The sequence below is a fragment of the Terrimonas ferruginea DSM 30193 genome (assembly GCF_000425585.1).
Taxonomy (GTDB): Bacteria; Bacteroidota; Bacteroidia; order Chitinophagales; family Chitinophagaceae; genus Terrimonas; species Terrimonas ferruginea.
In genome coordinates, this window is sequence record NZ_KE384398.1 from 152,416 (window position 1) to 210,086 (window position 57,671).

The 57,671-nt window shown below is 47.7% G+C and carries 48 protein-coding genes; 34 read left to right on the forward strand and 14 right to left on the reverse strand.

Going from position 1 to position 57,671, the window contains the following annotated elements:
• Nucleotides 1-106: 106 nt before the first annotated feature.
• The 10 genes from H608_RS23705 (at nucleotide 107) to H608_RS0112830 (ending at nucleotide 7,560) form a co-directional block, all read left to right on the forward strand.
• The gene (locus H608_RS23705; protein WP_051268276.1) at nucleotides 107-859 is read left to right on the forward strand and encodes an energy transducer TonB; all 753 of its coding nucleotides are present in this window, start codon (nucleotides 107-109) and stop codon (nucleotides 857-859) included.
• Between the two features lie 86 nt (nucleotides 860-945).
• Entirely contained in the window at nucleotides 946-1,452 is a 507-nt protein-coding gene (locus H608_RS0112785) for a GbsR/MarR family transcriptional regulator (protein ID WP_028788015.1), read from the forward strand.
• A 67-nt stretch (nucleotides 1,453-1,519) separates the two neighbouring features.
• Nucleotides 1,520-1,888 carry a hypothetical protein gene (locus tag H608_RS0112790; protein WP_028788016.1) on the forward strand — a complete coding sequence of 123 codons (369 nt, stop codon included), beginning with the start codon at nucleotides 1,520-1,522 and terminating at the stop codon, nucleotides 1,886-1,888.
• Between the two features lie 540 nt (nucleotides 1,889-2,428).
• On the forward strand, nucleotides 2,429-2,866 hold the full coding sequence (locus H608_RS0112800) for a hypothetical protein (protein ID WP_028788018.1): 438 nt from the start codon (nucleotides 2,429-2,431) through the stop codon (nucleotides 2,864-2,866).
• On the forward strand, nucleotides 2,863-3,255 hold the full coding sequence (locus tag H608_RS24385) for a hypothetical protein (RefSeq protein ID WP_155990157.1): 393 nt from the start codon (nucleotides 2,863-2,865) through the stop codon (nucleotides 3,253-3,255). Before H608_RS0112800 ends, H608_RS24385 begins: the two co-directional genes overlap by 4 nt.
• The gene (locus H608_RS0112810; RefSeq protein WP_028788020.1) at nucleotides 3,245-4,228 is read left to right on the forward strand and encodes a TIGR01777 family oxidoreductase; all 984 of its coding nucleotides are present in this window, start codon (nucleotides 3,245-3,247) and stop codon (nucleotides 4,226-4,228) included. Before H608_RS24385 ends, H608_RS0112810 begins: the two co-directional genes overlap by 11 nt.
• A gap of 19 nt (nucleotides 4,229-4,247) precedes the next feature.
• Nucleotides 4,248-4,616 (forward strand): CoA-binding protein, encoded by a 369-nt coding sequence (locus tag H608_RS0112815; protein ID WP_028788021.1) that lies wholly within the window; start codon nucleotides 4,248-4,250, stop codon nucleotides 4,614-4,616.
• Nucleotides 4,617-4,832: 216 nt separating this feature from the next.
• A complete protein-coding gene (locus H608_RS0112820; RefSeq protein WP_028788022.1) occupies nucleotides 4,833-5,315 on the forward strand; it encodes a hypothetical protein in 483 nt (160 codons plus the stop codon).
• 74 nt (nucleotides 5,316-5,389) lie between these two features.
• Nucleotides 5,390-6,997 carry a zinc-dependent metalloprotease gene (locus H608_RS0112825; protein ID WP_028788023.1) on the forward strand — a complete coding sequence of 536 codons (1,608 nt, stop codon included), beginning with the start codon at nucleotides 5,390-5,392 and terminating at the stop codon, nucleotides 6,995-6,997.
• Nucleotides 6,998-7,086: 89 nt separating this feature from the next.
• On the forward strand, nucleotides 7,087-7,560 hold the full coding sequence (locus H608_RS0112830; protein WP_028788024.1) for a ribonuclease H-like YkuK family protein: 474 nt from the start codon (nucleotides 7,087-7,089) through the stop codon (nucleotides 7,558-7,560).
• A gap of 203 nt (nucleotides 7,561-7,763) precedes the next feature.
• Here the strand turns inward: H608_RS0112830 and H608_RS0112835 are convergent, their stop codons facing one another.
• From H608_RS0112835 to H608_RS0112845, 3 genes are read right to left on the reverse strand one after another with little or no spacing between them, the layout of a single operon-like run.
• Complete coding sequence (locus H608_RS0112835; protein WP_028788025.1) at nucleotides 7,764-7,964, reverse strand: hypothetical protein; 201 nt, start codon at nucleotides 7,962-7,964, stop codon at nucleotides 7,764-7,766.
• Nucleotides 7,965-8,022: 58 nt separating this feature from the next.
• Nucleotides 8,023-8,664 (reverse strand): ribosome biogenesis GTP-binding protein YihA/YsxC, encoded by a 642-nt coding sequence (gene yihA / locus H608_RS0112840; RefSeq protein WP_028788026.1) that lies wholly within the window; start codon nucleotides 8,662-8,664, stop codon nucleotides 8,023-8,025.
• Nucleotides 8,665-8,696: 32 nt separating this feature from the next.
• Nucleotides 8,697-9,728: a GntR family transcriptional regulator gene (locus H608_RS0112845; RefSeq protein WP_028788027.1), complete on the reverse strand. Its 1,032-nt coding sequence runs from the start codon at nucleotides 9,726-9,728 to the stop codon at nucleotides 8,697-8,699.
• Nucleotides 9,729-9,897: 169 nt separating this feature from the next.
• Between H608_RS0112845 and rhaT the strand changes: the two genes are divergently transcribed.
• The 6 genes from rhaT (at nucleotide 9,898) to porT (ending at nucleotide 17,687) form a co-directional block, all read left to right on the forward strand.
• The gene (gene rhaT / locus H608_RS0112850) at nucleotides 9,898-10,986 is read left to right on the forward strand and encodes an L-rhamnose/proton symporter RhaT (RefSeq protein WP_028788028.1); all 1,089 of its coding nucleotides are present in this window, start codon (nucleotides 9,898-9,900) and stop codon (nucleotides 10,984-10,986) included.
• Between the two features lie 31 nt (nucleotides 10,987-11,017).
• On the forward strand, nucleotides 11,018-13,141 hold the full coding sequence (locus tag H608_RS0112855; RefSeq protein ID WP_028788029.1) for a bifunctional rhamnulose-1-phosphate aldolase/short-chain dehydrogenase: 2,124 nt from the start codon (nucleotides 11,018-11,020) through the stop codon (nucleotides 13,139-13,141).
• Nucleotides 13,142-13,405: 264 nt separating this feature from the next.
• A complete protein-coding gene (locus tag H608_RS0112860) occupies nucleotides 13,406-14,680 on the forward strand; it encodes a sugar isomerase (RefSeq protein WP_028788030.1) in 1,275 nt (424 codons plus the stop codon).
• Between the two features lie 159 nt (nucleotides 14,681-14,839).
• On the forward strand, nucleotides 14,840-16,204 hold the full coding sequence (locus H608_RS0112865) for an FGGY-family carbohydrate kinase (RefSeq protein ID WP_028788031.1): 1,365 nt from the start codon (nucleotides 14,840-14,842) through the stop codon (nucleotides 16,202-16,204).
• Between the two features lie 35 nt (nucleotides 16,205-16,239).
• On the forward strand, nucleotides 16,240-16,989 hold the full coding sequence (ubiE, locus tag H608_RS0112870) for a bifunctional demethylmenaquinone methyltransferase/2-methoxy-6-polyprenyl-1,4-benzoquinol methylase UbiE (protein WP_028788032.1): 750 nt from the start codon (nucleotides 16,240-16,242) through the stop codon (nucleotides 16,987-16,989).
• Nucleotides 16,956-17,687, forward strand: a complete 732-nt coding sequence (gene porT, locus H608_RS0112875) for a type IX secretion/gliding motility protein PorT/SprT (RefSeq protein WP_081658884.1) — start codon at nucleotides 16,956-16,958, stop codon at nucleotides 17,685-17,687. The genes ubiE and porT overlap by 34 nt, the downstream gene beginning before the upstream one ends.
• A 232-nt stretch (nucleotides 17,688-17,919) precedes the next feature.
• On the opposite strand, the gene H608_RS0112885 is transcribed toward porT, so the two are convergent.
• Nucleotides 17,920-19,608 carry a hypothetical protein gene (locus H608_RS0112885; RefSeq protein ID WP_028788034.1) on the reverse strand — a complete coding sequence of 563 codons (1,689 nt, stop codon included), beginning with the start codon at nucleotides 19,606-19,608 and terminating at the stop codon, nucleotides 17,920-17,922.
• A gap of 27 nt (nucleotides 19,609-19,635) precedes the next feature.
• Between H608_RS0112885 and H608_RS0112890 the strand changes: the two genes are divergently transcribed.
• The 11 genes from H608_RS0112890 to lpxB all read left to right on the forward strand — a co-directional run bounded on the left by H608_RS0112890 (nucleotide 19,636) and on the right by lpxB (nucleotide 34,000).
• Entirely contained in the window at nucleotides 19,636-20,988 is a 1,353-nt protein-coding gene (locus H608_RS0112890) for a dihydroorotase (protein ID WP_245565759.1), read from the forward strand.
• A gap of 209 nt (nucleotides 20,989-21,197) precedes the next feature.
• Nucleotides 21,198-22,514 carry a MutS-related protein gene (locus tag H608_RS0112895; protein WP_028788036.1) on the forward strand — a complete coding sequence of 439 codons (1,317 nt, stop codon included), beginning with the start codon at nucleotides 21,198-21,200 and terminating at the stop codon, nucleotides 22,512-22,514.
• 37 nt (nucleotides 22,515-22,551) lie between these two features.
• Entirely contained in the window at nucleotides 22,552-24,129 is a 1,578-nt protein-coding gene (locus H608_RS0112900) for a M1 family metallopeptidase (RefSeq protein ID WP_028788037.1), read from the forward strand.
• A gap of 1,075 nt (nucleotides 24,130-25,204) precedes the next feature.
• Nucleotides 25,205-25,480, forward strand: a complete 276-nt coding sequence (locus H608_RS24390; protein WP_155990159.1) for a hypothetical protein — start codon at nucleotides 25,205-25,207, stop codon at nucleotides 25,478-25,480.
• Between the two features lie 286 nt (nucleotides 25,481-25,766).
• On the forward strand, nucleotides 25,767-26,039 hold the full coding sequence (locus H608_RS0112905; protein WP_028788038.1) for a hypothetical protein: 273 nt from the start codon (nucleotides 25,767-25,769) through the stop codon (nucleotides 26,037-26,039).
• A 477-nt stretch (nucleotides 26,040-26,516) separates the two neighbouring features.
• Complete coding sequence (locus tag H608_RS0112910; RefSeq protein WP_028788039.1) at nucleotides 26,517-28,715, forward strand: hypothetical protein; 2,199 nt, start codon at nucleotides 26,517-26,519, stop codon at nucleotides 28,713-28,715.
• A 108-nt stretch (nucleotides 28,716-28,823) separates the two neighbouring features.
• Entirely contained in the window at nucleotides 28,824-29,801 is a 978-nt protein-coding gene (locus tag H608_RS23710; protein WP_028788040.1) for a HEPN domain-containing protein, read from the forward strand.
• Nucleotides 29,802-29,995: 194 nt separating this feature from the next.
• Nucleotides 29,996-30,574: a DinB family protein gene (locus tag H608_RS0112920; RefSeq protein WP_028788041.1), complete on the forward strand. Its 579-nt coding sequence runs from the start codon at nucleotides 29,996-29,998 to the stop codon at nucleotides 30,572-30,574.
• A gap of 68 nt (nucleotides 30,575-30,642) precedes the next feature.
• Nucleotides 30,643-32,445 carry an ABC transporter ATP-binding protein gene (locus tag H608_RS0112925; protein ID WP_038008401.1) on the forward strand — a complete coding sequence of 601 codons (1,803 nt, stop codon included), beginning with the start codon at nucleotides 30,643-30,645 and terminating at the stop codon, nucleotides 32,443-32,445.
• 9 nt (nucleotides 32,446-32,454) lie between these two features.
• Entirely contained in the window at nucleotides 32,455-32,769 is a 315-nt protein-coding gene (locus H608_RS22305; RefSeq protein WP_051268278.1) for a rhodanese-like domain-containing protein, read from the forward strand.
• 106 nt (nucleotides 32,770-32,875) lie between these two features.
• Nucleotides 32,876-34,000, forward strand: a complete 1,125-nt coding sequence (gene lpxB, locus H608_RS0112935; protein WP_028788043.1) for a lipid-A-disaccharide synthase — start codon at nucleotides 32,876-32,878, stop codon at nucleotides 33,998-34,000.
• Here the strand turns inward: lpxB and H608_RS24575 are convergent.
• The 6 genes from H608_RS24575 to recG form a co-directional block, all read right to left on the reverse strand.
• Nucleotides 33,984-34,145: a DUF6728 family protein gene (locus H608_RS24575; protein WP_169395532.1), complete on the reverse strand. Its 162-nt coding sequence runs from the start codon at nucleotides 34,143-34,145 to the stop codon at nucleotides 33,984-33,986. The two genes, lpxB and H608_RS24575, sit on opposite strands and share 17 nt — an antisense overlap.
• A 39-nt stretch (nucleotides 34,146-34,184) precedes the next feature.
• On the reverse strand, nucleotides 34,185-34,850 hold the full coding sequence (locus H608_RS0112945; RefSeq protein ID WP_051268280.1) for a hypothetical protein: 666 nt from the start codon (nucleotides 34,848-34,850) through the stop codon (nucleotides 34,185-34,187).
• Nucleotides 34,851-34,949: 99 nt separating this feature from the next.
• Nucleotides 34,950-36,380 carry an FAD-binding oxidoreductase gene (locus H608_RS0112950; protein ID WP_028788045.1) on the reverse strand — a complete coding sequence of 477 codons (1,431 nt, stop codon included), beginning with the start codon at nucleotides 36,378-36,380 and terminating at the stop codon, nucleotides 34,950-34,952.
• 178 nt (nucleotides 36,381-36,558) lie between these two features.
• Nucleotides 36,559-37,617 (reverse strand): PorP/SprF family type IX secretion system membrane protein, encoded by a 1,059-nt coding sequence (locus tag H608_RS0112955; protein ID WP_051268283.1) that lies wholly within the window; start codon nucleotides 37,615-37,617, stop codon nucleotides 36,559-36,561.
• A gap of 27 nt (nucleotides 37,618-37,644) precedes the next feature.
• Nucleotides 37,645-41,346 carry a T9SS C-terminal target domain-containing protein gene (locus H608_RS0112960; protein WP_028788047.1) on the reverse strand — a complete coding sequence of 1,234 codons (3,702 nt, stop codon included), beginning with the start codon at nucleotides 41,344-41,346 and terminating at the stop codon, nucleotides 37,645-37,647.
• 43 nt (nucleotides 41,347-41,389) lie between these two features.
• Nucleotides 41,390-43,549: an ATP-dependent DNA helicase RecG gene (gene recG, locus H608_RS0112965; protein WP_245565760.1), complete on the reverse strand. Its 2,160-nt coding sequence runs from the start codon at nucleotides 43,547-43,549 to the stop codon at nucleotides 41,390-41,392.
• A 15-nt stretch (nucleotides 43,550-43,564) separates the two neighbouring features.
• Between recG and H608_RS0112970 the strand changes: the two genes are divergently transcribed.
• The 4 genes from H608_RS0112970 to H608_RS0112985 all read left to right on the forward strand — a co-directional run bounded on the left by H608_RS0112970 (nucleotide 43,565) and on the right by H608_RS0112985 (nucleotide 49,860).
• A complete protein-coding gene (locus tag H608_RS0112970) occupies nucleotides 43,565-44,773 on the forward strand; it encodes a glycosyltransferase family 4 protein (RefSeq protein ID WP_081658885.1) in 1,209 nt (402 codons plus the stop codon).
• Between the two features lie 177 nt (nucleotides 44,774-44,950).
• The gene (locus H608_RS0112975) at nucleotides 44,951-46,600 is read left to right on the forward strand and encodes a hypothetical protein (protein ID WP_028788050.1); all 1,650 of its coding nucleotides are present in this window, start codon (nucleotides 44,951-44,953) and stop codon (nucleotides 46,598-46,600) included.
• A gap of 25 nt (nucleotides 46,601-46,625) precedes the next feature.
• Nucleotides 46,626-48,263, forward strand: coding sequence for an autotransporter outer membrane beta-barrel domain-containing protein (locus H608_RS0112980; protein ID WP_028788051.1), 1,638 nt, complete (start codon nucleotides 46,626-46,628; stop codon nucleotides 48,261-48,263).
• Nucleotides 48,264-48,321: 58 nt separating this feature from the next.
• A complete protein-coding gene (locus H608_RS0112985) occupies nucleotides 48,322-49,860 on the forward strand; it encodes a T9SS type A sorting domain-containing protein (RefSeq protein WP_155990160.1) in 1,539 nt (512 codons plus the stop codon).
• 155 nt (nucleotides 49,861-50,015) lie between these two features.
• On the opposite strand, the gene H608_RS0112990 is transcribed toward H608_RS0112985, so the two are convergent.
• The 3 genes from H608_RS0112990 to H608_RS0113005 form a co-directional block, all read right to left on the reverse strand.
• Complete coding sequence (locus tag H608_RS0112990; RefSeq protein ID WP_028788053.1) at nucleotides 50,016-53,267, reverse strand: choice-of-anchor tandem repeat GloVer-containing protein; 3,252 nt, start codon at nucleotides 53,265-53,267, stop codon at nucleotides 50,016-50,018.
• Nucleotides 53,268-53,641: 374 nt separating this feature from the next.
• Entirely contained in the window at nucleotides 53,642-53,908 is a 267-nt protein-coding gene (locus H608_RS0112995) for a hypothetical protein (protein WP_028788054.1), read from the reverse strand.
• A 366-nt stretch (nucleotides 53,909-54,274) separates the two neighbouring features.
• Nucleotides 54,275-54,931 carry a Crp/Fnr family transcriptional regulator gene (locus tag H608_RS0113005; RefSeq protein WP_038008405.1) on the reverse strand — a complete coding sequence of 219 codons (657 nt, stop codon included), beginning with the start codon at nucleotides 54,929-54,931 and terminating at the stop codon, nucleotides 54,275-54,277.
• A 109-nt stretch (nucleotides 54,932-55,040) separates the two neighbouring features.
• On the opposite strand from H608_RS0113005, the gene H608_RS0113010 reads away from it, so the two are divergent.
• Genes H608_RS0113010 through H608_RS0113020 form a run of 3 tightly spaced genes read left to right on the forward strand, consistent with a single transcriptional unit; the run spans nucleotide 55,041 to nucleotide 57,259 of the window.
• Nucleotides 55,041-55,562, forward strand: a complete 522-nt coding sequence (locus tag H608_RS0113010; protein ID WP_038008513.1) for a GNAT family N-acetyltransferase — start codon at nucleotides 55,041-55,043, stop codon at nucleotides 55,560-55,562.
• Nucleotides 55,540-56,493 carry a hypothetical protein gene (locus H608_RS0113015; RefSeq protein WP_028788058.1) on the forward strand — a complete coding sequence of 318 codons (954 nt, stop codon included), beginning with the start codon at nucleotides 55,540-55,542 and terminating at the stop codon, nucleotides 56,491-56,493. Before H608_RS0113010 ends, H608_RS0113015 begins: the two co-directional genes overlap by 23 nt.
• Nucleotides 56,468-57,259 (forward strand): AraC family transcriptional regulator, encoded by a 792-nt coding sequence (locus H608_RS0113020; protein ID WP_028788059.1) that lies wholly within the window; start codon nucleotides 56,468-56,470, stop codon nucleotides 57,257-57,259. Before H608_RS0113015 ends, H608_RS0113020 begins: the two co-directional genes overlap by 26 nt.
• Here H608_RS0113020 and H608_RS0113025 read toward each other — a convergent pair whose 3' ends face one another.
• Nucleotides 57,260-57,649, reverse strand: coding sequence for a VOC family protein (locus H608_RS0113025; protein ID WP_028788060.1), 390 nt, complete (start codon nucleotides 57,647-57,649; stop codon nucleotides 57,260-57,262).
• Nucleotides 57,650-57,671: the final 22 nt, after the last annotated feature.

Genomic DNA, 57,671 nt, shown 5'->3' on the forward strand with positions numbered 1-57,671 from the left:
ATGGTCAATAAACAGCCACTTATCCGTGGTTCGTGTGTTCACGAACCACCAGCGGGTTGATCAGGTGGGAAGAGACTATTTTACCTGAAACCTATAATCATACTGCATGCATCTTCACCTTTCCTTATTGCTATTACTCTTTCTCGCTGCCACAACAGCCAGTGCCCAGAAAGAAAAAGCTCCCCGAATCTTTCATTACGCTTACGATGAAACGGGCGCGCCGTGTAATGCAAAAAAGGCTTCTTACCGGGGATTACTTAAAGAGTTTGACGACACCACCTGGCAATATAGTTATTACAAGAATACCGGTCCGCTGGTTTATGTAGAAACCTATCGCGATAAACAGATGCGGCAACCACATGGCTACGTTGCACTCTTTGATCACAAAGGACGTGTAGATACCACCGGCTGGGTGTATAATCAGCGAATAGAGGGCTGGTGGAATTATTATGATGATTCGCTGGTGGTGATCCGTTCCGAATTGTATGAAAAAGGAAAACTGGTCCGTGAGAAAACAAAAGAAGAATTGACGGCAGAACGAAAAAGAAAAAACGGCCCTGACGAATACGACGCGGTATTCAAAGGCGGAAAAGAGGACTGGGCAAAATACCTGGTTAAAAATTTAAGCGTACCTGCCGGCCTATCAAAAATGAGCCGCTCTGCCGCCGTAAAAATCCTTTTTACCATTGGTACGGATGGTTACACGCATGACTTTCGCGTCCTTAAATCCATCGGACTTGCCGGTGATGAGGAAGCAATCAAGATTATACGACTATCACCACAATGGCATCCGGCGCGAAAAGATGGTAAGCTGGTCAGATCGTTGATGATGCAGCCCGTAACGTTTGCTACGTATTGAAAGGCACACAACCTTTATCTTCTGCGTCGGAAAATTAAACTTTCAAATATTTTTGAAAGTTCGGAACAGGGATTTATCTTTGGGTCATGAAACTCACCGAAGCAAGACAACAATTCATCAGCAACTGGGGCGCATTCGGCACGCATTGGGGCATCAACCGCACCATGGCACAAATCCATGCCCTGCTCATGATTAGTCCCGATGCATTGTCGCAGGATGATATCATGGCCGAATTGAACATCAGCCGTGGTAATGCCAACATGAATATCCGCGAACTGATCAACTGGGGTTTGGTAGAGCGGGTAATCGTAGCCGGAGAGCGAAAAGAATTTTTCTCAGCTGAAAAAGATATCTGGAAAGTGGTGCGCCAGATCGTAAAAGAACGCAAGAAACGCGAACTCGAGCCTATGCTGCAACTGCTCGACAAACTTGAGAATACGGAGGGTGACAAAAAAGACAAACACATGAAGGCATTCCTCGATACCGTGGGCAGTATCAAGAAGCTGAGCAAGCAGGCGGATAAAACATTGGATACAATGATCAAAGCCGAAGAGAGCTGGTTTGTGGGCAATCTTCTGAAATTATTCAAGTAAAAGCCTCCGGGCTTTTTTTAAAAAGATATTCTTTCAATTTTTTCTGAAAATTTAAAATACATCAGTTATGAAAAAGCTCAAGGAAATCGATGTGGGCATCCAGTTGTCACTTATCGTCGCCGCTTTTTTATATGGTTTCATAGTGGCCGACTACCGTTTTATCTTTGGCTATTTCGCAGTCGGAGGATGGCAATTAGTGAGTTGTTTTTTTCATGCTACTACGCGTTATACCTATCTTCCTTCGCCTGCACGCCGTGTTTATCTGCGCACACTGGCCTGGACTTTAGCCATCGGCTTATTATCAATCGCCGGAGGAGTGGCAATTTTCCTGTTTGCACTTTTGTTTGTCAGCCCCTTTTATGCCGTTTGGTATACTATTATTTGTACAGGCGAAACGGAGCAACTGAGAAAGCGTGCATTTATACAACTCCGTTAACGATTTAGATTTTCGCTAACATATATAGTTCTATTTTCTCGGAAGAAACGGGCCACTATCCTTTTACAAGCCACCATCTTGTAACCCGTGAACAGAATTTGCTGCGGTGCGCCCGTTTCTTTTGAAAACCATACCAGCCACCATGCTTAGCTTCAAACGCATTGACAATACTATTCAGTCATTACTGATTATTTCCTGCTTCATTTTCACATTTATCGGCGGTGAACTTTATTTTCTGGCGGGTTATTTTGTTGTCGGAGGATGGCAGCTCTTAAGCTTTTTTATACATTACTGTCGCCGGAGAGAATTTATCGCCTCGGAGAACAGAAGCTTTTACAGACAAACAATAAGTTTTATTATACCGATCGGTCTGGGACTTTCATTATTAGCCTGGCTAATTCCCGCAGTTGCATTTGTGTTATTTCTCTACTGCATAATGTTGTCAGTTACTACACCCTTCGTCGCCGGATGGTACCTTGCCATTTGTATTAAGGAAACGAAAGAATTACTTGCCCTCTCTAAGAACCAACAAGCCACACCATGAGTCACCTTCAAGCACCCAGCCAAAAGAAGAAAGTATTACTATTTAAACAGGTAGACATTACTCTTCAACTGATCCTTATTCCCGCGGCAATTATATACGGCTTTCTTGAGCAACGACCTTTTTATTTCTTACTGGGTTACTTTGTTGTCGGTGGCTGGCAATTAACCAGTTATTTTATACACTTTTTCCTTCGGAAAAAATTTGTTCCCTCCGGTGAAAGACGCTGGTACGGACAGTTTGTTGCCATTCTTCTTACCATAGCTCTTTTGTGTTTATTAGTAACAGTATTGGGTGAAAGGCTGCATGATTTCACGCTGTTGTATTTGGTGATACTGCTGGCCGTTACGCCTTTTTTTGCCGTTAAATACCTCACAATTTCGATCGTGGAAGCAAGGCTGTTAAAACAGTTATCAGAAAAAAATATTCTACTATGAAGCGGTTCAAGATTATAGACTGTATTCTATCGTTGTCGCTTATATTATATATCGTTCTTAAGTTCGTTATCAATCCTTCGGCAGTGACGGTTTGGATAGGCTTATTTTTGGTTGGTGTATGGCATATCATTAGTATGCTGGTTCATTATTTCAATACATCATCGGATGCGTCTTCCGGTCAACCGCCTGTCATGTCGCGCATCCGCAGCTTTTATCATTATACAGCACTTGTTGCGATTATTCCTTTGATATATTTATTAAGCATTTCTTCACCTGTTGAAAGCTTTTTACCCGCCTTTCTGAAAGCTTTATTGCCAATATCGATGTCATTTTTTTACACAGCACTTTGTCTCGTTGAAACCTTCAACTTATTTCGCCGTGAAAACTAACAAGATCATCATCGCCGGAGGCAGCGGCTTTATCGGAGAAGAACTCGGCCGTTATTTCTCTCCACAGCACGACATCGTCATTCTATCCCGGCAATTGCCCGATGCCGATAACAACCGCAACCATCACCACCTTTCCTTACCCGCAAATGCCCCGCCTGTCCGCATCATACATTGGGATGCCCGCACGACCGGACCCTGGGTCAGCGAATTGGAAAACGCTGATCTGCTCATCAATCTCGCAGGCCGCACCGTTAATTGCCGTTATACGGAAACCAATAAAAAAGCGATCCTCGAAAGCCGCCTGCAGGCTGTTGAGGTATTGGGCGAGGCCATTGCTTTGTGTAAAAGCCCACCGGCTTTATGGGTCAATGCTTCTTCTGCTACGATCTATCGACATGCCGAAGACCGGCCACAGGATGAGTTTACCGGCGAGTTTCATCCCGGCTTTTCTGTGGATGTGTGCCAGCAATGGGAAAAGATATTTTATGCACAGCATACACCCCATACCCGCAAGGTGGCACTGCGCATGGCCATAACACTGGGGGCAGGTGGCGTGCTCATTCCTTATTTTAATTTGTTACGCTTTGGTTTGGGCGGTACGCAGGGCAGCGGAAGGCAGCGTTTCAGTTGGGTGCACAGCGAAGACCTCGCCCGCATGATCGAATGGATCGCCGTTCATCCAGCACTTGAAGGCACATTTAATTGCTGTTCGCCTAATCCCGTCACCAACCAGGTATTTATGAAAACACTCAGGGAGGCCACCGGCCACCGTTGGGGTTTACCGGCCCCTGCCTGGCTGCTGCGCGCAGGCGGAGCATTGATCGGCACGGAAGCAGAACTGGTCTTAAAAAGCCGCTGGGTGGTTCCTGCGCGCATCCTGGAGACAGGCTTCACATTTCGCTATGCGGAATTACCTGCTGCGCTCAGCAACATCATCAGCCAGGTGCCGCGGCGGCAATACAGGTTGTTTTAATTCTTCGTAACTTTATAGCATGAGGGAAAAGAAAAAAACACTGGTGTTGGGCGCATCTGATAATCCTAACCGCTACAGCTACCTCGCGCTGCAACGTCTGCAGGCAGCGGGACATCCTGTGGTCGGTATTGGCAGAAAACCCGGCCAGGTGGGTGATGTGGCGATAAGCAAAGACAAAGTAGCCGCATCAGATATCGACACCGTTACCCTCTATCTCAATCCTCAACACCAGCAGGAATACTACGATTATATCCTCTCCCTCCATCCCGAAAGGATCATTTTCAACCCAGGTACGGAAAATGATGAACTCGCGTCAAAAGCCCGTGAACAGGGCATCGAGACACTACATGCTTGCACGCTGGTCATGCTAAGTACTAACCAGTACTAGACCGTAAATCAACACCATAGGCATAGGATTTGTACGAATATGAATAAGGTATTAGCCCTTAATTTTTGATTTTAATAGGGTCTGAACCTTGTGTGTGTTTAGAATATTCGTGAATCTTGTACTCGTATCTCGTACTCGTATCTCCGCCCCCCCTGAAAACTACAGCCCTAATCCAGCTGTTGGTACCGTATTCTTTTAAACCAAAAGTTTAAGTCTATGTCCATCCGAAAAACCGCAGGGGTGACCCTTCTCGTATGCCTATGCGCCCTGGTGTCAAGTGCCCAGGAGCAAAAAACCCAGATCCCGCTCAGAGAGCCGGATTATAACAAGCCGAAACTGTTTGACCAGCTTCCTTCCAAGGTTGCCGTTCAGGTTGAGGATTTGCAGAAATTGCTGCAAGTGCCGACCGACACTAAAACAGCCCGCTTACAGATCCAGGGAGGCAAAACCAACACCCTCAGCGGCGAAATCACATCTTCTGCCAACAAGTACAACGGAAACCTCCGGAGTATTGTATTCCGCTCAAATGAATTCCGCGGTGCCACAGTGACTGTGTCTGCCATTAAGGATGATCGTGGAACGGTAAGTTATACCGGCCGCATCATCAGCATGGAGCATGGTGATCTGCTGGAACTGAAGCAGGAGAAAGGTCAGTACTACTTCGTGAAGCGAGGTTTCTACGACCTGGTGAATGAATAGCGCCCGTTTTTAAATCCATATCCCTACGATCCAAGTATTCCAAGTATCCTTTCGAATCCCGAAATCCAAACTGTATGAAAAAGTTTTTACGCTTTTGTGTATTAGCTTGTTGCTGTACCTACACTTTTATTGCCGCCGCACAGGTGCCTGTTCTTAACAGCTATCCTTCCGCGCGCGCCGTTATCCTGCTCGACTTCGACGGTCACAACGTTGAAGGCACAAGCTGGAATTATAATGGTCCCATCAACTGTGCCGCCGCCACACTGGATGCCGCACAGATCACGGAGATCGTTAACCGCGTGGCCGAAGACTACCGGCCTTTCAACATTAACATCACCACTGATCCCGCGCGCTACACCGCCGCTCCCCAGTTGCAACGTATGCGTGTGATCATCACTCCCACACACCAGTGGTACGGCACATCGGCCGGGGGAGTAGGTTTTGTTGGTTCCTTTAGCTGGGGTGATGACAGCCCGGCCTTCGTGTTCTCTGCGTTGCTCAACAACAGCGTAAAGAATATAGCCGAAGCCATTTCCCACGAAGCAGGCCACACATTGGGACTGTATCACCAGTCGCAGTACGATGGCAATTGCAACAAGGTTACCGACTACAACGCCGGTGTGGGTGATGGAGAGATCGGCTGGGCACCTATCATGGGTGTAGGCTACTACCGCAACTTCACCCTCTGGCATAACGGTGCCAACTCACACGGCTGCACCAACTATCAGAGTGACCTGGCCATCATCACTTCTTCTGCGAATGGCTTTGGCTATCGCGTAGATGATCATGGCGGAACATTTGCCGCGGCAACCGTGACTAATTTTAACGCAGGTCAATTCAAGATCAATGGCGTAATAGAACGTACCGGCGATCAGGACTATATCCGCTTTACCCTGCCTGTTGGCGGTAATTTCAAACTGGATGCAGTTCCTTATAATGTGGGCAGCGGCAACGCAGGCTCCGACCTGGATCTGCAGGTTACCCTGTATGGCGGCAGCCAGCAGGTACTGGATGTTTACAACCCCGGCGCTTTGCTCAATTCACTGGTGGATACCACGCTCAACGCCGGCACTTATTATCTTAAAGTTGAAGGCAGAGGTAATCAATATGCACCGGCCTATGCGAGCCTTGGTTCTTATGCCCTCGAGGCACGCATTGCAACAGCGGGCAATCCGTTACCACTCCGCACACTCGAACTGAGCGGTACGCTACGCGGCGACCGTCATCAGCTCAACTGGATCATCGATGCCGACGAAGCCGTTACCAACCTCGTACTCGAAGCTTCTTCAGACGGACGCAGCTTCCAGACATTGGCCAATCTCGCCACCGGCGACCGCAGCTATGGATACCGTCCTCCGGTAGCCGGCACCGTGCTCTACCGCCTGAATGTGACGTTTGACAACGGACGCCAGTATTATTCTAATGTAATCAGCATCCGCCAGGACGGATCCGAAGCAGCACCCAAACTGGTGAGCAATACCTGGACCGGCGACGCTCTGAAAGTAAACAGCCCCGGCCGCTACGACTATCAACTGCTCGACTACAGCGGACGCCTGGTAGCCCGCGGACAGTTGACCAATGGCCTCAACACCCTGAACATTCACACCGCCACAAGCGGTCTGTATATAATCCGATTCACTGACGGAACTAACCAGTGGACCGACAAACTGCTTAAACCCTGAGCCCTTCTTCGTTCTGTTAACAGAACGATAATCCGTTCCCTTTTGTTAATGAAGAGGTTTTCCTGTAACTTAGGAAAACCTCTTTTTATATGCGCTGGAGAAAATTCAATGGCGATCTGATCGAGCTTCCCATTATCCACGCGGTAGAAAACGCCATCAAACGCGAAACAGCAGCCGGCTACCGGCTCAAGGTTTGTATCGGCACCGATTCACAGGTAAAGGGAAAGGAAACAGAATTTGCCACCGTTATCGTCTTTCTGCGGGAGGGCCACGGCGGGTTTATGTTCATTCACAACGACAAGACCCGTCAGCAGTTCACCATCAAGGAGCGTATGCTCACCGAAGTAGCCAAGAGTATCGAAATTGCTTATGAACTTTGCGCGTTGTTTACCACGTATGATGTGGACATGGAAGTGCATGCCGACATCAACACCAATCCGCAGTTCAAGAGTAATGATGCTTTGCGTGAAGCCACCGGTTATATACTGGGTATGGGCTTTGCCTTCAAGGCCAAACCGGAAGCCTTTGCCAGCAGTTGCTGTGCAGACAGGATTGTGAACTGATCATTCCCCGGAGATTTGTTTTTTTGACGGGGGCCACCCCGCCAGCGGCTTTGTCACCCCTGAATAATGTGTAAATGTGTCGCCATGGCGAATGTGTAAATGTGAAAATGAAACAGCCCATGTTCTCTACTATCACATTTACACACGACCGCGGAACGCGGGCCACATTTCCACATTCGAATAAATAGCCTTACTAATAATTGTTAATTAACCGCCTGCTCAGCGCTCGCAGGCTTCGCAGTTTGGTCAGCGAGAGAGGCGGGCGCCTTCTTTTCAATTGCTGTGCTCAAACCCGCATTCATGATACCCATCTTCTTCGTCTCAGATTGGGCAATGGAGAATACAACCAGTACCATTACAAATAATATCGCCGCGATGTTTCTTTCGGATAAAATTTTTCTCATAACTGGCTTAATAGGGTGCAAGATAGGGGATTAATTTTAAATATATTATACGGTTTTTTCACCCTCCCGTTTTCAAAAAACCCTTATTCAATCCCTCGATAAATTCCATCATTTCTTTCCGGCCCGTTTTGTCCACCGCAGATGTTACAAAATACGGAGGAAGCTCCTCCCAGGTTTCACGAAGACTGTTCAGAAAAGCTTCCACATTGCGGCGGGTAGCCCCCGGTTTGTTTTTGTCGGCTTTGGTAAAAACTACCGAAAACGGTACTTCCCATTCTCCCAGGCTATTAACAAATTCTATATCAATCTTTTGCGGATCATGACGGCTATCAATCAGCACAAACAGGTTCACCAGGTTTTCCCGCTTACGGATATAGGATTCGATCATGTTCTCCCAGTTATTGCGGGTAGATTTGGACTGAACCGCATACCCGTATCCGGGCAAATCCACCAGGTACCAGTGGTCCCGCGCCGCGGAACGGCCCGTACGCGTGGATTCAATTTTAAAATGATTGATCAGTTGCGTTTTGCCGGGAGAAGCCGAAGTTTTAGCCAGGCCCTTTTTGTTGCAGAGCATGTTGATCAGCGACGACTTGCCCACGTTACTGCGACCGATAAAAGCATACTCCGCCTTGTCCGCAGGAGGACATTGCTTATACGTTGCACTGCTGATCACATAATTAGCTGCTACAATTTCCATGGCTGCAAGATAACAAACGTTGCGCAAGCGGATCAGAGTGATGCGCGCATCGTCAGGTAAAAAGGAATTTCGATATGCTGTGTTGAGTTCTGAAGGATCAGTTCGGCGGTCTTTTCTCCCATCATCTGGAAGTCGGTGGAAATCGTTGTGATGCCGTTCAGGATGATCTTTTTCAAAGGCGTTTCGTTGTAAGAGATCACGCCCACATTCTTTCCGACTTTCAGACGGGTGGCCATGATCTTTTCGATCAGGAATACCAGGTCATCTTCCATCAGGTTGATATACGCTTCTCCGTCCTTGATCGGTTCCTGCGTGATCTTGTGTACCACCCGGCTGTTGAACGCATATTGCGTGCAGAATCGTGAGAACCCTTTCACGATCTCATCCGGATGATAGGTATAGGCCGGCACAATGATTTTCAGGGTATGATATTTTTCCAGTTGCGGCAGTGCCTGCTCCAATGCACCATAAATATCTTTTTCAAAATTCTCATACACCGCGCCGTACTCCCCCGCCACGCCGGGCACCAGTTTGTCCAGCAGGATCAGTTTTTCTTTGGGTAATGCATTGATCACCTCGTGCGCATTCTCTCCGCCTTCCATGAAATGCGGAATGATCACGTAGTGCGTATAGTCGCTGCCGGCATTCTGGATCAGGCGTTTGAAAAAATCAAAATCATTGTTATAGATATAAAAATCAACCGATGCCCTGTCGCCCAATGCCGCTACCAATGCATCGTAGATGATTTTTTTATGCGGACTGAGTTTGTTGAAGAGCAGGAAGATCTTCAGCTCCTGGCGCACATCCACACTTTTCACATAGTATCCTTTACCGGGAACGGATCCGAGCACGCCGAGATTTTTGAGGTACTTGTACCCTTTTTCCGCCGTGTCCCGTGATATTTCAAATTCAAAACTCAGTTCGTTGATGGAAGGCAACGTTTCCTCCAACTGTATCTGTCCCTGCCCGATCGCTTTGATAATACAATGCGCAAGCTGGAGATATTTGGGAGTAGCCGAATAGTAATCGAAATGGAGATAGCGGAAAACGTTGTTTTTTTTCATCAGCAAGCCTTAAGGGAAAATTTCATAAGTCGACAAAGGTACAAATAAGCCGGGAGTTTTGTTTTTCAACGCTTTCCTGCCCGACAGTGCATGACGGACCGGATGGAGGGTGGTTTTACTTTTATGACCATTCTTTTTATTGCTTCAGCCATTTTGAAATTGCTTAATCATGGGTACCATCTTCGGCGTTATTTTCCACTTTCTGGGCGGCTTTGCTTCCGGAAGCTTTTATATCCCTTATAAAAAGGTAAAAGGCTGGGCCTGGGAGAGTTACTGGATTGTCGGCGGCCTGTTTTCCTGGCTGATCGTACCGCCGCTTGCCGCCTGGCTCACCATCCCCCATTTCTCCGAAATCATTGCCGCCACACCCGCCAGCACACTTGGTTATACTTATCTCTTCGGACTGCTGTGGGGCATAGGCGGATTGACCTACGGCCTCGGTGTACGTTACCTTGGCGTTTCACTAGGCAGCAGTATCATCCTGGGTTTGTGCATGGTGTTCGGTTCCCTGATTCCCGCCCTTTATTATGATTTTTTTCCGCAGGAAGGCAAAGACAGCCTGGGTATCATGACCAGCAACAGCTGGGGGCTGACCGTGCTTGCCGGTCTCGCCATCTGCGTACTCGGTATCGTCATCTGCGGACGTGCGGGCATGCTCAAAGAAAAGCAACTCAATGCCACCGCTACGGATCCGCATGGGGTAACGGTTAAAACAGAATTCAAATTCGCCCTGGGGCTGACAGTGGCCATCGTTTCGGGTATTCTCAGTGCCTGCTTCAACTTCGGCCTCGAAAGCGGCAAGTCAATGGCCAATGTTGCCAACGACTTGTGGAAAACGGCTAATCCGGGTGAAGGAGAATTTCTCTTTCAAAATAACGTGACGTATGTAGTAGTGCTCTGGGGTGGATTGACCACTAACCTGGTGTGGTGTATGATCCTCAACGCACGTAATAAAACATTCGGCGATTATACCAATAAAAAAACACCACTGCTCGCCAACTATGCGTTTGCCGCACTCGCCGGTATTACCTGGTTCCTTCAATTCTTTTTCTATGGAATGGGGGAAAGCAAAATGGGCAACGGTGCGAGTTCCTGGATCCTGCACATGGCCTTCATCATTCTCGTTGCCAATGTATGGGGACTGATATTGAAAGAGTGGAAAGGAGTAAACAAAAAAACATCTGTTACGCTCATCATTGGCATCATCGTCATTATCCTTTCGGTACTGCTGGTAGGATATGGCAATTCATTACGATAAAATAAAAAAGAAGCTAAAAATATCTTGATCTATGAGCACAACTAAGACCTTATCGTTCAAACATGTCAGCTATTTATGGGACGATGCGAAAGCGGCAGAACTGGCCGGTGATGAAGTAGCCTTGCTGGTATACCGTTCCAATTTGCTGGGCGCCGACCTTCGGCTCACCAACTATGGCGGAGGCAATACGTCCTGCAAAGCCATGGCAAAAGATCCGCTGACGGGCGAAGAAACGGAGGTTATGTGGGTAAAAGGAAGCGGTGGTGATCTGGCTTCCATGAAACGCAGCGGCCTCGCCGCCTTGTATGTTGACCGACTGCGTGCATTGAAAAATATTTATCGCGGTATCGAGCACGAAGATGAAATGGTGGCCTTATTCAACCACTGCATTTATGATCTCGATTCAAAAGCTCCTTCTATCGATACGCCGCTGCATGGATTTTTACCGTTCAAACATATCGATCACCTGCATCCGGATGCGGCCATTGCTATCGCCGCCGCGAAAGATGGCAAACGCATCACACAGGATTTATTCAACGGCACTATCGGTTGGGTAGAATGGCAACGTCCGGGTTTTGATCTCGGTCTGCAACTCAAACAATGCCTCGATGAAAATCCCGACATCCGTGGCATCATGCTGGGTTCACATGGTTTGTTTACCTGGGGAGACACGGCTTACGAAAGCTATATCAACACCCTCGAGGTGATCGAACGTTGTGCAGCTTACCTCGAAGAACATACGGGTAATAAAGGGCCGGTATTCGGAGGAGAAAAGCTCGCCGCATTGCCCGAAGCGGCACGCCGTGAACAAGCCGCGGCACTGGCACCTGTCCTTCGCGGATTCTGCAGCAGCAAACAACAGATGATCGGTCATTTCACCGATGACGAGCGTGTACTGCAATTCATCAACTCCAACGATCTCGACAGGCTGGCACCGCTGGGCACCAGTTGCCCCGACCACTTTCTGCGCACCAAGATCAGCCCGCTGGTATTGAAGCTCGCACCAAACGAGGACCTGAGCAATGTAGCAGCATTGAAAGAAAAACTGGCACCGGAGTTTGAAGCCTACCGGCAGATGTACACCGAGTATTATGAAAGCTGCAAACGTTCCAACAGTCCTGCCATCCGCGATACCAATCCTGTGGTGATTCTTTATCCCGGAGTCGGCATGTTCACTTTTGCCAAAGACAAACAAACCGCGCGCGTCGCGGCGGAATTCTATACCAATGCCATCAATGTAATGCGTGGCGCGGAAGCGGTGTCTGAATACACTTCACTGCCCCGCCAGGAAGCGTTCGATATTGAATACTGGTTATTGGAAGAAGCGAAACTGCAGCGCATGCCGAAGCCGCGCCCGCTCAGCGGCCGCATTGCACTCGTAACCGGCAGCGCCGGCGGCATCGGCAAGGCTATCGCGAAAAAATTTGCCGACGAAGGCGCTTGTGTAATCGTTAACGACAACGACGCGGGCCGTTTGGAAAAAGCAAAAGAAGAATTTCAAAAACAATACGGTAAAGATGTATTTGCCACTGCGCAACTCGACGTTACCCAATCCGACGATATCACCAACGCTTACAAAGTAGCTGCGCTCGCCTTTGGCGGTGCCGACATTGTGGTAAACTGTGCAGGGCTGTCTATTTCCAAACCCATCGAAGAACATACGTCTGCCGACTGGGATCTGTTGTATGATGTGTTGGTAAAAGGCCAATTCATGGTAACACAGGCCGGTGTGGACATCATGCGCAAACAGGGACTCGGCGGTGACGTGCTGAACATTGTAAGCAAGAACGCCCTCGTAAGCGGCCCCAATAACGCAGGTTATGGTTCTGCCAAGGCAGCCCAATTACACCTCAGCCGCCTCAATGCCGCCGAACTCGGAAAAGATCATATCCGCGTAAACGTAGTGAATCCCGATGCAGTAATTGGTGATTCAAAAATATGGGAAGGCGCCTGGGCCGAAGGAAGAGCCAAAGCATACGGCGTGAAGGTGGAAGAACTGCCAGCCTTCTATGCCAAGCGTACCCTGCTCAATGAGATTATCACAGCAGAAGATATTGCCAATGCCTGCTTTGCCTTTACCGGCGGACTGCTGAACAAGTCCACGGGTAATGTGCTGAATGTAGACGGCGGCGTAGCAATGGCTTTTGTGCGCTGACGCAAAGCCTCGTACCTTTTTACACAAGCAAGCAACAGGGGCCGATGATTGTCTAGTCTGTCGGCCCTCTTTTTTCGTGAATCGTCAATCGTGAATCGTGAATAAGTCAATAAGTGAATGCTGAAGCTCTTGATACCCTCCTGGCTTCTTGATTACTTTGCGACTTTGCTTCTTATGTATCTTTGCGTGAACCCTGCTTCTTCTCTCGCAAAGACCACCGGTATTACTTTTGAATTTTTAATTTTGACTTTTGAATTACGCGATATGATACTTGATCAAAATACTTTACACACGCACAACGACGCCGGAATTAAATTGCATCAGCAGCAACTGTCGCATATCCGTTCGGTGACTGGTAACGCAGATGTGATCATCGAAAAACTGAAAGCTTTCCAGGTAGCCATTCCCTCCTGGGCATTGGGTACGGGTGGCACGCGCTTTGGCCGTTTCAGCGGCGCGGGAGAACCCGGTTCACTCGAAGAAAAAATTGCCGACGTTGGTTTGTTACATGCCCTCAACCGCAGCAGCGGTGCCATTTCCCTGCACATCCCCTGGGACATCCCTTCAGACGCTGCGGCTATCCGCCAGCTTGCGGCAGACCATGGCTTGCGCTTCGATGCCGTTAACTCCAATACCTTCCAGGATCAACCCGGACAACAACACAGCTATAAATTCGGCTCCCTGCAACACACGGACAAAGCCGTACGCAAACAGGCGATCGAACATAATATTGAAGTGATCAGACACGGCGTAGAACTCGGCTCCGATTCACTGACCGTTTGGTTAAGCGATGGCTCCAGCTTTCCGGGGCAATTGAGCTTCCGCAAAGCATTCAGCCGTACGCTGGAATCGTTGGAAGAAATTTATGCTGCACTGCCCGACAACTGGAAAGTATTTGTAGAATACAAAGCCTTTGAGCCGAACTTTTACTCCATGACTGTTGGCGATTGGGGACAATCATTGCTGTTTGCCAACAAGCTCGGACCAAAAGCTTATACCCTGGTTGATCTCGGACATCATCTGCCCAATGCCAACATCGAACAGATTGTGGCTTTGTTGTTGCAGGAAGGCAAACTCGGCGGTTTTCATTTCAACGACAGCAAATACGGCGACGATGATCTCACGGTCGGCAGCATCAATCCGTATCAGTTGTTCCTGATCTTCCAGGAACTGGTGGATGGCATGGATGCACGCGGCATGAATCACGCGCGGGACCTCGGATGGATGATCGATGCGAGTCACAACATCAAAGATCCGCTCGAAGACCTGCTGCAATCGGTGGAAGCGATCCAGTTGGCTTATGCGCAGGCATTGCTGGTGGACAGCATTGCTTTGGAAAATGCACGCAATAACAATGATGTGGCACAGGCACAGGAAATTCTGCAAAATGCTTACCGCACCGATGTACGTGCATTAGTAGCCGAAGCACGCCTGCAGGACGGCGGAGCGCTGCATCCGCTGCGTTTATTCCGCGAAGCCGGCATTCGCAGGCAATTGATTGGACAACGCGGAGAGCGGTCTGTGGCTACAGGACTGTAAACGATAGATTACGCATGAATGTGGAAATATGCCCTGCTACGCAGGGGCCATGTGAAAATGTGATTATAGAACATCCTTGTATTTCATTTCCACATTTACATATTTTCACATTTACACATTACTGCTGTCAGCAAGTGTCGTTTAATATTTCAATCTAACATGTCAAAAAAAGCTGTCATCGCCATATTCGACGTAGGTAAAACCAACAAAAAGCTTTTCCTTTTTGATGAGCAATACCAGATCGTATACGAAAAAACAGCGCGCTTCACCGAAACAATCGATGAAGATGGTGACCCCTGCGAAAACCTCGACAGCCTGCGGTTGAGTGTGTTCGATTCGCTGCGCGATATTTCACAGCACAAGGATTTTGAAATCAGGGCCATTAATTTTTCTACCTACGGAGCCAGTTTTGTTTACATCGATAAAAACGGGCAACCGCTGACACCGCTCTATAATTATCTCAAAGCCTACCCTGAATTACTGCGCAACAATTTTTATGCGCGATACGGCGGCGATACCGTACTTGCACACGAAACTGCTTCGCCCGTTTTGGGTAGCCTCAATTCCGGCTTGCAGTTATATCGTTTGCAACAAGAACAACCTGCAATTTTTTCCCACGTCAACTATGCCCTGCATCTGCCGCAGTACATGAGTTACCTGCTCACGGGCGTTGCCAGCACCGACCTGACGAGCGTGGGATGTCATACACATCTCTGGAATTTCCGCGAGAACAATTATCATCGCTGGGTGGAGCAGGAAGGCATTCTTTCTAAACTGGCACCACTTCGCCGTTCAGACGAAGTCTTTCAGGCGAGCTTTCCCGGTAGTCAGTTGCCCGTTGGCGTGGGCCTGCATGATAGTTCGGCAGCCCTCATTCCCTATCTCGTAAGTTTTGAAGAGCCTTTTGTTTTATTATCGACCGGCACCTGGAGCATCAGCCTCAATCCATTCAATCACGATCCGCTGACAACGGAAGAATTGCAGCAGGATTGTCTTTGCTACCTGAGTTATAAAGGCAGTCCGGTTAAAGCTTCACGTTTGTTTGCGGGATATGAATACGAACAGGAAGTAAAGCGCATTGCGGAGCATTTTCACCAACATCCGGCCAGGTATCGCAGCATGGTCTATGATCATGAACTGGCTTTGCGTTTAAAAGATCGCGGATGGGCACCTGCCGTGGCAGGCGAGCGGGATCTTTCGGTTTTTGAAAATGATACGGAAGCCTATCATCAATGGATGGTCGACCTGGTGCAGCGGCAAACTCAATCCACGCAACTCGTGCTGGGCAATACGGGTGCACGCCGTGTTTTTGTGGATGGCGGTTTCAGTAAAAATGCCGTATTCATGAATCTCCTGGCAGCCGCCTTTCCGGGTATGGAAGTATATGCCGCGTCGATGGCGCAGGCCACGGCGGCAGGTGCCGCGCTGGCCATTCACGACCACTGGAATCAGCGGCCCCTGCCCAACGATCTGATCCGCCTGAATTACTACGCCGCCCCGCGCGTTCAGGCTGGCAAATCCTGATAACCACCGGAGTTTTCTTCCTACCTTTGCGGGTCATGGCAAACACCTTACCGCACGATAATGTGATACCGTTCCGGGATTCGGACAAGAGCAAGAAAGAGCAGGTAGCTGAGATGTTCGACAGCATTGCGCCCCGTTACGACCTCATGAACCGCTTTTTGTCGGCCCGTATCGACGTATCCTGGCGCAAAAAAGCCATCCGCCTGCTCGGAAAAGACAAACCCGCACACATACTGGACATCGCCACCGGCACCGGCGACATGGCCATCATGGCGGCAAAACTGATCAATCCGCAACAAATCACCGGTATCGATATTTCTGCAAAAATGCTGGAGTTTGGCCGGAAAAAAGTTGAGAAAGAAGGACTTGGCAATAAAATCCAGTTACACCTCGGCGATTCCGAAACAATAAATTTCGCCGACAATACGTTTGATGGCGGGATGGTAGCTTTTGGCGTGCGGAACTTTGAGCACCTGGAAAAAGGATTATCCGAGATCATGCGTGTGCTGAAACCCGGCGCACAACTCGTGATCCTCGAATTTTCCAAGCCACGTCAGCCGGTCCGGAGCCTGTACAATTTTTACATGAATGTGCTTGCCCCGCAAGTGGCACGATTGTTTCGTCAGAATAAAAAAGCCTACCAATACCTGAAAGAATCGGCCGATGCATTCCCAGAGCGGGATGAATTGGTTGGCATTTTAAACAAAACCGGATATTCCGATACCCGTTTTCAATCGTTAAGCTTAGGCATATGCTGCATATACACCGGCCGAAAACCACTGTGAAGTTTGTAACTGTTTTGGTGCTGATCTTCGGTCTTACCTCTTCGGCCATGGCTCAACGCGAGCTGAATCTTCCCGAACACGATCAGAAACCTTATTATTTTGGCATTACCATTGGTGGTAACATGTCGCGTTTTCATACCGAACTGCATCCGCGTTTCCTGCAGGATGATTCCGTCTATGTAGCCGAGCCTAATAACAACGGTGGCCTGGCGCTGGGGCTGCTGGCAACTGCCCGCCTCTCCGACCGCTTCCAGCTGCGCTTCAATCCGCAACTGATGTTCATCAACCGGAGTCTGCGATATAAACTGAAATTCCCCGATCAGGATGGTGAAACGGAGGTAACGAAAAACGTGGAGTCGGTGACAGTGAGCTTCCCTATTCAATTGAAATTTCAATCCGACCGTATCGGTAATTTCCGTGTATACATGATGGCTGGCCTCAAAGGTGACATCGACCTGGCCAGCAATGCGCGCGCACGTAAGGCCGATGACCTGGTTAAACTGTGGAAATATGATTTCGGACCGGAACTCGGTCTGGGTTTCAACTTCTATTTTCCCAGTTTCATTCTTTCTCCCGAATTAAAAATCAGCAATGGCTGGCGCAATCTCCATGCCCGCGACGAAAACCTCAAATATTCCAGCGTGCTCGACCGCATTCAATCAAGGATGATTGTGTTGAGTATTCATATTGAGGGATAATGAGATAATTTGAAAATTTGATGATTTGATAATGGGCTGTTGCGATCCTCATTTTCAAATTACCTGATTAACTAATCAGAACTCAAATACTCCAGCGTGCTGGATCGTATACAATCGAGAATGATTCTGCTGAGTATTCATATTGAAGTGTAAGCCAATTTGATGATTTGAAAATTTGATGATGTCTATCTCAAACTCCATTTTCAAATTTTCAAATCCTCAAATTACCACATCAGAACTCAAAATCCCTCCGATGCATATTCCATCTTACACCGAAGCTGAAGATAGCGGTGTTCTGCTCTATGATGGGTGCCGTTTTGGTTTGCAGCCGGCGGATGACCATATTACCTTCTACAAAAAGATTTTCACGGAGCTCATAGGAAAGCAACAGGGAGCCGTACAGCACATTGGTCTTCCAGCCTGAACCGATGCTGTACCCATAATCGCTGCCGCGATACGGTGGTTCGTTGGGCAGAAAAATATTGCTGCCGTAACTCACCGCGCTTGAATCGCGCCCCTGGGTGTAGTAAATCAATTTTCCCAATACCATCCAGCGCGGTGCCGGCTGATAACGCAGAATGCCCATTGTTTCACTGAAATTGGCCATCAGCGGATGCGCAAGCGGTTGGTTGTAATGTGTGTAGTTGGCTACAGAATCGCGGTGCGAATAAGTGAAGGGACGCACCCGGTTGTGCTCCAGCTGCAAATCGAGGTTTTTGATACCAAAGGCATCGATGTACTTGGCGCCTACCTGGATACCCCATTTATTGGCCCACCAGCCATTGCCCGCACGGACCTCGGACAATTTGAACTCATCCAGCATCAATTGCCCGTAAAATTGAAATTTACGCGCCACGTTGGCTTTGAAATCAAGGCCGGCCACACCATTGTCCTCACTGCCATTCTGCTGCTCGATGGAACGATAGAAAATCACGGGATTCAGGTAACCGAATTCAAATTTATTCTGACGGCCGAACACGATGCCCTCAAACAATCCCACATTCAACCATTTCGTAAGGTTGATATCGAGGTGGTGCATGGCCGCATATTTTTTGCCTACCAGGCGGTCGGTGAGACGGCTGTCTGCATTGCTCAACTCCATGAACAGGTTCTGGTAATTGAATTTCCAGATGCGCGTATTGAGTTTGAGGAAAAGGGTATTGTTGGAAAAATCGCTCAGGAAAAGACTGCGCTGACCGCTGCCAATAAAATTTTTATCATAGCCAAATGCCACATCGATGTATTTGGTTACGTTGAAAGTGATATAACCGCGCGCATCAAAATAATCGACGCCGCCGGTTGCTTTAAAGTCTTTGTAAAAACCTGCGCCCGGCACCGCCGTGCGGTCGGTGATGAATTGCTGTACATACAAGGGATCGCGTTCCTGGTTGTCGGTTATATAAGCGGCAAACCCGATCTTATCGGCGATCTTTCCACGCATCGACACACCGCGCGTGTTCAGGAAAAGATGCTGGTCATTGTCTTTTTCCTTTGAAATGGTATACTGAAATACAGGGTTGACTATAAAATCAAAATCCTTTACATGTACTTCGTAAAGATTGGCGGGGGTAGTGTAAAAGTTTTTGAGAATGGGTTTCCGGCTTTTGTACTGTTCGCGTTGCTCCGGTGTGAGCCATTCGAGGTTGTTGCGGTAAATGCCTTGTACATTATACTGATCAACGCGTGAGAGTCCGGCGCTGTCGTGTTTCAGAAAATTATTGACGCCATTGATCACATATTTATTCCGGCTGTAGGGTCTGGTTTTGGAGAAATTCAGCACCGAATCGCGGCCGGCTTTAATTTCCAGTCTTTCGAGCAGTATGTTTTGCTTATCCCCCTGCGGCAGATAGGTTGTCTGGGCATAGCCAAAAGAAGGCAACAGGATGAAGGCAAGTCTTACAAGGGTTTGCTTAAATTGCATACTGGTAATATAATATTAGAACTGATAATGATGCAAATATATCTGATTAAGCAAATACAGGTAGTAAACGAAGGACTTATCCGTACGGCCGATGTTTTGATCCGCGACGGGCGTATTGACAAAATAGCGGATTCCATCGAGGTGCCGGCGGACCTCGCTGTCAAAGAAATCGATGGTGAAGGCCGCTACCTGCTGCCGGGCGTAATCGACGACCAGGTGCATTTCCGCGAACCGGGTCTCACCCATAAAGCCACGATCGGCACCGAAGCCAAAGCCGCTGTAGCGGGTGGTGTTACCAGTTTTATGGAAATGCCCAATACCATCCCCCCGGCCTTCACGCTGGAACTGCTGGAGCAGAAATATGCCATTGCGCAGCAAAACTCCCTCGCCAACTACTCTTTTTATATCGGCACCTCCAATGAAAATGCAGATGAAACCTTGCGGGCAAATGAATTCCGCGACCAGATCTGCGGTATCAAGATCTTCATGGGCTCTTCTACCGGCAACCTGCTGGTGGATAATCCGTTGACGCTGGAAAAAGTTTTTAGCGAAAGCCAATTGCTGATTGCCACCCACTGCGAAGACGAGCGCATTATCCGCCAAAACCTGGCCGCCGCCCAGGCCAGCGGCCGCGAACTGACCGCCGCCGACCATCCGGTGATCAGGAACGAAGAAGCCTGCTTTGAATCATCCTTCTACGCCATACAACTGGCCAAAAAATACGACACACGCCTGCATATCCTGCATATCAGCACGGAAAAAGAATTGCAGCTCTTCAGCAATATGCTGCCCTTGCGCGACAAACGCATCACCACGGAAGTATGCGTACATCATTTACATTTTACAGCGGATGACTATGCAGAACTGGGAAACCGCATCAAATGCAATCCCGCCATCAAGGCGCCGCACAACAAGGCTGCGTTGTGGGAAGCTTTGCTGGACGACCGGCTGGATGTTATCGCCACCGACCATGCGCCGCATACCTGGGCAGAAAAAGAAGAACCTTATTTAAAAGCGCATGCCGGCCTGCCATTGGTGCAACACTCGCTGGCATTGATGTTGTACTACCACCAACAGGGCCGCATCACCCTGGAAAAAATTGCAGAAAAAATGAGTCATGCGGTGGCGGAATGTTTCCAGATCCGCGAGCGGGGTTATATCCGCGAAGGTTATTTTGCCGATCTGGTGATCGTTGACCTCAACCAACCGCAAATCATCAGCAAGGAAAATATTTTGTATAAATGTGGCTGGAGCCCGCTTGAAGGGCAGGAAATGCCGGCTTCCGTTACCCATACATTTGTAAATGGCCATCTTGTTTATGGAAATGGTGTATGGGATGAATCAGAGAGGGGCGCGAGGCTGAAATTTGACAGGGCTTGAAGAATGTGAAAATGTGCCGCCGCTTTGCGGCGGATGTGTAAATGAAATACATTGACCCTTCGAGAGGCCGAAGTATCGGCCTCAGGGAGCACCTTTCGAGAGACTCACGGAGCAAAGACTGGTTGACCTATTTGACCATTCACCATTGACCATTCACCATTGACCATTCACGATTTTGACTTTTGAATTTTGACTTTTGAATTTGTAAAATGCAGATCGACAACATATCCATCAACGACATCTCGATCTTTCACCAGGAAGAAGAATTTTCCATCTTTCACCGGATGAATTTTACGCGTACCTCGGGTGGTAAGGCCTGGTTATACAAATACTTCAATGAACCGTTCAGCGACATCCAAAAGATTCGCGGCACGCAGGACCTGATCCGCACCCTGCTGACCCGCATCGACAAATGGCCCTCAGATATCAGCAACGGCACCCTGCTGGTGATGGATAAATTCCTCGATTACCCGCTCGATCCGGTAGGCGCCAAACCAAATGAACTGCAGGCGGCGCTGTACCGTCTGTTGCACGGTGCCGATTACTCGATGATCAAATATTCGGTTACCCACTTCGCCGATTTTTTTCGCGGGCTGAAAGTGATCCTGGGTCTGCTCGAAGGCGCTAAACTTCCTGCCGGTCCGCAATTATATGTAGACCGTGCCAATCAACTGCTTCGCGAGGAAGCTTTAAATAAATTGTCGCAGATTCCACGGGGCCAACTCATCGACCGCCGCGACAATCTCTATTTTGCGCATAATCTCCGTGTGCGTTACCGGCATAGCGTATTAGAATTGATGGAAATCTTTGGCCGTCTCGATGCATGGTATTCCATGGCCATGGCGGTTAAAACTTATAACCTTAGTTTTCCTGAATTTGTGGAACAGGAAACGCCGTTGGTAGAAGCCCGTCAGCTTTACCACATCATGCTGCCGAACCCGGTGCCCTACGATCTGCTGATGAATCCGCAACATCATTTTCTTTTTCTTACCGGCGCTAACATGGCCGGTAAAAGCACGCTCATCAAGTCAGTGGGTGCCGCGGTATTCCTGGCGCACCTGGGCATGGGCGTACCGGCAGGTTCCATGCGCCTCACGTTGTTTGACGGCCTGGTGAGCAACATCAACGTGATGGACAATATCGCCAAAGGAGAAAGTTATTTCTTCAACGAAGTGCAACGCATCAAAAACACCATTGAAAAAATCAACAACGGAAAAAAATGGCTGGTGCTGATCGATGAACTATTCAAAGGCACCAATGTGCAGGATGCCATGAAATGCAGCCTGGCCGTGATCCGCGGTCTGCTGCGCATCCGCAATGCCCTCTTTATTTTATCTACCCATCTATACGAAATAGGCGAAGAACTCAAAGACCAATCCTCTATCACATTCCGTTACTTCGAAACCAATGTGCACGACGATCAGCTGTCTTTCAGTTATCAGCTCCGCAATGGTATCAGCAACGACCGGATTGGTTATGTGATACTGAAGCGCGAAAAAGTAGTGGAAATGCTGGAAAAGCTGTAGCCGCAAAATGGCTATTTTTGACCTACAAGTATTGTGTATGAAAAGAAGTTTGCTCGCGCTGTGTATATTGCTGGCCACGGTAGCCCTTGCCCAACCTCCTGCTACCGATGTACTCCATTATAAATTTCAACTGAAGCTTTCAGATAATTCGGATAGTATCGATGGACAGGCAACTATCCGTGTGAAATGGTTGCAGGCATCCGACAGCCTTGCACTCGACCTGACGGGCTTTGACGCCAAAACCGGTAAAGGCATGAAGGCACGCCTGATGGCCGGACAACCCTATATACTTGTGCAGCAAGGCAATAAAATAATCATCCGTAGCAAAAATGATATTACCGCCGGTGAAGAACGCGAAATAAATATCCTTTACAGCGGCGTGCCGGCAGACGGATTGATCATTTCCAAAAATACTTATGGCGACCGCACCTTCTTTGCCGACAACTGGCCCAACCGTGCGCACAACTGGATTCCCTGCGTGGATCAGCCGAATGATAAAGCATCTGTTGAGTTTTTGGTAACGGCTCCCGATCATTACCGCGTGGTATCCAACGGGAGATTGCTCACCGATACCCTCGTCAGTAAAGGCTGGCGCTTCACACACTGGTATGAAAAAGTTGCCTTGCCCACCAAAGTAATGGTGATTGGTGTGGCGCGTTTTGCCGTGGAAGAAGCCGGTAAAGCGGGCAAAGTGCCGGTAAGCTCCTGGGTGTTTCCGCAAAACAAAGAATCCGGCTTTGCCAACTATAAAAAAGCGGTGGATGTACTCAGCTTTTTTGCCGACTACATTGGCCCTTATGCCTACGAGAAGCTGGCCAACGTGCAATCGAAGACCATCTTTGGCGGAATGGAAAATGCAAGCGCCATCTTTTATTATGAAGAATCAGCGATCGGTGTACACAGTGAAGAAGAACTGATTGCCCACGAGATCGTGCACCAGTGGTTTGGCAACATGGCTACGGAAGAAAACTTTGCGCATCTCTGGCTTAGCGAAGGATTTGCCACTTACCTCACACATTTTTATTTAGGTAAACAATACGGACCGGACAGTCTGGCAAAAGGAATGGCCAAAGACCGCGACAGAGTGGTGGCTTTTGCCCGGCGCTCGAAACAACCGGTGATCGACTCGCTGTCGCCTTATATGGAACTGTTGAATGAAAACAGTTACCAGAAAGGATCGTGGGTGCTGCACATGTTGCGGCAGCAAACCGGTGACGATGTTTTTCAACGCATCATCCGTCAATATTATAAAGAATATGGAGGAAAAAATGCGCGCACGGAAGACTTTGTACGGGTAGCGGAAGAAGTAAGTAAACTGTCGTTGAAAAACTTCTTCCAGCAATGGCTGTATCGTGCGGGTGTGCCGGTGTTATCGGTGAAATGGAACTACGATGAAGCAGCAAAAAAAATACTGCTGACCGTTAAGCAACAGCAGGAACAGCTCTATACCTTCCCGATGGAATTTGCGGTGATGGATGATGAAAGAAGGTTGTCGTTGCGCAAATTTGATATCAGTCAGCGTACACAATCTTACTCGATTGATGTAACGGCCAAAGGAAAGGTAACGCTGGTAGCGGACCCGGACGTGAAGCTGTTGTTTGCGCGGGAGAAATAAAGCGGAGGCTTACTGACTTATTCACCTATTGACTTATTGTGGACCGCCGTTCACTCCCGTGGTTCGTGTATTCACGAACCACCTTCCCCGGATTGTTTGCCCAAGATTGAATCACCACATCTTCATCCGACAAATAAACGCTTAGTAAAAAAGCAGCATAATCACACCATAGTTTGAGGTAAATCCCATTGCACTGACCTGCATCGGAATTACCTTTGTAGTCTACAATCGAAACGCCGGTGCGCCGGCATAAAAGCCGCCGCTGGGGGCATTAATAACCAAAGGGGTCGTCAGCGGCATTTTTTTTTACCTCGCCTTGTATATACTTTTAGAAAAAAACATACTGCGGTTTGTCTTGACGACTATCTACTTCAACTTCCGTGGTTCGTGTATTCACGAACCACCAGCCGAAGATTCGTTTGCTCACGATTGAATCACCACATCTTCATCCGACAAATAAACGCTTAACAAAAAGCAGCATAATCACACCAAAGTTTGAGGTAAATCCCATTGCATCAACCTGTATGGAAATTACCTTTGTACTCTACAATCCGACACCGGTGCGCCGGTACGAAAGCCGCCGCTGAGGACCTAATAACCAAAGGGGTAGTCAGCGGCATTTTTTTTACCTCGCCTCTCATTTACCATATCCAGACGACAACAATATCTTAATTGATGTTTGCATGTGTTTGCCCAAATTGCCCTCTGTGGATCTTAGTTGATGGTTAAGCCATCGCGACTCCTTTCGATAAACACCGCTATCGTAAAGATTAAACATACGAAAGCCGTCACGAAGACCTAATGACCAAGAGTAGCCATCTGTTCTATTAGAACATCTGTAATTTCAACCTTATCAATGACCGCCTAGTCGTCTTTATGATTGCCAATTAAGCTTAGATTTTCGAGGTCTAAATTCCTGATTGTTCCTCGACAACGCACGTCTACACCTGGCAGATTTTCCACCCAAAGGATCAGAATGCAAAACATAATTAGGAAGAAAAAAAACAAATATCAAGCGTATAAAACACATTGTGCCACTTTATTTCAACTATAATTTTGACTAAAATTTTAAACTATGTATAAAGACAATCCAGACATTTTTAATAGTATACTTCATTTAAAAGGTGAAAGAACTCAAGAGTCATTAATTAACTATTTAGATCTTTTCTTTTATGACTTTCCATTACATGTAGTTCGTGAAACGCTTTCAGAAATGCTAAAGTCATCACTTTACTCTGAAAATACAGCGTTTTCTAAGCCAAGACAGCGACAGCATCTACTTTGGTTCTGTAGAGAATTGGAAAGACTAGTTGAAGTTGCGGAATGTCTTCGCACAAAAGATTATCATTAACCGGAGGACAACTTGCGTATCTGGACTTTGTTTTCTATTTTTCAGAAAACTTTATATTATGAAAACAAAGTCGAAATCTTCCAGAATTTCTGATTGGCCTCCAATCTTAGATTTGATCTTTTCATTTGAAGAAAGTTAAGCAGATTGATTAAAACGTTAGCCCTTCTGCAACATAGCTTAAAGGGCTATCGTTTTAATTAATACAACTTGAAGCAGTTAATAACGCGATAGAATCAGGCGCTTGATTATCATCCCTTAGCCCCAAAGGAAGTATAAATAACTAGAAATGATGCCTAACAAAAGAATCAAATACCATCCAATTAAAAAAATCATCGGTTCAGACAATGAAATTTATCAACTGAGAATAGTTGAGACAAACGCTTCTATCAACGTCGAAATAAATTTGGAACTGGGGAAAAATATTGCTCAACTGGAAACAATTTCTTTTAAGTCGATAAAGTCCATCAATGAAATCATAGATGACCTTAAAATATATATTAAATCAATGTCTCGACTGAAAGCAGTAATAGCAAGTAAAGGAGGAATTTTCAGTTTTTAATAGTCCTCGATCTAAGTCATACGGGATTACTGTGAATACAAAAGGTAATTTAAACTCGATTAACCAGCAGATTTGACAAAAAATGACTATCTCAATACTTGAATAGTTCTGATTGCTCCAACACGAAATTTCTAGTTGAATTAGATAATTATCTTTAATTACCTCCGTAAGTAGCGCGAAAACTTCTAATATAAGTTAGAAGCTGCATGTGCTAATTCTCATACACTAGATCAGGCATTTAAGATTAATTGACTTTTCTAACTCTGTATATTAAAAAAAATGACACTTGCATCATTAAGAAAAGAGGTTTATTTTTAAGAAACCTTAGTTATGAAAGCTCACGTTAAACGAATTACTCATTCGCCTCCTTAATTAGAAATCCTCTTCATATATGGAGAAGATCAATTGACCTACTACCGCCGCCCCTACGCTCTCGGTAATATTTACATAATTCATTAATAACTCATTACCTTTTCCATGGAAATTAAAGAAGAAGCAGCAAGCTTTGCTTTAAAATCAATAGATGATGGTTGGATTCTTGAAGAATTTGCACTGAAAATTCTCACCGCGAAATTTATATATGAATTTATGCCTGCCGGTGGTGTCAAAGACAGGGGCATTGATGGCTTAGAGCATAGCTTTGAACGTACTGGATATTCTAGACAAATATTTCAAATATCTACAGAGAAAGACACCGAATTTAAAATTGACAAAACTTATAAAACATTAGCCGATAACAAGATCAAATTTGATGTACTTACGTATGTCACCAATCGCTTCGTCAAAAACAAAGACAAGTTGATGAATGACTTCTATGACAAAAACCAAAAGCAATTAAAAATCTATGACCTGCCTTGGCTTATTGCATCTATTTACCACAATGAAAGCACTCGCCAGGCTTTCGTCACATTAATTGATAGCCACTTCCATGAGTTTAACAAACCTGGGAAATCATTTGTAGTTTCCAATATCGAAAATGATTCAAGGCTATTTGTTTTCTTACGGCAACAGTTGGATAGCAAATCGTCAAAATTCAAAATAGATGAACTTTTAGCAGAAAGCTTAATAATGTTTGCCCTGGAAGGAACTGACCCGAACAATGGCATTTTTCTAAGCGAAGAACAAATACTCAATTCGATCAGGACTTATGTACGTTTCGATCCTAGAATGCTTCATGAAACTATATCCAAACGACTATCCCAGCTGTCCAAGAAACCCAGGAAAATACAGTTTCACGCAAAAAATAAAACTTACTGTCTTCCATATGAAACCAGAGTTGAAATAACCCAAAGAAACCTGTCCGACAAAGAACTGGAGGCAACCTTTTTTCAACAGACAGAAGATACCCTAAAGAAATTTCTGAAGGAAAATCTGATATCGGTTCGAGATGTAGCTGTATTAGTCAACGAAGTAATACAAAAAATCTTCTATAATCAGGGACTCGAATTCTCAAATTTTGTGTTACACGGAAAAAATCAGGAAACAGTTGAGAAAGATCTTCAAGGAACTATCGCCGGTGTTGTAGATGAAAGTTCAGTCGTTCTTAAAAACAAGCAAATTGTAAAGACTGGCTTATTAATGGCTTTACGAGATATTATCTACAACGGAACGTTAGAACAGCGAAAGTACCTTAAAAGTCTCTCAAACACATATATGATGATGTTTATGTTGCAATGGAACCCTCAAATTGCAATGTACTTTGAAAAAATGTCTACGAAGTTGAAAGTCTACGTATGCACTTCAATTATTATTCCTGCACTTTCCGAATATTATTTAAATGAGCAAAATAGAAGACATTGGGGGCTGTTAAAAGCCTCCAAAGCTTCCGGGATAGCCCTAATCGTAAGCGATGCAATAGTTGACGAATTAGTTCATCATTTTCGAATGATTAAAAACAAGTATGAATCTCAGTTTAGACACGATGAGTCGGTATACCTTACAGATGAATTACAGCAGTTGTACATTGATGAAATATTAATCCGCGCATACTTCCATGCTAAAACTAGAGGGTCTGTGTACACCTTTTATGACTTTATAAATAACTTCTGTGACCCTGGCATGCTAAATCCAAAACAGGAACTAATTGATTATCTTAAACATGAATTTGGAATTACTTATATCACTGACGAAAGTAACAATGTTAAAATAAATCAGCATGAGGAGGAGATACTAACAGCAAAGCTTGAAGAAAAGAAAACTTCAAATAAGGCGAGAACAGATGCGAAAATTATTCTAACTATTTATCAGCTACGTCAAAAAAATAATGAAGCTGCTAATGGCGGTATATTTGGATTCCGAACATGGTGGCTTTCCAAAGACACATCAACATATTGGGCGGTTCAAGACATTTTAAATCATAAATATTCAATGAGTTGTTATATGCGCCCGGATTTTCTCTACAATTATATCGCGCTTGCACCTAAACGAAGTGAAGTGGATATGATGTATAAGGAAATATTTCCCAGTCTATTAGGCGTCAATTTAAGTTTTCACTTACCGAAAGAGGTTACAGAATACGTACAGCAAATAATACATGAGCATTCAACAAAAAATCCTGCTAGAATTAAAGCGATTATCGCTCAGTTAACCCATCACCTACAGTCAGATCCTAGAAACAGAAGTCGTAAGAACGTAAAGCACTTTTTGGACGAACAGTTAAAAACTATTATAAACTAAAGTCGTCTTTATAGAAAAGACGACTTCCCCTCTATATCAACAAGTCCGAATCAATAGAGGACATTTTATTTTCTATTAAAATCATGCCAAATAGCATTCGTTTACCATATGCAAGCAATTACTGTCATCTCATTAAAAGCCTTCAATATATCGGACTCTAGTGCAAATCTCAGTCTTGGCGAATTAGTTTTAATTCCGCCTTTTGATAAGTTGGATGGCGAGTATTTCAATTCTTATGTTGCGGCGATGGGCGGACAGATTGGGATGTCGGCCTTTGTAGACAAATGGTTTATTGGGAATAGATCATATATAAATGATCGGCAAGAAGTTGAGATTTTGCATTTGAAAGCAAAGCACATTGCAAGTCAATTTTTAAACTGTCTATGGTATGTCGCGGATAATGCCTGTAGCGTTATTGAAATCTATACATATGTGATTGATGGAGAAGAATATGTCTTAAGAAGTTCCTTTGGACTAGGGTCAACAACTGCGGATGGGGAAGTACCGACCGTCGATTTTAGTTTGTCTGACATAAATACTGCGGCAAGCATTTATGAAAAAATGATCGAAATTAATGACAGCGAAAGCCGGCAACTGACAATTGAACTGAATAGTTTTCAACCGCAAGCATTGCATTCACCTTATCATTTTGCAGATCAGGCTAAAACCAATCGCTTAGAAAGGGCTCTAAGTATTCTAACTATGGCACGAACTAATTCGTTTATCCCATTGAAAATATCACTATATATGTCTGTTTTAGAATGTCTGTTTACCACAGACTCAAACGAAACTGTCCATAAAGTCTCAGAGCGTGCAGCGTTTTACATCGGAACAAATGGTCAAGATCGTTTAATGATTTACTCTTTGATCAAACAGGCATACAGTATACGTTCTAAATTTTTCCACGGACAAGCCCTGTCAAAAAAGAATGCAGATCATCTCAGTTTAAAGACGACGTCTACAAAAGTAGACCAACTTTTGAGGGTTATTCTAACCAAGGCATTGATCATCGATGCAGATTTTTTTTCAAAAAAACCCGACAAATTCGATGAAGCTTTGAATACAATGATATTTGGTCAAGCGTAGCATTATTTTGTTACATTTCAAAACTGCAGAACGTTTGGCATTGTTGGTGTTAAAATCAATAAAAGCGCGTGCATCCTTTTGCTGACCCGCGCGTAAACGAGCCAAGGCATCTTCCCTATACCTAAACTCACTACTTATTACTTAAAACGGCTGTTTAACTTATTACTTTTAACCCCGCTCCTTAACTTCGCGGCATGCAGGACCCAATTTTGCTCACAAGTCTGGTGCAAAAAGCCCAACAGGCCAACCAGGAGGTGCAGCAATATTTCAGCACCCTTTCTTTCGCCCAGCTCAACTGGCGCCCGGCACCGCTTACCTGGAGCATCGGTCAATGCCTCGATCACCTCGTGGTGTCGGATCTGCATTATTTCCCTACCCTGAAACAAATCGCTTCCGGGCAATACGAAATGAAACCCTGGGAAAAATGGAACCCGCTCCGCGGCATGTTCGGGAAAATGCTGGTCCTCAGCATGCAGGAACAACCGAAAAAGAAATACCGGGCACCGCGCATTTTTTTGCCGGATGAACAACCGATCCAGCCTGTAAGCCTGCTCGAACGATTTACCAAACACCAGGACAGCCTGGTCGGTTACCTGCAGGCTTTCCACCGCACCGACCTCGACCAGGTCCAGATCACCTCGCCCGCTTCCAAACTGGTTACTTACAGCCTGCGGCACGCGCTGATCGTGCTGCTGCAACACCAATATCGCCATATTAACCAGGCTCGTCGGGTTGAAAACCATGCTGATTTCCCCCGGCCTGGCGAAAGTTGAGTTTTTTACCGAACTTGTAGCCTTCTGGTTTGTTGGTTGTCTTTAACACTGTTTGTTGCACTTCTTTTATGAAAATACTTCTCCATTACCTTAAGCCGCACAAGTGGCTCGTAATTCTCGTACTGACTCTGGCCGCCATTAATATCGGGTTTTCCCTGATCGATCCGATATTGCTGGGCAGGCTGATCAACCTCGCCGGTGATCACCTCAAAGGCACGCTTTCGGCCGACCGTTTCTTCAATTCCTTTTCTTTTAAAGAAATGGGCGTATGGTTTATCCTGATCTGCTCCATTTCCGTGGCCATGGTCAGCCGGATCGCCAAAAATTTCCAGGATTATTTCCTCAATGTGGTGATCCAGAAGTTTGGCGCAAAGGTGTTTACCGACGGGCTTCAGCAGGCCATGAAATTGCCTTACCAGGAATTTGAAGATCAGCGAAGTGGTGAAACATTATCCATCCTCACCAAAGTACGGGCCGACGTTGAAAAGTTCATGATCAACTTCATCAACATTTTATTTGGTGTCATCATCGGCGTGATCTTCGTATTCACCTATGCCGCCATTTATATCAACTGGCGGATTCCAGTTGCTTACCTTATTGGCGTCACCGTGCTGACCGTGGTCACCAACATGCTGAGTAAAAAGATCAAGGTTATTCAAAAAAGCATTGTCGGGCAAACCACCGCGTTGGCAGGTTCTACTACCGAATCATTGCGCAATATCGAATTGGTGAAAAGTCTTGGGCTTACCCACCAGGAAGTAGAACGTCTGAATAAGAATACGTATAAAATTCTCGGGCTTGAACTGACCAAAGTAAAACGGATTCGCAGTATAAGTTTTATTCAGGGCACGATGGTAAATACGCTTCGCCAGGTTATTCTTTTTATCCTGATGTGGCTGATCTTCCGGGGCGAAATGGACGCCGGCCAGCTCGTAACCATGCAGATCTTCTCCTTTTTTGTATTCGGACCGCTGCAGGAAATCGGCAACATCCTGCTTTCCTATCGCGAAGCCGAAGCTTCCCTGCAGAACTTCCACAACCTGATGCAAAAAACACCCGAGCGCGAACCGGCCAACCCGCTTCCGCTCGGACGTATCGAAACACTGTCGTTCCGCAATGTGAGTTTTAAACACCAGACCGCTTCGCAAAAAGCGATCAATAATATCAGTTTCAATACCCGCCGTGGTGAAACCCTCGCCTTTGTTGGCCCGAGCGGAAGCGGTAAGTCGACGCTGATGAAATTGCTGGTGGGCCTGTACCGTCCGCAGGAAGGAAAAATCCTTTACAATAACCTCGACGAAAATTCACTGCGCTTCGATGACCTGCGCAACCAGATCGGTTTTGTAACGCAGGACACCAACCTCTTCAGCGGCACCATCCGCGAGAACCTGTTATTTGTGAACCCCGCCGCCACGGAAGAAGATGTGCTCGAAGCGCTTACAAAGGCCTCTTGTCTCAATCTACTGGCGCGTGCGGAGAAAGGTCTCGATACCATGATCGGTGAAGGTGGTTTAAAACTATCCGGTGGTGAAAAACAACGTTTGTCCATCGCGCGTGCCTTGCTGCGCAAACCCAAACTGTTGTTGTTCGATGAAGCGACCTCCGCACTCGATTCAATAACGGAAGAAGAAATCACCAATACCATCCGCGATATTTCATCAGACGGAGATCAGATCACGATCCTGATCGCCCACCGCCTCTCTACGATCATGCATGCCGACCGCATCTATGTGCTGGAAAAAGGCGATATTGTGGAGACCGGCACGCACGAAGAACTGCTGGAAGAAAAGGGACTTTACTACGCCATGTGGCGTCAGCAGATCGGGGAACGCAAAAGCAATAAGAAGCTTGCCGCCGGCGAAAGCATTTAAAAAATTCGAATGGGACTTTTTTCCTTTCTTAACAAAGGATCAATAAAGGCGGCTCTCCGTAAGGGAGCCGTCATTATTGACATTCGTTCTGCGCAGGAATATGACCGTGGACGAATACCCGGTTCGCTCAATATTCCTGTCGACCGGCTTTCCGGCCATATAGAACGGCTCAGAGGTTTTGACAAACCACTCATCATCTGCGGCACCGATAATACGCGCATCAGACAAGCCATCCGCAAACTCAAAAGCGAAGGATTCACGGAACTGCATGATGGAGGGCATTGGGAGAAGCTTTTCATGCTGAAAAGCAATTTGAAAATTTGAAAATCAGAAAATGTATAGAATAATTGAGATGCTGTCGGTAGTCATAAAACGGGTATATAATTGTCAAATCATCAAATTTTCAAATTAGCCCATTAACTTTAGCCCAATGTCAACAGGCAAAAAATATTACCTCATCGCGGGAGAAGCCTCAGGAGACCTGCATGGCAGCAACCTTATCCGTGAACTACGCCGGCTCGATACGGATGCCGATATCCGTTGCTGGGGCGGTGATAAGATGGAAGCCGCGGGCGCCACGCTTGTCAAACACTACCGCGATCTCGCTTTCATGGGTTTCACCGAAGTGCTGATGAACCTCCGCACTATTTTCCGCAACCTCGCCTTCTGCAAAGAAGACATACTCGCCTTCAAACCCGATGTGCTGGTGCTTATCGACTATCCGGGTTTTAATCTGCGCATTGCCAAATGGGCCAAACAACAAGGTATCCGCATCGTCTATTATATTTCTCCGCAGGTGTGGGCCTGGAAAGAAGGACGCGTGAAGATGATGAAACAATGCATCGATAAAATGCTGGTCATTCTTCCCTTTGAAAAAGATTATTACCGCGACCGCTGGAACTGGGATGTAACCTATGTAGGTCATCCCCTTGTTGAAGTAATTGAAAAAGCTCAGGCCGGACCATTGCCTGCTTTTTCCGATAAACCGGTGATCGCCTTGTTGCCCGGCAGCCGCAAACAGGAAATCAGCAAGAAATTGCCGATCATGCTGGGTGTAAGCCATCATTTCCCCGACTATCAGTTTATCGTTGCCAGAGCACCGGGTGTGGAGGATAGTTTTTACGACGCGTTGATCCAGGAATACAGCAATGTTTCTTATGTGACCAATCAAACTTATGATCTGCTGCGGCAATCGAAAGCTGCGCTGGTAACGTCGGGTACGGCTACGCTCGAAACGGCCTTGTTTGCCGTACCCGAAGTGGTGTGCTACAAGGGCTCTCCTATTTCTTATGAAATTGCCAAACGCGTTATCAGGATCAAATACATTTCCCTGGTGAACCTGATCATGGACAAGCTGGTAGTGACCGAACTGATCCAGCACGATCTCACTACAGAAAATCTGAAAAGGGAATTAGGGAAATTGTTGAACGATGAAAAAACAAAGGAAACGCTTGCTGCCGATTACGCCGCGCTAAAAGATCTCCTTAGCCGGGGCGGGAATGCCTCAGCCAAGGCGGCTGTTCACGTAGCGGCAATGGCTAACGGAGAAGCTTGATCGCCAGTATCACCAGGCAGAGCAGGAATATCAAAATGCTGATCCGGTTGATGCCGTGCATGTATCCCACCCAACTACTCTTGGGCCGGTCGGCACTCGGCTTTTTGATATACAGATACTCCGCCAGTTGTCTGAAGACTCCCATAACACACAAATTAGACGGTAAAGTTACGGAAACGCCGGATCAATAACGGCCATAACGTCCCTGGAAAAGGGCAACATTCACGCCTGCCCGCACGATCGGCACAATATCAACACGCGGCGCCGCAGAAGGATCATTCGGGTTATACGCAACATTTACATACGGCGAGTTACGGTCTTTCAATACATCAAATAAAACGGATATATAGAAGAAAGTATTATTGCCGGGCTCGCGACCGGATGCAAAACCGGCCCCTACCAGCAGCGAGTTTGCCTCCGTTTTATATTTATCGGATTGATAAAAACTTCCCGGAGCGGCCGTATATTTCACTGTGCTGAAGTTGTGCTCGAATTGTCCCTGTACAAACAAAAACTTTATCGGATATACTCTGGCAAATACACCCGGCCCCCAAACTGTCTGACGGATTTTGTCGTCATAGTCCAGGTAATCGCGTGCGCCTGAAAAAGTATAGTTGAAAGCGATGCCCGCATCAGCCCAGTCCGTCAATGAATACCCGAATACAGGATTCGCACCCAGGATGGTTTGTCCATTGAAGAAGGAAACGTTCACCGAACCACCGGTAAACAATTTTTCCAGTTTAAATCCTTTGCTCGCTTCTTCGTCATTGCGTTGTGCTTTTGAGCACAACGGAGCAACGGTAAGGGCAATAGCTGTTGTAACAACGGTCAGTATTTTTGCAATAGACATAACACTTCTTTTTTGACAACAATTTTATCCCTGCAAATTTAGGAACATAACGCTGTGCTGCAATAGATTCGTCTGCCTTCCGCCGATTTAAGCAATATTTTAACCTGCCTGTAATCCCGCGTCGAAAATCTTACCGGCATTCAGGATATTGTTCGGATCAAATACCTTTTTTATCCCACGCATAAGTTCGAGCTGGCCATGACTGAATACTACGTCCATGTACTCTTTCTGGATGAGGCCGATGCCGTGTTCGCCGCTGATCGTTCCGCCCAGTCCTTTTACGAGTTCAAATAATTCCCGCAGGTGCTGCATCATCACTACATCGCCGTGGCTGTTGGGCGTACCTTCTTTTTTGATACGGATATGCAGGTTACCGTCGCCGGCATGACCATAACATACCGCATGAAAGTTATTGCGCGCACCGAGTTCCTTTACACCGCGGATCAGGGCCGGCAAGGCAGCACGCGGCACTACGGTGTCTTCTTCAATGGTATAACCGGCGATCTTCACCGCCTCGGCCGTACGACGGCGCAGTTTCCACAATTCAGCTTTTTGCTGCGCATCCTCCGCAAAAAATACTTCGCCACCTTCATACTGTTCGGTCAGCGCAGCGATCTGCTCCATATCGCTCATCAGCAACTCCATGTTGTTGCCATCCACTTCAATGATCAGATGCGCAGCAATATCGTCCGTTACCGGTACCACATAACTGTCTACCATCTGGCTCACAATGCGCAGTGCATCGATCTCCACCAGTTCCAGCGCGCTGGGTGTAAAACCCGCGCGGAAGATGGCACTTACTGTTTCACTGGCTTTTTCCAGTGAGCGGTAAGGCACCAGCATCAGGAGGTCAAATTTGGGATAAGGAATCAGCCGGAGTACGATCTTGGTAACGATGCCCAGCGTGCCTTCGCTTCCCACGAAAAGTTGCGTAAGGTTATAACCTGTTGAGTTTTTCAGTACGTTGGCGCCCGTCCAGATGATCTCACCGTTGGGCAGTACCACCTGCAGGTTCAGCACATAATCTTTTACCACACCATATTTCACTGCCTTGGGACCGCCGCTGTTTTCGGCGATATTACCTCCGATAAAACAAGATCCGCGGCTGCTGGGATCAGGAGGATAGAAAAGCCCTTTTTCAATAACGGCATTCTGTAATACTTCGGTGATCACGCCCGGCTCGGTTGTTACCTGCAGATTGCGTTCGTCAATTTCCAGGATGCTGTTCAGCCGCTCCATGGACAGCAACACCCCGCCGAGATGCGGTAATGCGCCACCACTGAGCCCTGTACCGCCGCCGCGCGGCGTAACCGGGATAATATCACGGTTACAGATTTTCATGATCTCCGAAATTTCTTCCGCGGTACGCGGCTTCACTACCACTTCGGGCAGAAAACTCAGCGTTTCCGTTTCGTCATGCGAATAATGTTGCAACGTATCCGTATCGGCAAATACATACGCTTCACCAACGATCTTTTTAAATGCTTCCACGTGTTCCGCCGTGAGCGTTGCCTGTGAGGTAACTTCCATGTATTACAGTATAAAAACTTAGGGTGTAAAAGTCGGAATAAATCGGCAATAAAACGCAGTGTTTTACCTTGTTTGAGAAGGGAAAATCACGGCCGGATGCAGGGTTATCCTGCCATCCCCGGATGGAAGTATCTCTTTTTAATTTGACCTTGCAGATATACGCATTTGCGTACGATCACTAGTTCTTAAATGTAGGACACATCGATTGACGGCGATTGCCGTTATAGCGGTCTACCACGCCTTGTTTGATCAGGGAAAATTCAAAAGCGCCTCGCGTATTGTTGTAGTTGCGCAGGGTGGAGATCGTAGCGTCGTAAGTGAAGTTGAACACAAAGTCTTTCAGCCCAAAACCGATCATCGGGATTACCGCATCCTGGTGACGATAGTACAATCCGCCGATCAGGATTTTTTCTCCGTCGCCGGATAGATTATAGTGTGCATTCAGGCCTACTACCACTTCATACGATTTGGTCTGAAGCGAGAAGTAAGCATTCGGGTTAATGATCCACTGGTCGCTGGTTTTAAAACTGCCGTTGATAAAAGCCGTATGCCGCATGGGTATCCTGTCGTCCACACCACTCTCGCCGGTGAAAAAAGTTTCGCGCGGACGGTTGATGTGATGCGTGGAGAACCCGACGTTCAGGTAAGTATTCTCATTGGGAAAATAAGCATAGTTCATGCCCGCCTGGATGTCTACATAACTCAGGTTATTGGTAGTGAGTACCGCGCTGGTGGGAATATTGGCGTCGAAAAATTTGCCATCGAATTGATCGGGGAATTTGAGATTGGTGGCATTGATTTGTTTGTTGGCCCATCCTACATTGAATCCTGCACTGAGCAGGCTGCTGAGGCTAAGCGACTGGTGGTAGGCTACCGAACCATAAATACGGGTGGTAGTCAGGTTGCCGCTGCCCGCTACATCGCGCAGGATCAATCCGCCCACACCCAGCCATCCGTCGTTATCGCGGTTTTGCAATACCTGTGCATCGCCGAACAGACTCATGGTTTTGTAAGGCACCGACATGACGGAAGACCATTGATCGCGGTAGTTGACACCGATACGGTAATCCGCATCGGGCATAAAACCGGTATTGGCAGGATTGGTGAGCAAAGGAGAATTCATGAATTGGGAATAGTGCAGATCCTGGGCGCGGCTTGTCAGTGCGCCGCACAGCAGAACAAACAGTCCGATGGCGCGGCAGGCATTATTTCTTATGGCAGTACTTTTCCGGTTCATTGTTTCACTTTTTACACTACAAACTCCCTACCGTATTAACGTTATATCACCCTTTTTGGTTGCTTTTGTGCCATCGAAAAATTCTACGTCGAGCGTATAGGCATACACATCCATCGGTTGAAGAGTTCCTTTCACACGGCCATCCCATCCATGATTACGGGAATTGGTTTCAAAAACTTTTTGACCCCAGCGGTTCCAGATAATGAAACGCAGTTTGGCAATGCCGAATCCCCGTGGCATTACGACACTGTTTACATCGCGGCTATTGGGCGTGAAGGCATTAGGCACATCCAATGCGGGTATCACGGTCGCACTCACGGGCTGGCAGATCGTATCGGTACATCCTGCCGGCGTATAGGCAATCAGGCATGCCGTGAATGTGCCGGTTGAATTATATTGGTGTTGCACTTCTGCTCTCGAGGTGGTTACCAGCGAATCTCCGTCACCAAACAGCCATTTGAAGTTGGTGGCAGACACAGAAGATTGGTTGGTAAATCTTACCGGCGTATTCACTTCAGGCGTTGCCGGAGCAAACGTGAAAAGCGCCTGTGGTTTTTCATTCACAGTTATGGTAAATGTCGCCACGTCGGTGACGTTACAGGTATTGGGATCGGTAGCGGTCATCGTTACCTGGTAGGTACCCGGAAGATTATAGACGTGCGTGGGGTTGATATCCGTGGAGGTATTGTCCGCTCCCGATGCGGGATCACCAAAATCCCATTGGAAGGTGGCACCACCAACCGATGTGTTATTAAACTCAGCCGTATAAGGTGCGCAGCCTGTAGGCGGCGTATCAAATGCTGCTACTACATTCGCTGCCACGCGTACCTGCAGGGTGATCGAGTCGGGGTTGTTACAATAGGCCGTATCTTTTAGTACAAGCCGAACGTTGTAAGTGCCCGGCGCGGCATAGGCGTGGTTCACACTGTTAAGACCCGCTACCACCCGCGGTGAGCCATCACCAAAATCCCATACAAATGATGTATCCGTAAACGGACGGCTCGGAAGCGTCGTAGAGTTGTTGTTGAATTGATAACTGAACGCCTGGCAGGGAGGTAGCTTCACCACCGTGGCCGCCAGGTCGGCACGCAAGTCGCCTACTTTAATAGTAATGTAAGCCGTATCACGTATGTTACAGCTATTGGGATCGATGGCGATCATCATCACCCGATAAGTACCAACCGTATTGAAAGTATGTGAACGTGTATAACCATCCGGCAGCCGCGGGAAAGGACCTTCATTGAAGGAAGAATAAGTCGGATCGCTCTGATCGATGGGACCACTTCCGTTATCGCCAAAATTCCAGATGTATTCCGTTGCATTCAATACCTGATCGGTAAATTGTACGGTCAGCGGGAAACATCCTGCGGTATCATTCGGCACGCCGCCGATCGAAGCGCCCACACTACCACCCACACCCGCCAGATCAAAGTTGATCTTCAGCATGCCGAGGTTACAATAGTCGCCGCCTTTATTAGTAGACCAGGCTCCTGCTGTGACCGGAAGACCACCGGGTGTACCACAGGCCGCGCAAATGGATTGATAGATCACGCCGTTTCTGTCGAAGCGGCTGGTACCTCCATCCACGTGATCGCTGAACTGACCATTGAGCTGTCCGAAGAACCCGCCGTAAAGAAAGTCTGTTGCATTGCGTTGCAATACGAAGAAATAGAAATCCTGTCCGTCGGTGGTAGATCCTGAGCGGCCGGGTGGATTGATCGCATTTTTCACCGGCATGTTGTTCGCTGTGCCCGCAAGAAAAGGGAATGCCGTTGCGCTGATATTTCCACCCCACCCGGACACATATACGTTCTGACACCTGTCTACCAGGAAGGCTGTCGGAGAGATATTCGGACGGTCAACCACATTGCCAAAGCAAGTGGAATAAACGTAGGCCGAAAGGTCGGGTTGTAGTTTTCCAATGAATTGTTTTGATCCGGGATTCGAATAGGCGGCATTGATCACATTCCATGTGCCGGTCGTTGTTCCCATCACATAAGGAAATCCGTCCTGATCGAATTGTATACCGTATACCTGGTCCACACCGCTTGTGCCGATATAGGTAGCGCGCAACAACGATGAACCGTCATTGCTTACCACCGCCACATAACCATCAATGGTACCAGATAGAGCGGTGCCGATCGTACCAGGTGTAATGCCGGTAAAGTCGCCACTCTCGGTGCCTCCTGCTACAAATATTTCACCACTTGGTGCCAGTGACAAAACATATGCGGCATCATTTTGTGAACCTCCTAAAAATCCGGCAAACGTCATGTTCAGATTCGGATCAAATTTCATGAGCACGGCATCCTGAAATCCTCCGCGCGGAGCAGGGCCGAAGCCGGCTGTTGCCGGAAAACGGTCAGCGGGATTTGCGGATAAAGATTGTGTAGAGGAAGCCACGTACACATTACCGGCCGCATCCAGAATTACTTCACTGCGGCCATCATCACCATAGTTACGCAACAGTGATTGAGCTCCGGAGCGGTTGGGGCGGATATTCACGCCATCATCGCCGGTGCCACCAATGCGTTTTGACGCAACAAGTGATCCACCATCAGGGCTCAGTTTTGTTACTACAATATCATAACCGCCACCACGGCCGATGACACTGGTCGCATCATTAGGCATCAGCGGATAGTCGGTAGAATGCGTACGTCCTGCCAGCACCAAATTACCTTGTCCGTCAACGATCAGGCTATGCGGTTGTTCGTTGTGCGAACGTCCGCCGATATAAGTTGCATACACCCTGTTGGAGCCGTTAGGTGTAAGTTTGATAATGCCCATATCGAAACCGGCCGTGCCGTCTGCTGCTGTACCCCCGGCAAAGATTTGCTGAAAGGCACCTGCGGAAGTAGGAAAGCCCGAACCGAATACGATGCCGCCACCAAAGAAAGCTCCGTCAGGACCGTAGGTCGCCGTAAAACCCCAGTTATCTACGCGGCTGCCGCTATAAGAACAGAACACCAGGCTCGGATCGATCACCAGCGGTGATTTCGGGTCATAGCCTTTGATATTAAACCGTACGGTATTGCCTTTTACTTCGTAACGCGTGCTTACTTCCTTCTTCACCCCATTCACGATCTGGTAGCTGTAAGGCGCAGATTCTTTCATATCGCCGATGGAAGTACGAACGATGAGTTCTTTATTTTTCACTTCCAGTCCGTCAACGCCATCATATTTCAATACAATCTGATTGAGATCCGCACCGGCGGCAGCAATGATGTCATATTTCAGTACACCATTTTCGGTGTAATAGCGAACATCGATGCCGGGATAAATATTCTGGTATTGAATGGCCTGGTAAACTTTACAATCCGAGGCCCAGTTGGCGGGATCATTACCGATAAAATAGTTGTTGTAAGTAGGAAGCGCTTTATCCGGTTGTGTTTGTGCGGCAGTATTTGCTCCTACAAAGTCCACATGGTAAGCATGGCCGCGCAGGGTAACCTTGTCGCTGAGCACCGATTTTCCGTCGTGCGGCACTCCGTGCATACTTTCCTGCAACTTGTCGTAATCGGCCTGATTGTACTGGCTTACGGTAAACCCGGTGCGGCGCAGAAAAAAAGCACCATTGCTGACCTGGCCCATGTACAATACACGCTTGTCCCATTGACCTTTGTTCTGTACAAATTCAATATTGCCATATTCCTGAGAAAAGCAGGCGGTGGCAACCAGGATGGACGCAAGGAATAGACTGAGCTGTTTCAGGGTAAAAGTTTGTATCATTAAATTAACGAAAATATTCGAGTTCGGGCTTCCAAATCTTATGTTAAGATATCCTGCTCCACGGCGTCTTACCCTTCTGTGCTGTCAGGAATTCTTTCAGCCGCAAATTTTCTGCCGAAACAAGTTCGGGGTCTTCTTCCACGATGGCGATGGCCATTGCTCTGGCGGCTTCCAGTATCGGCCGGTCCTGTACAATGTCGGCAAGCCTGAACGGCAGCATGCCGCTTTGTCTTGTGCCTTCTATATCGCCGGGGCCGCGCAATTCCAGGTCTTTTTCTGCAATCTCAAATCCGTTGCTGGTGCTCACCATGATCTTGATGCGCTCGCGTGCATCTTTTCCCAATTTTTGTCCGGTTAAAAGGATGCAATAGCTTTTTTCCGCTCCGCGTCCTACCCTTCCGCGTAACTGGTGCAATTGGGAAAGACCAAATTTTTCGGTGCTTTCAATCACCATCACCGAAGCATTCGGCACATTCACGCCTACTTCGATCACCGTGGTCGATACCATGATCTGAGTATCATTGGAAACAAAACGTTGCATGTTCCATTCTTTCTGATCGGCGGGCTGACGGCCATGCACCATGCTGATCCAGAATTTCGGCTCGGGGAAATAAGATTTTACCGTCTCATATCCGCGCATGAGGTTTTCGTAGTCAAGTTTCTCGCTTTCTTCGATCAGCGGGAAAATAATGTATGCCTGTCGCCCCAATTCTAATTCGGCTCTAATAAAGTCCATCACGCGGCCGCGATCATGTTCATAACGATGAACCGTGGTAATTGGTTGCCTCCCGGGCGGTAATTCGTCAATTATACTGTAATCGAGGTCGCCGTAGGCTGTCATGGCCAGCGTCCGGGGAATCGGTGTGGCAGTCATCACCAGCACGTGCGGGGGCAAAACCGCCTTTTTCCACATACGTGCCCGTTGCTCAACCCCAAATCTGTGCTGTTCGTCTATAATAACGAGACCAAGGCGATGAAATTGCACTTTGTCTTCGATAACTGCGTGCGTGCCGATCAGTAAAGCTATTTCTCCCGATGCAAGACCTGCCAGTATTTCTTTCCGTTCTTTGCCTTTTACCGAACCCGTCAGCAGCCGGACGGGAATATCCATTCCTTCCAATTGTTTGCTGATGGTCTCGTAATGTTGTCTGGACAGGATTTCGGTCGGCGCCATCAGCACAGCCTGGTAGCCGTTGTCGAGGGCCAGTAACATGGTCAGCAATGCCACGATCGTTTTACCACTGCCCACATCTCCCTGTAACAACCGGTTCATCTGCCTGCCACGCGCGGTATCCTGCCGGATCTCTTTCAATACTCTTTTTTGTGCACCGGTTAATGCGAAGGGCAGAAACTCGTGGTAATATCTGTTGAAATGTTCGCCTACCTGGTCAAACACCACTCCTTTCGAATAGCGGTGCCGTTCGGAACGAAGCAGGTTCATCCGCAGTTGCGCCAGGAACAATTCTTCAAATTTCAACCGGCGTAATGCATCGGCATAGGCCTTCGGCGATGTAGGGAAATGGATGTCCTGATAGGCGCGGAACCTGGATGGCAACCGCAGTTTGCTGAGCATGGAGGCCGGCAGGTTTTCGGGAATATCCCGCTCCCGCAATTGTGCCAGCAAAACCTGGGTAATCTTGCCGAGTTGCCGTCCGCCCAGACTGCGGGCTTTTAATTTTTCAGTGGTGGGATAAACGGGTTCGAGCCAGGCCTGCCCTTCTTTTTTTTGCGGCGTCCATTTTTCGGTTTCGGGATGCACGATCTGCGGGCGGCCAAGGAAAAATCCCACTTTTCCATAAACGAGATAAGACTGCCCGGGCTCCAGCATCTTCTGCACCCACGTGACGCCCTGGAACCAGGTGAGTTCGAGGCTCCCGGTTTTGTCGCGCAGTTCGGCTACCAGCCGCCTGTTTCGCTTTTCCCCGATCACTTCGCTGCGCACGAGCACGCCTGCCACCTGGATATAGTCGGTGTCGGGACTGATATCAGCAATGGCAGATACCTTGGTGCGGTCAATATGCCTGTTGGGGAAATGGTGTAGCAAATCGCCGAACGTGAAAATGTTCAGTTCTTTCTTCAGCATCTCACCCCGCTGAGGCCCAACGCCTTTGAGGTAATCCACCGGACTGGCAAGTATGTGCTGCTCGGATGAAATCATGGACAGTAATAATCCCAAAAATACGCCGTGCAGATGGAATGACATGAATACCGCAGCTTTATGGCGGTAAATTTTGACCGGATCAGGGTATTGCAGTTCCAGAATTTTGTCTCTATTTTACGCTCAAGAACCAACGGATCGTTTGAAAAACCATTTATGAATACCAGTTACTACCTGCTTCAGGCCGGGGATTTATTCCCTGCTCCCACTGACCGGCTCCTGCTCAGTTTTCTAACGGCATTTGTCCTGTCCTTACTTTTTATTCCAGTGGTCATTTACCTGGTGCGGCGTTATCGTTTGTACGATATGCCTGACGCGCGCAAATTGCATGCAGCACCGATTCCGACAATGGGCGGGCTGGCCATAGTAGCTGCATTCATTCCTGCCTTGTTGCTCTGGGGTACCACGCCTGACAGCATCACCGCATCCGTTTTTCTTTTGACCGTTGTATTACTGACAGCCTTGGGCATTGCCGATGATCAGCGCGATCTTTCTGCCAGATACAAACTAATGGTGCAGACAGGCATTGCCGCCATGATTGCAGTGGCAGGTTTTCGTATCCGGACATTAGGTGCATGGTTCGATGATGGCGAACTGCCGTTGATGGTTCAATATGTACTTACGATCTTTTTCATAACAGGCATTACCAATGCATTCAACCTGATCGATGGCATTGATGGACTGGCAGGAGGCATTGCCTTCATGAGTTTATCGATATTGTCGTTGTTCCTTTTCCGTGCACAGGATTATGCAGGAGCCTGTGCCGCGATGGCATTGGCTGGTGGTGTACTCGGTTTTCTTTATTTCAACCTGAATCCTGCACGCATATTCATGGGAGATACGGGTTCTCTGGTGATCGGATTCGTGATTGCAGTATTGGGAATACGACTTACCAATGTTGTGCCTGCACACAGTAATCTGTTGCCGCAACCATTGACATTGATGACGGGCCTGGTATTGTTGCCGGCTGTTGATATGGTACGTGTATGCTCATTGCGTATGCTGAAAGGCAGACCGCCTTTCTCTGCTGACCGCACCCATTTGCATCACCTGCTTACAGATCAGGGTATCAGTCATGCCAATGCAACGCGTTTACTTTGTGTCATTCACGGATTGTTTTTATTGCAGGCCTATTGGCTGCAAACATGGTCCGTATTCATAGCGATTCCTGTACAAATTACTTCGGCAATATTGATCATGATCATGGCAAAACATCTGCCGGCCATGTTGCGGCGGCAGGGATGGCGTTACCTCACAGAACAGGATTAAGTATATTCCCGTAACATATTGATCTGTCGCAATTTTTGGTGTAGTTAAAGCGCTACGCAAAATCAGCAACGCTTACTACTTTCCAAAAACGGACAGTGCTATTTCTTTGCGTTCAATATTTTCCAGTACCATAAGCATAACCGTAGAGAAGACGGAGTTGCTTCTAAACCCGATTTTATGAAATTCAACTTTACCCGCCGCGTGCAAACGCTGGCAACACTGCTGCTATTCCTGGGCCTCAGCACCATCACCCGGGCGCAATTAAAAGTAGGCGACAACCCTACATCCATCCAGAAATCATCCATTCTCGAATTAGAAAGTACCCGTCAGGGTCTGCTGCTTCCGCGTCTGGCAGACACAGTTGCTATCAATGCACTCACGCCACCGGATGGTATGATCATTTATCTGAACAGTGACAACAGTCTCCGTCTGCGCAGCAACGGTCACTGGAAAAAGATCGCGGATCTGGGCGAAGCCGCTGCCAACTGGTCGCTCGCCGGCAACAGCGGTACCGATTCTACCCTCAACTTTCTTGGAACAGTAGACGGCAAGCCATTGGTCATGAAAACAAATAATGCCGAGCGTTTGCGCATCAGCTCCGATGGTAAGATCGGTATCGGCACCAACGCACCTACAGCCATGTTGCAGGTAAATGGTGATGTAAAACTTCCTGCGCTGGCCAACGGCACAAACGAACTTGAGGTATTGGTGCTCGCAGCAGATGGTTCTGTTCACAAACGCACCATGTCTTCTGCCGCCTTTACCAATGCCATCAGCGCCATCAACGGTATTCAACGCCATGCACTGAGCATTACAGCTTCAGCCAATACAACAACGGATACGGTTGCTATTCAAAACCGTGACGCTGACAGCACTATCGCTATCTACCTGCCTGTACAAAACGGCGCATCGCCTACCAAGCCTTACGGTTTTCTGACACTGGCCGATTGGAATAAAATCCAGAGCGCGGTACAAACCATCACCATCGGAGCTGTAGCTTCCACTCCCGATGTAAACGGCGCTACCATTTCTGCCGACACTACTTCACGTACCATCATCCTGCATCCGGCCGATGCCACACATCCGGGTATTGTAACAGCCGGTGCACAAACATTCGGCGGTGATAAAACATTTGCCAACAACGTAACGGCTAACGGGACACTGACGCTTAATTCGGTTGCCAACAACAACAGTGCAGACTCTGTGCTGGTGATTAACAATGGCGTGGTACAAAAACGACAGGTAAGTTCATCCGCGTTCGGCAATGCCATCCGCAGCATCAATAACAATCGCGACACAGCACAACACATTGCCTTTCGTAATACCGGTACCGATCTGACCGTATCCACCAATGGCACAGACTCCATCTACCTGAACGTTCCCGATGCGAGCAACAGCAACCGTGGTGTGGTAACAACCGGTGCGCAAAACTTCTCGGGTAGTAAACATTTTGCCGACAGCTTAACCGCTGCAAAAACCGTATTAGTTGGTAACAATGGTGCGGCTAACTCCACCATGCAGGTAGATGGATCGCTCGCGCTTGCCATCCGGACGGTTACCGGCAACTATACCATTAATGCAACGGACAATACCGTACTGGCCAATACCTCATCAGGCGCTATTACTATCAGCCTGCCTGCTGCATCGGGTATTGCCGGCCGTATCTATACGATCAAGAAAATCGGTAATGGCGGCATCGATAACCAGCTTACCATCACACCCACCAGCGCAACGATCGACGGAGGCAGTAACTATGTGATCTATAACGACTGGACTTATGTGACGCTGCAGACAGACGGCAGCAACTGGTATGTGATCAAGAAATAAGTTTACTCACGTTAACTCCTGAATCATGCATAAAGTCTATTATGCAGGAGTGGTGTTATGTATGCTTGTGCTTACAACAGCCGTGCGTGCACAACAATTGCGGTTGGGCAAACAGCCTCTTAACCTCCAGAAGTCGGCTATCCTTGAATTGGAATCCGACAACCAGGGGTTACTGCTTCCACGGATCACAGACACCAGTCTTATCAACAGTCTTAGTCCGCCCGATGGCATGGTGATCTTTCACCAGCCATCCAGGCAACTGATGATACGCGGCAATGGTTACTGGAATGCTTTGGCCTCATCGGCAGCACTGGCCAGTACGTGGAAAACAACCGGCAATGCAGGCACTGACACAACGGTTAACTTTATAGGCACAACAGACGACAAACCGCTGTTCCTGAAATCCAACAGCAGCACGTATATGAGTATGGGACGAAGGCAATCGTTAGGATTGACGCAGTCTTATGCAGATTACAATGACAACAACGAAAAAGTGACGTTGCTGCGGAGCGCATTGCAATTTGAAGCACCGGGCGCCAATCTATATAAACCGAAAATATTTATCGATGCCAATGGCAACCTTCGCTTCAAGGCGAGTGCTGCCGGCACGGACTATATCGAGTTTGGCGCATTGGGCACTTCCAATTCGGGCGGCTTCGAAATCATAACGGGCGACGAAGGAGATGAGCCTGTACTTTTCAGAAGTTATAACAGCACTACGGCTACTACTTCTGAAATGCTAAGGGTGCAAAGTGGACGCATGAGTCTCGGTGGCGGCAGCTTCGACGGTACCAATCCTGAAAAGCTGCTGGTCGATGCCGGCACCACTACCTCTTACAACCTGATATCCGCCAGAGGTTCCATCAACAATTACCTCCAGTTGAATATCCAGAATAAATCTGCCGGTACCACCGCCAGTTCGGATGTAGTAGCCACGGCGGATAATGGCAGCGAAACGGCCAACTTTATCGACATGGGCATCAACTCGAGCGGGTTCACCAACACAACCTATCCCATCGTGGGTGGCAGCAACAATGCCTATCTCTATAGTACAGGTAACGACTTCGTAATCGGTAATGCAACGAGCGGCAGAAACCTCCGGTTTTTCACGGGAGGATATGCCAATGCCAATGAAAGAATGCGGATCGATGGCAGCGGCAACATAGGCATTGGCACTACCTCACCGGCGACATTGCTGCATGTGCGTACCGGCACTTCGGGTACCTCCGGACTGAGGTTGGAAAATCTGACCAATAGCTCGTCCGCCACAACAGGTGCTGCCGTATTAGGTGTAGATGCCTCCGGAAATGTGGTAAGGGCAAAAGCTCCTGTTTATTACAGTGGTACCGGCACCGCAACAGTCGACGCCGTTACCAAAATATGGGTAGCTGAAATTGACAACACGGCTACCGGCGTCATCACCGTTACATTTCCCACAAACATTGGCTTCACGAGTATTCTTGCGATCACGGCCACGGCCAAAGGCGGTACAGATGTAACGAACGCACCTATTGCAACAATTGTCAGCAATACCGCTTCACAAGTAGTGTTGCGGATAGTGGAAAGTAAAACCACCGGCATCCTCATCGGTGGCAACACGGAAGGTCTGGAAGCGCATACGTCAACAACAACAAAAATATTCCTGCGGGTAGAAGGCAACTAATTTGAAACGCCGGCAACGATATCGTCTCTTCTTGCTGTTACTTACCATAACATCGGGCTTGTCATTGCGTGCGCAGCAGGGATTTTATGTACCGCAATCCGCGCAGGTATTTTTTAAAGGAGATTCATCCGCCATTTTTTCCAACGTTATCTTAAATGGAAATTTAGGTGTGGGACGATTGGCAACGGTTAACTTTTTAGGCCAGATCTGGCAGAATGATCCAGGTGCCCGCATCACCGATGAGTCAGATAATGGTACCGGTGTAGATGGCGAAGGCGGTTGGATCCGTTTTTTAAATAATAATCATCGCCAGCAGCTTATCGGTGGCTACAACGCCGCCACGCGTCAGGGACCTTCATTCGGGCGGTTCCAACTCGATAATCCTTTCGGCGTGCAACTTATCAACGGCAACGTGCGAAGCCGCAACGCCTTCGATTTCCATCGCGGGCGCGTATACCTGGAAGAGCATGTGTGGGTACTGGGAAACAATAATCCGGGTATTCTTACCGGCTATGATTCAAGCCGCTATTTCGTTACCGGCAATGCTGCAGACAAAGGACTACTACTGCGTGAAAATATCCGCAGCTCCGACGGATTGGTGGCCTTTCCGCTCGGCAGTAAAGACTATGCCTATACACCTGCCGCCATACAGAACTACAGCGACCGCGGTGATGATTTTTTTGCGACGGTATTCGACAGCGTTCGTGCGCAGGCCGTAAGTGGCAACATGCGCGTAATCGAATCCGTTAATAAAACATGGCAGTTGGGACGGCGCAATTATCCCGGAGAAGACAGCATCAGATTGGTATTACAACACAGGGAACAGGATGAAGGCGGCTATTACACCCTGATGCGCGACAAAGCATATGTTAGCCAGTTTGTAAACGGGCGTTGGGACACGACAGCCAATCCCGCTCCCGGAAGTGGTGGTTATATTACCAGCAGCAGTGTTATCACGAACAGTTACACCAATGAACGCGGATTTGGTCTCAGCTTCTCCAACAGCAGTTTCTTTACCAAATTAACCGGCCAGCCCACCTATACGCCTGAAACCAAACTCCGCTTCAATGCCTATCGCATCGACGCAGATCGTGTGAGCGTTTACTGGCACACCAACCCGGAAATCAATGTGCAGTCGTTTGTGGTGGAAAGAAGACTGAGTCCTGAAAGCAATTTTACGCCTGTAGGCAGCTTGTCCAGCCAGGCGCCGGGAGGTTACAGCTTCAGCCAGCTCTCCTATCAAACGGTTGATCCGAATAGTTACATCGGCATAAGTTATTACCGTCTGCGCATCATCAACCACGACGCATCCCTCTGGTATTCGGATACGGTAGCCGTTACGGGTAAGCCGGGCCTGTACAGCATCCTGTTGTGGCCAAATCCATCCAGTGGTCATTTCCAGGTAACGATCAATAATGAGTTGCACGCGAAGTCGCTCATCATCTGGAATGCAGCCGGTCAGTTGATCCGCCGTGAAGAAGTCAATGGCCGCAACGTCATTCCGCTCTACATTCCGATCCAGGGCACTTACTTCGTGGGCGCGCTACGAGCCAACGGCGAACTTATTGAAACAAAGAAAGTGGTGATCGCTCAGTAGCTAATTTGAAGATTTGAGGATAGTTGCTGCGGGATAATCCCGCGCCATTACCTCAAGACCTCAACTTTCAAATTATCAAATCTTCAAATTATTCCTCACGTTTATTAAAAAAAATGCCTCCGTAAGAATACGGAGGCCTGATAGTACACACTGCACTATTGCCGAAGCAGTCTGACCGCTCCCCGCTCTTCATTCAGCATATACACCACCTGGTATACACCTGCCGGAAGATGGCCGGACTGCAACGATTGTAATGTTATTCCCGCCTGCACCTGCCGTTTGCCCTGCTGCAATACACGTCCTGCCATATCAACAACCTGGTAGGTGAACACACCTGGCCGCTCGCTGGTGATCCGGATCACCGCATCGCCTGATGCCGGGTTCGGACTTATTCTAACCTCTTTTGCCAATGCTGCAGTTCTGTCGAGAAGAATAACTGAAGAATAAGTGACGGTTCCGCTTTGTTCTTTCATCTTCAGACGATAATAAGACCGTACCGCAGGTGTTGCATCTTCAAAATTGAACGGACTGTTACAATCCTGTGCAAATGCCATCACCATACCGATGTCGGTAAAGTTCAGGCCGTCCGTACTGCGTTGTATGGTAAAATCCACGTTTTCCGTACAGGCCGCTTTCCAGGTAAGCCTGTTAGATACGGTTTGTTTTTCCCCTTCGAACGAAAGCATACGCACGGGAAGTGTGGTAAGCGATCGCGTGCTGAAATAGAAGGAGGAAAATTCATTCACATTTATCGTATACACATAATCGTTAGCCCATGTTCCTGCCGATGAACTTATCTGTGTGGCCGGAGCATTCAGGAAGGGAGAGCAGTTATCACTGTTGCGGAATACCGCCAGATCACCGGGACCGACAATGCCCGAGCCGGCGGTATTCTTCAACGTTTCGAATTCGGTTTTACGGATATACAACCTCACGGACACGGGCGACGACGGTGCAAACTGCGAACGTATCGCGATGTTTCTGTCGAGGTAAAGGTTGTTGAGGCCATCTTTCCGTACAGGACCGTTGTGTACGTAATAAGTAATGGACACCGTACCCAATACATTTCCGTTTGCGTTAATCTCAGCAACGGCTTCACCCGTGGTATTGGTAAAAGCTACCCATTTGTTTGCATTGGTGGTATTGATCACCGCAGTTGTGGCGGCAGTGCAGGAGCCCGGAAGTCCTTCGGCAGTTGGTGCGGGAACAGGATCTGCTTTCACCGAGCCCGGCAAGGCACCGTTGGCTCCATCGAAATTAACGCGGTTGATGAAGCCATTGGTTGCCGGATCATATTCGAACATCACGCCTCTATGTTCCGGTGCAGGGCCCAATACACGCGTAAATCCATATAATTTATTTTCCATCACGGTCAGCGGTGCAAAGGAGGTACGCCCCTTATCTCCTCCAAGGTCAACCTTCTTAGTCACCACGAATGTTCCCGGATCGTATTCGTAAATCACACCTGTCTGATCAGTGCCTCCAAAGCGTGTACTTCCGTACAGCTTATTGTTATATACCACTAATGCTGCCAGGTTTTCACTGCCATCGTCGCCGGTAAAATCATGACGTTTGATAATACCGTTAACAGCCGGGTTGTATTCAAACAATGTTCCGTGACCGAAACTTCCGCCAACACGGGTGGTGCCATAAAGCCGGTTGTTGTAAACGGTAAGACCACCATAAGGCTGATCTCCCAACGCACCGGAGAATATTACTTTTTCAGCATAGGCATTGGTTGCCGGATCGTACTCAAACAAAACACCTCCTCCGTTTTCATGACTGCGGGCGGCAACCCCGTATAGTTTATTATTGAAGACACAAAGTGGTCCCCAGGTGAAACGGGCTACTCCCGCGCTTGACAAATCCACTTTGGGAGTATAAACGCCCGTCTGCGGATCAAATTCATATAATACGCCCCTGTCTTCTCCGCCTCCATGTGAAGTAACGCCGTAAAGTTTGTTGCCAAAGAGTGTCATGCCCCGGTAGCTGAAGAGGTTGGTTGAATAATACCCGGTCGCTGCGCTGAAACTGTATCGTGTAGTAAACGCTTTGCTCAAAAGATCATATTCATAGATAACACCAAGACCATTGGTTCCTCCTTCCGCCGCGACACCAAAAAGTTTGTTATCGACTCTTGCAAGGTTGCCTGAAGGGTCACCCGCGATCACACCACCGAGATCCACTTTTTTCTGGTAAACATCTGTCGCGGGATTGTACTCGAACAATGTACCCTGGCTGTACTGGCCGCCGCGATTAGTAAGTCCGTACAACCTGCCGTTATGAAGAATCATTCCTCCCAGCGGATCCGCGCCCTCAGACCAGTCAAATTGCATTTTAGGAGTTAACACATTACCTGCCGGATTGTACTCAAACAACACCCCGTGATCGTCAATGCCTCCGTCGCCGGAGGACCCGTAAAACCTGTCGCCCACAAGTGTAAGACCGCTGCAGCTATTTATGCCGGCTGCTGTTGTTATAGAAACTCTTTTGGTGTAGACGAACGTAGCCGGATTATAATCAAAAATCACCCCGCGGTTTTGATCACCCCCATCCTGCGTAACGCCGTACAGTAATCCGTTGTAAAAGGACAGCGGCCCTGATGGCGTATACTCACCCGCTTGCGTAAACTCCTTGCGATTAGCAAAAGTTTGTGTCGCGGGATTGTATTCAAAAAGCAATCCTGCACCAGCGCTTCCACCATTTGGTATAACGCTGATAATACGGTTGTTGAATGTAGTCAGAAATGATTGTTCGATCTGTGAAGGGGCCGCAAAGCTATGCTTGTTGACAACCGTGCCGGCGGCTGGATCATACTCATATAACATTCCCCGATCGTTGGCGCCACCGTTTTTTGTTAACCCATAAAACTTGTTATTGATCACAACAACACTGCTAATGGCCTCCGCGTTCAGCGTATTGGCGAGACTTACTTTTTTTACCAACTTATTATTGGCCGGGTCGAACTCAAAAATAAAGCCGCCATTGGTATTATTTTCCCGCGCACACACCCCGTACAATTTTTCATTGAAAAGTGTAAGCGAGCCAAGCGCTCCTTTTCCACCGATGTCAATCAGGTTGGCGGCACCCTGGTATTGTGCAGATGCCGGATCAAAAACGAAGATCACCGGAAATCCTAAGTTTCCGGAGGGTAGCATGCCATACAACCTGGCATTGTAAAGAACAGGCTGTTGAAAATAATCCGGAAAGATACCTGCGTTGATAAAATTAAAATGGTGACGAACGCGTTGGCCCGTGCCATCGAAACGTGTTGAGAAAATGGTCCCTTTGTCATCGGTTCCACCGGAACTGGTAACGCCCCAGAGCTGATGGATGCCCTGCGCCGGAGATACGATTGCCCGGCAAAGGCAGATAAATAATAGTGCGGTAAGGTAATAGTGCTTCATGTCGTTGGTTTTTGAAGCACGAAACTATCCAGGCAGCTACCGGTTGCACACGGTGATTTAACGAAACGGACTTTTCGGTTAACGAAAACAGCCGTAATAAGTATTAAGTGGTAAGTGTTCAGTAATAAGTTTTAAGGAAACAGCCGTTTTAGGTTCTGACTATGCACAACGGCCTTCACTTATTGACCTATTCACGATTCACCATTCACCCTTTTTGACTTTTGAATTTTGACTTGAAAAAGAAAGGCCCGCTTTCGCGAGCCCTTCCTGGCGTTCCTGTTAAACGCGGCGCATGCCTGCGCACAATCTTAAAAGCAATTGACCGCAAAGTTCTCTTTTTCTCAAGCCCTTTGCAGGAAGAACTGCGAACGGGTTTACCGCAAGCAGTTCCTCATTACTGCTGTAAAGGACAGCCTGGTTTTTCCCTGCACAATTTGTTCGCTTTTATTTTTACGATTGACAGACGGCACCGGCGTACAAACGAGGCCGGGTAAATTGACAATAACGTAATGGCTTCCGCAGGTGAAGGCGGTTGCGGCAAACAAACCAGGAGAAGAATAACCAAGGGCTTTCCCTTCGTCTGCAACAGACAACGGCATACAGGCAACTGTTACCAAAGCAGCAGGAAAGGTGGAGTTCATGCTGTTACTGCTTTCACAGAAAAAATGGTAACCGCAGACCGTACTGGTGGCTGCAAAAGAGGGATCGTTGTTAGTGGGTAACAACTTATTTGAAATGGAGGCATATATTTTTCTATCGCCCGCTTCGAAGAATATTGAAGGGCTGCATAAAAAAGATGATATGGTCCGGGGCATTTTCATGCAAAACTGGATCTCCCGAAGGACAAGCAGGGAAACAAAAAAATATAGATTTTATGATTGCATCAAGCGCTGCGCGGAGAGCAGACAACCGGAGAAGTTGCTTTTAATCAAGCGGTTTGCCGCGCAAACACCCGCCCCTATTGACATTACAAGGGTAAACACATTTATTTTAATAAGTATTTACACTTAATAGATAATTTGACTTCTGTCAATCTTTTTCTTTCCCGTTTTTGCCGGAACAACCTCCGGAGCACGTGCAAAACGCCGTCTCACACGGCTCAGCGTCTCCAATGTAATACCCAGATAGGATGCTATATACCGCAACGGCACCCTTGTAGAAAGCGCTTCATGCCGGCCAAGAAAATAACGGTATTTGTCTTCTGCATTATTCAATCGCGCCAGATACGCCCTCCTTTCCGCATCACCATAATACCGCTGCACCAGTTTTCGCCCGACATAATTAAATTCGGGATAGTGCTCATACAACCAGTTCAGTTCTTCAAAACTCAACATCAACAGCTCGCAATCTTCAATTGCCTGTATATTATCGAGAGAAGGAACCGGCTCGTCCAATGCCGGAATAGAAGTGACCAATTCATTGTCCGTGGATATCCAGGTCGTGATCTCCCGCTGCCCCTCGAAAGTAAAACCACGGACAACACCTTTACGGATGAAATAAACATTATTACAGATCGTGCCTTCCCTGAGCAACAATTTCTTTTTTTTGACCTTCATCGGGCGAACGTGATTGCACAGGTAGTCTTCCACTCTTTTGGTCAAAGGGTGCAGGCAGGACAGTACCTGTAGTAGCGGCGTGGCATCTATGGACTGAGGGCGATCCATGGTTAACAGATTGGTGGTTTTCAAAAATACAATCTTCCGGTCGGCTTCGCCGTTGTATTTTGATCGTTTTTTACACGTTGTCATCCTGGTTTTATTCCGAGCTTTGGGCATGCTGCGTCTTCTTCCCATCAGTACCGCCGATCCGCATCGATTGCAGGCGTTGGCCAATAATACCGAGGTAGCCCGTTACCTGAAAGATGTGTTTCCCCATCCGTATACAATACAGGACGCAAACACATTTTTGCAGCTCGCGCAGAACAATGTCATGGGGCATTGCTTCGCGCTTCATGTTGCCGGTGAGTTTATCGGTGTGGGAAGCGTGCAGCCGCAGCAGGATATTCACCGGGCAAGTGGTGAAATCGGTTACTGGATCGGAGAACCATTTTGGGGAAAAGGCTACGGAACGATGGCCGTTCAGCAATTGGTGCATTTTGCTTTTACCGAAACAAAACTCACTCGTCTTTTCGCGGGTGTGTTCGGCAACAACCCCGCTTCCATGCGCATCCTGGAAAAAGCCGGGTTTACGAAAGAGGCCGTTTTCCGGCAGTCCATTATCAAACACGATGTGTTACTCGATGAACATGTCTTTACTTTACTAAAAACGGCGTATGTCAGGCAAGACGGACAATAACTGGATACAAAGACTGGCAGGCGAAGAAAGCACACCGGCCATCATCGATTTCCTGGTTAACCAACTCGACGGTTCTTCGCTCAATAGTTTGCTGCTGGAAGTATTTTCTCAGCGATTGAAACAAGAAACGCCGGCAGACTTGTTGCGCAGGTACAAAAACAACCGGCTGGTTCAACCTTCGTGCGCAGACCTGCTCCGGCTAAGAAGATTGGAAATGGATTTCCTGGAAATGGCTGCACAGAAACAAATAGCTCTTATTGAACTGTCAACCGCCGCCGCAGCGGGAACTTGTTCCCTTATGGGACCCGTTCATCAACACAAAATATTAACAGCTCTTCGCCAAACGGAAGTATTGGCGGATGCCACCAACTCGATGGCGCTGCACGATGCTTCCATCGCGCAGCGAAAGGAGATGCGTCATTATGCAACGGCAGCACGTTTGCTGCGCACGCCGCTTAGTGCCGTTAAAGGCCATTCGCCTCATTTCCTCGCCGGATGCCTTTTATCTGCAGGACCCGATAAGGGGGATTTTATTTTTGAAAAACAATCATTGCTACTACATCTGCAGTTGCTGGCAGATTTTCTACAACAAACCGGCAACCCCGTTACACGTTTCAAGCTGATCATCCGGAACAACATCGATCATGCAGAACGACTGACCAAAGCATGTGCTGATTTTATGGCAACCAGTCAATCGACACCGGTGGATTTAATCAACACCGATTCACCGCACGACTACTACAAGGGCTGTCAGTTCAAAGTATGTATTAAGATTGATGGGAACGAAATAGAAATAGCCGACGGTGGCTTTACAGATTGGAGTGCTTTGCTTTTGCAGGACAAGAAACAACGCACGCTGATCAGTGGATTGGGATTGGAGTATCTTTGCCATCTTACCGCGCAGGATGCTCAACGGAAAAGTCATATTTGAAAACGAAGTCCCTCCTTTTATCACCGTCAGTGAACCGTCACCGGCATTGGCAGAGATTGTCAGCTATTATTTCGAAATCGAAAAGCCGGGTAAAGATGGCGCATTGACTGCGCTTCCCGGCTTGCATACACTGCTCGCGGTACCCTTGCAGGAAACCAGGCGCAGCTTCACCGCTATTACCGGTAAACATTCTTTATTAAACGGTCCGCGGATATACGGATCGCTTACGCACGCAGGAAAAGCTTTTTATACAAAAGAAGCCCATGAATTTAGCATCAAGTTTCAGCCCGGTGTGCTTGCTCATCTGCTGCGAATGAAGCCTGCTCAATTGCAGAACAATCACCTGCCCGCGGAAAATTATTTCCCCAATAAATTTATTGCAGCCCTGCTTAACGGACCTTCTATGCAACAACGCATTGTTGTGGCGGAAAACTACCTGGCGGAAAAACTGAACGCGCGGCCCCTTCCTGCTAAAACTATACTTGTGCAACAGGCATTGCGCCGGATGAACAATGCGAGCGACGCGGGCACACCGGAATTGGCGGCACACCTTGCCCTGTCGATACCAACTTTGAACCGTTACTTCCGCGAGGTGCTCGGCTATTCGCCGCGGCAATGTTATAAGCTGCTGCGGTTCCGCCGGGCGCTGCAGGCCTACCGGCAACACGGCAGCAATTACGCTTACAGGCAAGCGGGCTATACGGACTTCTCACACTTTGCGCGCAATGCGCATGAACTCACGCGTCACAAACCGTCGATGCTCTGATCAATTCATCTGGAAAATCTGTATCAGGTTGCCGCAGGTATCGTCGAGTACGGCAATAGTAACAGCACCCGCATTGGCAGGCGGCATGGTGAACTTTACTCCTCTTTCCACCAACGTAGTGTAAACATGCTGTATATCGTCTACCTGGAAGGCTGTATAAGGAATGCCCAGCCGGACGAGCGCTTCGCGATAGGTTCTTGCTTCGGGCAATCCGGCCGGTTCGAGTACGATCTCGGGACCCGACTGCTCATCGGGAGCTACTACAGTCAGCCAGCGGTGTTCGCCAAGTGGAATTTCTGTTTTTTTGACAAAGCCTAATTTCTCCGTATAAAATGCAAGTGCCCTGTCCTGGTCATCAACGAGCACACTGGTAAGCCTGATCCTGAGCATAAGAATTATTTTAGCTCCGAAG

Excerpts from the sequence above, each read along its gene's own strand:
- H608_RS23705 (WP_051268276.1), top strand. The coding sequence starts at position 107 with ATGCATCTTCACCTTTCCTTATTGCTATTACTCTTTCTCGCTGCCACA.
- H608_RS0112785 (WP_028788015.1), top strand. The coding sequence starts at position 946 with ATGAAACTCACCGAAGCAAGACAACAATTCATCAGCAACTGGGGCGCA.
- H608_RS0112790 (WP_028788016.1), top strand. The coding sequence starts at position 1,520 with ATGAAAAAGCTCAAGGAAATCGATGTGGGCATCCAGTTGTCACTTATC.
- H608_RS0112800 (WP_028788018.1), top strand. The coding sequence starts at position 2,429 with ATGAGTCACCTTCAAGCACCCAGCCAAAAGAAGAAAGTATTACTATTT.
- H608_RS24385 (WP_155990157.1), top strand. The coding sequence starts at position 2,863 with ATGAAGCGGTTCAAGATTATAGACTGTATTCTATCGTTGTCGCTTATA.
- H608_RS0112815 (WP_028788021.1), top strand. The coding sequence starts at position 4,248 with ATGAGGGAAAAGAAAAAAACACTGGTGTTGGGCGCATCTGATAATCCT.
- H608_RS0112820 (WP_028788022.1), top strand. The coding sequence starts at position 4,833 with ATGTCCATCCGAAAAACCGCAGGGGTGACCCTTCTCGTATGCCTATGC.
- H608_RS0112825 (WP_028788023.1), top strand. The coding sequence starts at position 5,390 with ATGAAAAAGTTTTTACGCTTTTGTGTATTAGCTTGTTGCTGTACCTAC.
- H608_RS0112830 (WP_028788024.1), top strand. The coding sequence starts at position 7,087 with ATGCGCTGGAGAAAATTCAATGGCGATCTGATCGAGCTTCCCATTATC.
- H608_RS0112835 (WP_028788025.1), bottom strand. The coding sequence starts at position 7,964 with ATGAGAAAAATTTTATCCGAAAGAAACATCGCGGCGATATTATTTGTA.
- yihA (WP_028788026.1), bottom strand. The coding sequence starts at position 8,664 with ATGGAAATTGTAGCAGCTAATTATGTGATCAGCAGTGCAACGTATAAG.
- H608_RS0112845 (WP_028788027.1), bottom strand. The coding sequence starts at position 9,728 with ATGAAAAAAAACAACGTTTTCCGCTATCTCCATTTCGATTACTATTCG.
- rhaT (WP_028788028.1), top strand. The coding sequence starts at position 9,898 with ATGGGTACCATCTTCGGCGTTATTTTCCACTTTCTGGGCGGCTTTGCT.
- H608_RS0112855 (WP_028788029.1), top strand. The coding sequence starts at position 11,018 with ATGAGCACAACTAAGACCTTATCGTTCAAACATGTCAGCTATTTATGG.
- H608_RS0112860 (WP_028788030.1), top strand. The coding sequence starts at position 13,406 with ATGATACTTGATCAAAATACTTTACACACGCACAACGACGCCGGAATT.
- H608_RS0112865 (WP_028788031.1), top strand. The coding sequence starts at position 14,840 with ATGTCAAAAAAAGCTGTCATCGCCATATTCGACGTAGGTAAAACCAAC.
- ubiE (WP_028788032.1), top strand. The coding sequence starts at position 16,240 with ATGGCAAACACCTTACCGCACGATAATGTGATACCGTTCCGGGATTCG.
- porT (WP_081658884.1), top strand. The coding sequence starts at position 16,956 with ATGCTGCATATACACCGGCCGAAAACCACTGTGAAGTTTGTAACTGTT.
- H608_RS0112885 (WP_028788034.1), bottom strand. The coding sequence starts at position 19,608 with ATGCAATTTAAGCAAACCCTTGTAAGACTTGCCTTCATCCTGTTGCCT.
- H608_RS0112890 (WP_245565759.1), top strand. The coding sequence starts at position 19,636 with ATGATGCAAATATATCTGATTAAGCAAATACAGGTAGTAAACGAAGGA.
- H608_RS0112895 (WP_028788036.1), top strand. The coding sequence starts at position 21,198 with ATGCAGATCGACAACATATCCATCAACGACATCTCGATCTTTCACCAG.
- H608_RS0112900 (WP_028788037.1), top strand. The coding sequence starts at position 22,552 with ATGAAAAGAAGTTTGCTCGCGCTGTGTATATTGCTGGCCACGGTAGCC.
- H608_RS24390 (WP_155990159.1), top strand. The coding sequence starts at position 25,205 with ATGTATAAAGACAATCCAGACATTTTTAATAGTATACTTCATTTAAAA.
- H608_RS0112905 (WP_028788038.1), top strand. The coding sequence starts at position 25,767 with ATGATGCCTAACAAAAGAATCAAATACCATCCAATTAAAAAAATCATC.
- H608_RS0112910 (WP_028788039.1), top strand. The coding sequence starts at position 26,517 with ATGGAAATTAAAGAAGAAGCAGCAAGCTTTGCTTTAAAATCAATAGAT.
- H608_RS23710 (WP_028788040.1), top strand. The coding sequence starts at position 28,824 with ATGCAAGCAATTACTGTCATCTCATTAAAAGCCTTCAATATATCGGAC.
- H608_RS0112920 (WP_028788041.1), top strand. The coding sequence starts at position 29,996 with ATGCAGGACCCAATTTTGCTCACAAGTCTGGTGCAAAAAGCCCAACAG.
- H608_RS0112925 (WP_038008401.1), top strand. The coding sequence starts at position 30,643 with ATGAAAATACTTCTCCATTACCTTAAGCCGCACAAGTGGCTCGTAATT.
- H608_RS22305 (WP_051268278.1), top strand. The coding sequence starts at position 32,455 with ATGGGACTTTTTTCCTTTCTTAACAAAGGATCAATAAAGGCGGCTCTC.
- lpxB (WP_028788043.1), top strand. The coding sequence starts at position 32,876 with ATGTCAACAGGCAAAAAATATTACCTCATCGCGGGAGAAGCCTCAGGA.
- H608_RS24575 (WP_169395532.1), bottom strand. The coding sequence starts at position 34,145 with ATGGGAGTCTTCAGACAACTGGCGGAGTATCTGTATATCAAAAAGCCG.
- H608_RS0112945 (WP_051268280.1), bottom strand. The coding sequence starts at position 34,850 with ATGTCTATTGCAAAAATACTGACCGTTGTTACAACAGCTATTGCCCTT.
- H608_RS0112950 (WP_028788045.1), bottom strand. The coding sequence starts at position 36,380 with ATGGAAGTTACCTCACAGGCAACGCTCACGGCGGAACACGTGGAAGCA.
- H608_RS0112955 (WP_051268283.1), bottom strand. The coding sequence starts at position 37,617 with ATGAACCGGAAAAGTACTGCCATAAGAAATAATGCCTGCCGCGCCATC.
- H608_RS0112960 (WP_028788047.1), bottom strand. The coding sequence starts at position 41,346 with ATGATACAAACTTTTACCCTGAAACAGCTCAGTCTATTCCTTGCGTCC.
- recG (WP_245565760.1), bottom strand. The coding sequence starts at position 43,549 with ATGTCATTCCATCTGCACGGCGTATTTTTGGGATTATTACTGTCCATG.
- H608_RS0112970 (WP_081658885.1), top strand. The coding sequence starts at position 43,565 with ATGGCGGTAAATTTTGACCGGATCAGGGTATTGCAGTTCCAGAATTTT.
- H608_RS0112975 (WP_028788050.1), top strand. The coding sequence starts at position 44,951 with ATGAAATTCAACTTTACCCGCCGCGTGCAAACGCTGGCAACACTGCTG.
- H608_RS0112980 (WP_028788051.1), top strand. The coding sequence starts at position 46,626 with ATGCATAAAGTCTATTATGCAGGAGTGGTGTTATGTATGCTTGTGCTT.
- H608_RS0112990 (WP_028788053.1), bottom strand. The coding sequence starts at position 53,267 with ATGAAGCACTATTACCTTACCGCACTATTATTTATCTGCCTTTGCCGG.
- H608_RS0112995 (WP_028788054.1), bottom strand. The coding sequence starts at position 53,908 with ATGAACTCCACCTTTCCTGCTGCTTTGGTAACAGTTGCCTGTATGCCG.
- H608_RS0113005 (WP_038008405.1), bottom strand. The coding sequence starts at position 54,931 with ATGGATCGCCCTCAGTCCATAGATGCCACGCCGCTACTACAGGTACTG.
- H608_RS0113010 (WP_038008513.1), top strand. The coding sequence starts at position 55,041 with ATGCTGCGTCTTCTTCCCATCAGTACCGCCGATCCGCATCGATTGCAG.
- H608_RS0113015 (WP_028788058.1), top strand. The coding sequence starts at position 55,540 with ATGTCAGGCAAGACGGACAATAACTGGATACAAAGACTGGCAGGCGAA.
- H608_RS0113020 (WP_028788059.1), top strand. The coding sequence starts at position 56,468 with ATGCTCAACGGAAAAGTCATATTTGAAAACGAAGTCCCTCCTTTTATC.
- H608_RS0113025 (WP_028788060.1), bottom strand. The coding sequence starts at position 57,649 with ATGCTCAGGATCAGGCTTACCAGTGTGCTCGTTGATGACCAGGACAGG.